Raw genomic sequence first — 57,671 nt, 5'->3', positions numbered from 1 at the left:
CCCAGCGATTATAGCTATTGATTCCTTTTCACTATGAGCTTTTCCCGAAGTATAGACTTTCTTCAACAGCTCAGGGTACTTTTGCGCTTCAAGTTCCGGGAATGCATCTATGATTGGGATGCCGATAACATCAGCTGGTTTTCTTCTCCATACGGATTCAAACATCACTTTATTGGCAGAGTCAATGATGTGGTTTTCACCTCTCAAAATCGTCATCGGGATAGGAGATTGCATGACCATACTTCGGAAATGTTTCTCACTCTCTTGCAGTAAATGTTTTGCTTTCACGGTTGCAGTAACTTCCGTTGCCACTACCATTATCGCACTGATTTCTCCACTTTGTTCTTTAAGTGGATGATATACAAAATTAAAATAGGTAGACTCGTGCTTTCCATATCTATTCATAGTCACAGGGAATTCATTTCCGAAAAATGGTTTACCTGTTCTTTTTATTTCTAAAAAAATATCCTCTATCACTTCCTGAACTTCTGGTAGAGTTTCGAATAGAGGTTTTCCTATAAATTCTTCTTCGCTTTTATCAACTAAAAGGAGATAATTTTCATTGGCCATTTCTACCGTATAGTCATCTCCTCTTAGAATGGTAATGCCCAACGGAGCTTGCTTAACTGAATTCTTAAACCTCTTTTCGCTTTCTTCAATCTTTTGCTTTGCGAGATGGATGTCAGTAACTTCTGCAGCCGTGTTCATCACGCCATATATTTCACCGGCGGTGTTGTATAAGGGGGTGAAACTGTAGTTAAAATAAAAGGGGAGAAGCACTCCCTCAATCATAATATCAACTTTTTGATTTTTGGCATGAAAGGGAATACCTGTTGAGAAGACCCCATATACTTGATCGAAAATCTCTTGATTTTCGAGTTCTGGTAATATTGTTTTATAAGACTTTCCTATTACATCATTCCCTTTTCCCCACACATCAAGAATAGATTGATTAGCCAGTGTAATGATCAAATCTTTGCCTTCATATACACCAATAGGAAATGGCGCGTTGGCCACTATGGAGCGGATACTTTGTTCACTTTCTTCAATTGCTTTTCGAGCTTGTACCTGCTGTGTGACATCTTCCAGCGTTCCATTTAATCTATATCCGATTTTTTCATCGGTAAACCATGCTTTACCTTTTGCATGTACAATTCGTCTTTCCCCTGAATTAGGGTTGATGATAGCGTATTCGATATTGTAATTTCCGCCCGATTCATATAGCAGTGCATTTTGAATGGCCTGTGTTACCCGCGATTTGTCCTCGGGGACGATTGCACTTAGTGCTTGTTCCAAGTTGATTTCTTCTTCCGGAGCCAAGCCAAACCACGATTTAAGCTTTTCATTTCCCGTAAATGTGTTGTTGGCAGGATTGTAATCCCAAGTTCCCAATCCCGCTGCATCTATAGCAAAGTGCAATTGATCTTTACTCTCAATAAGTTTCTCCTCTACTATTTTTTTATCCGTTATTTCCACTGCCGTGCAAAGCACGCCGCCGATATTCCCTTTTAGATCTCGGATAGGGCTGTAATTGAAATCGTAAAATTTATTGCTTACAACACCCCCCGAAGTAGCTATCATAGAGTCAGCTAGCTGCACTGAATTACCCTCCATGACTTTGTTGAAAATGCCAGATCTTTTAGCCCATTTTTCTCTATCTGATTCTTTCGCGCTTTTACCCAGTAGACTGGCATGGGAAGTATCCCCAAGAATTTCCGCGTAATTATCATTGTATAATTTCACAAAATCATCGCCCCAAAAAATACACATGGGTAAGGGGTGCTCCATAATCATTGAAATCGTCGTCAGTAAACTTACAGGCCACTCTGCTACATCTCCAAGGGGGGAGGCTTTCCAATCTATATTCTTATAATGTTCTCCAAGGGTGTTGTTCTTCGAGAAAAAATTCCATCTACTGGTAGGTGTGCTCACAATTTATGGGGTCAATAGTTTTTATACCATGAAAGTAGATCAAGATATGAAATTTATAACCTAAAAGTCATTAAGTAATTTGTTTATCCGAACAGATACCAACTGTTAGAATTATGCTCAAATACGCTCAGTACAATTGATCGAAGAACCTTTTGGTAGAAAAGCTGATGTATATGGAAAATCAGACTCGACTCTTTCAATGAAAATTTCTCAGGTAATAGAATTCTGAATCTGTAGATAACAAACCATACGTATGCTTTGCAAAATGTATAGTTGTTAAGACTTTCAGCATGCTATCTCTCTTCCAGATGTAAGTAGATTGCGCATCGGGATTTCTGAGGTTTTTATCTGGGTTTTCACACCTTTTGCTTCAAAGAGGCTACGGAGTGTCCTCTCATAAAACCTAGTATTTGTGCTCCAGTCGTCTTCAGTTTCCTTATCGATTTTTAGGTAATCAACCGTGCTCAGAAACTGGCAGGAAATTAATTTTGTGATCCATTCAAAGTCCACAGTCTGAATTCCTCCCAAACTCACCTTCTTTCCTAGGCGTTTTGCCCAAGTGGCAGTGAAAACCACGTCTTCGGAGTAGATGTTTTCACATATTTCCTCATTAGCTCTTTTAGCAGGATTTCTCCAAAGTTCTACTTCATTAAAGTGTTGCCCGTGCTTAATTATAAAATGTTCAACTATTTCTGAAAGACTATGCCTTTTACTATGCGTTCCTTCTGGAGCAAAGGAGAAATTATCAAAGCAGAGTTCAAGATGAAAACTTTCCGCTAGAGTAGGAACAAGCCAATCGTACCACCGTAATCCTTTCTTGGTATTGAATTTTGCGCAGTCTATGCCAAGTCTTATTGAAGTGATCCCTTCAAACTTTAGTCTTTCTACTTCCAGATTAACATCTTTCCTACTTCTGACCGGAAACCAAGTCACGCCATTTAGTGATGAAGGTGTTTTAGAATTAATAGAGGTTGAATTCATGTTCTCAAAAATTTATGGGTTAATCGTGTTTTTGCCCCAAATCAATGTGGGAGTAAAAAGGTCTTTTCAAAAAAGTATCCAAAAACTAAAAGCCTTGTTAAAAGGCTTTAAAACACCGTTCACACATTTGCAAGTGAAAAATTAGAGACAAATTTTTCTCAATCTGTGGAGGTGATTTGGGGAATTAAAAAGGAGGTAATTTACTCCCAGGGTTTCAGTGCATTGATCAGCTTTTTCCAAGTATTTTGAGGTAGCCTCCCAAGTGGGTAAGATTTTAATTCTGACTTAGTAGTTAATGCAACATGCATGTAGAAAACTCTGCATAAAACTGGGAGGAATCACCCCAACAAAATTCAGTTTACTTTTTGAAAATATTCATTCCTGAAAGTTTCACCAGCTGGGATTCGTCCGTCAGATCCAGTCGTAATGGAGTCAGGGAAACAAGATTATTCTCTATGGCATAGCGATCTGTCCCTTCCTCCGCTGCCTCCAATGGCACCACCGTAAACCAAAAATGTTTTCTTCCCATAGGATCTTCCGATGGCTTAACTAGCCCATCGTATTGGCGCACAGACTGGCGAGTCCAGACGATTCCAGTTGGGGCGAAAGGAAAGTTTACATTGACTAATTTTGGGCCTTCCTGACCGAGTAGATAGGAAATTACTTCCCTAGCGTAGGGGCGGATATGGGTGAAATTATACTCCTCTCTTTGGGTGGGTGTACTGAGTGCAATACCTTTTATTCCGAGCAATGCAGCTTGTTTTGCTCCTGCTAGGGTACCGGAATGCCACATGGAATTACCCAGGTTCGGACCTAAGTTAATACCTGAAAGTACAGCATCTACTTTTTCCCAGTGAAAGCTACCCAGAGAAACACAATCGGCGGGAGTTCCATTTACCCGATAAGCGTCGAAATCTCCAATCTTGGTCTTCCGATAAGAAAGTGGTCTAGTCGCCGTGACGGCATGTCCCATGGAAGATTGCTCCACATCTGGCGCGACTATACGCACATCGCCAAATTCTGCAGCTACTTCTGCCAATTCCAAAATTCCTGGGCTATAAACTCCGTCGTCATTCGTGATCAAAATATTCATGGTTAGTTAGTTTGGTTTCCTTTTAGCATGCAAATAGCAAGCAGAACTTTTATAGCTAAATACTCATGAAGATCATACTAATCTATAACCCAACTGCCGGAAACGAGGATTTTCCGCTGACCAAGATTATTAAATCTCTTGAAAAACAAGGGGCGAGCATCGTGGCTCAAAATTGCAAAGAGGAGAACTACCAGAAAGTATTTGAACTCAGTTACGATCTGATCATGATCGCTGGTGGAGATGGAACAGTAGAAAAAATCCTGTTGGACCTTCGAGACATAAAATACCCAATAGCGATACTTCCTTTTGGCAATGCCAATAACATCGCTGGAAGTCTGGATCTGACTGACTATTATAAGAAGATTGTCGATCAATATGAGAAAAATGATTTCCAATACCTCAGTATTGGGAAGTATAAAACTAAAGAAGACAAGGGCTGGTTTGTGGAAGGGATCGGGTGGGGGATTTTTGCAGCGCTGCTGCTGCAGTTAGATCGGGATAAAAACCTGGAATGCGAGCAGGATTCAAAAGTCGATTTTGGTATTAAAAATCTGATCAAATTAGAAACAAAACTTCCCGCCCATACCTACAAAATAAAGCTGGACAAAAAGGATTATTCAGGTGAATATGTCTGGATGGAAATCATGAATACCAAGCAACTTGGCCCACAACTTGAACTTGCGCCCTTAGCAGATCATAGTGATGATTTTCTGGATGTGATGCTCGTGAAAGAAAATCAGAAAGATGAGCTCAAAGCCTTTTTGAAAGCGCAGAAAAAAGGGAAAGTCCCAAGTCCATTTAAAACCATCAAGGCTAAGAAAATAAAAATCAGCACTTACCTGCCATTTCACGTGGATGATGAGTTGTTTGAACACAGGACACTTTACGAAGAGACGCCAACGGTGAAAATCTCATTGACAAAGCATCAATTAAAAATTTTAAGAAACGACAAATCCTAAAGAAACGAAATCATGAAATCAATCTGGAACGGTACTCTGGGTTTCGGCCTGGTAAATATCCCTATCAAAATGTATTCAGCTTCCGAAGATCGGCGAATAGACTTGGATATGTTGGATTCCAAAGACCACGAGCGCATTAGATATCAGCGTGTCAATGAAAAATCCGGGAAGGAAGTGGAGTGGAAAGATATCGTAAAAGGATATAAAATGGATGATAAGTACATCATTCTGGAGGATGAGGATTTTGAGCAGGCAAATGCTAAAAAGAGCAAAGTAGTGGAAATAGAAGCTTTCGTCAATGAAGTAGATGTGGCTGATATGCTTTTCAAAAAACCATATTTTCTAGAACCCCAAAAGGAAGGAGGCAAAGCCTATAACTTATTGAGGGAAGCACTGAAGAAAACCAAAAAGCTGGGGTTGGCCACTTTCGTCATGCGTCAAAAAGAGAATCTGTGTCTGATAGGAATCTATAAGGATGCCTTGGTACTTCATGTGATTCGATTTTCTGACGAAATCCGAAGCCCCACTGACCTGAAAATCTCCTCCTCTAAAGTCACCAAAAAAGAGATGGATATGGCTCAATCCCTCATAGAGCAATACAGCGAGAAATTTGATCTTTCTAAATATAAGGATCAGTACAACGAGCAGTTGATGAAGGTGATCAAAGCAAAATCCAAAGGGAAGAAAGCGGTGGTCAAGAAGTTTGTGCCTGAAAACACCCCTTCCAAAGATCTCATGGCTCAACTAAAAGCGAGTTTGGAGAAGCGTAAAAAAGCATCCTAATGGCTCTCGAGGAATACAACAGAAAACGGGACTTCAATAAGACAAATGAACCACGCGGAGATATTGGACTACAAACGGGTGAACTCCGATTTGTAGTCCAACGCCATGATGCAAGCCACCTGCATTTTGATCTCAGGCTAGAAATGGACGGCGTGCTCAAAAGTTGGGCAGTTCCTAAAGGTCCGTCTTTGAACCCTAATGATAAAAGATTAGCGGTAGAGACTGAAGATCATCCGATGAAGTACCTGGATTTTCATGGCACTATTCCTAAAGGTAATTATGGAGCCGGAGAGATGACAATTTGGGATAGTGGCACCTATTCGCCAATTGCAGACGAGAAAAAATCACTCTCCAAAATGTATCAGAATGGTGATTTGAAAATCACTTTTTTTGGAACAAAACTTCAAGGGGATTTTGCTTTAGTGAAGACCAAGTTTGAAGGGAAAAAGCCTAATTGGCTTCTGATCAAAAAGAAGGACGGATTTGCTACAGATCTGGATTATGATGCCAACCTCCATCTGGGGGAAGCGGATGCAACTCATTCTAGTCGAGCTCCTGAAGCAATCACACTCAAGCAGCAAATTTCCCCTATGCTAGCTACTACGAGTAAAAACTTGAAATTCCCTTCCTCCAAAAACTGGCTTTATGAGATAAAATGGGATGGTTACAGGATGATTTGCAACCACTCTAATTCTACAACTAGCCTTTATTCCCGCAATGGGATAGACTACTCAGAAATTTATCCAGAATTAATCGACGGGCTGAAGCAGCTTCCTAAACATGCTATTCTGGATGGGGAAGTTGTAAGTCTGGACAAGGACGGAGTTTCGAGATTTCAATGGCTGCAGCATTATGCTGATGAGCCAAAAGGTCAGTTGGTGTATGTAGTTTTTGATCTACTTTATTTGGATGGGCATAGCATTATCCATTTGAAACTTGAGGAGCGAAAGGAGTTATTGGCGTCACTGGTGGAAGATGTTCCAAATGTTAGATACAGTGAGCATTTGAGAGGTGGAGGTAAAGCATTTTTTGAAGAAGTAAAGAAAATGGGTTTGGAGGGAATCATCGGCAAAAAAGCAAATTCACATTACTATCCTGGTGTACGTTCAGAGGACTGGGTCAAATTCAAAACCCAGGAGAGCATAGAAACTGTTATCTGCGGCTATACCAAATCTGAAAACAGACCTTTTGGCTCCTTGATATTAGGTTTGCAGGAGAAAAACGAATTGAAGTATGTAGGGAATTGTGGAACGGGTTTTTCCATCACACAGCAAAAAGACTTACTTGCACAGTTTAAAAAAATCAAACAGTCCCAATCTCCTTTTCCCGACAAAATTAACCTGAATGGGAGAGAACCTATTTGGCTCCATCCTGTCATGGTAGCTGAGGTGAATTTTGCAGAATGGACGGATAATGGCAGGCTTCGGCAGCCGGTTTTTAAGGGATTGAGAAATGATAAGCTACCTCAGCAATTGGAAGCGGAAAGACCAAAACATGCTGTGAAAGGTGATTCCAATTCTGAAAATTCATTGGAAATTGATGGAATTAACGTGCCTGTAAGTAATCTTGAGAAAGCTCTCTGGCCAAAAGAAGGAATTACCAAGTACGATTTGATTGACTATTATCTTTCGGTTTCAAAATACATTTTGCCTTTTTTGAAGGATCGCCCCCAAAACCTTCATCGCCATCCCAATGGAATAGACAAGGATGGTTTTTATCAAAAGGATACGCCGGAAGGATATCCGGACTGGATCCAAACGACCTCCGTTTATTCTGAGTCTACGGAGAAAAATATTGATTATATGCTTTGTCAAAATGAAGCTACTTTGATCTACATGGCAAATTTGGCCTGCATTGAGCTTAATCCTTGGAATTCAAGAATCACTTCATTGGATAAGCCGGATTATATAGTTATTGATCTCGACCCATCTGATAAAAATGATTTCAAGCAAGTCATAGAAGTTGCGCAAGCTTTTCATCAATTGCTTGAGGAATTGCAGGTTGATGGCTATTGCAAAACATCCGGCGCAAGCGGCTTGCATATATACATTCCATTGGGAGCCAATTATACTTTTGAAGAAGGTAGGGATTTTTGTAAGCTTCTTTGTACTATTATTCAGGAGCAACTTCCCAAGCTCACCACTTTGGAAAGACCCCTCAAAGCCAGAAAGGGGAGAATTTATCTGGATTATTTGCAGAATCGCCGAGGTCAGACGCTAGCATCCGCATATTGTGTTCGTCCTAAGGCTGGAGCAACAGTTTCCACACCTTTACTTTGGAAAGAAGTGAACAGCAAGTTGGATAAAAATGATTTTACAATCTTCACTATGAAAGATAGATTGAAGAAGTACCCAAAGCTTTTTACTGAGGTTTTGGGCAAGGGAGTGAGTATAGAAAAAGCGCTGAAATTACTCGAGGATTGAGTCAGTGAGTAATGCCGAAAGAGACCCGAAATGGGAATTTATTTTCACATTCAATATCTTGATGTGCAGATTATTAGCTTTAAAACACCCTCAGATATACCTAGCATTGTTTAAACAACCTTTTTTCATTTTGGCTACATGATTGATCTTTTGTTCGATTCGAAACCAAATATCAACCATCTATGCAATTTAAAACTACACTGCCGCTTTTAGCTTTGGCAACAATATCCTTTGCCTCCTGTCAGGAAAAAGTATCCAAAGAAGAAAAAGAACAATTATCTCAAACCAGCCCAGATACCGTACAGACGGCTATCGGAGAACTGATCCTTCCTCCACCATACAGCACAGAATCTGTAAGGAACGAAAGTAAACTTGTAGATTGGCCAGAAGGTAAGATGCCTACAGCCCCCGCCGGGTTTACAGTTACCAAGTTTGCTGAAGAACTGGATAACCCAAGAAACACGTATGTAGGCCCAAATGGGGATTTGTTTGTAGCTGAGAGTAATACCAAAGGAAGTGCTGATCGTATTACGATCTTCCGAGACAAAGATAAAAACGGTGATTTTGAAACCCGAGAAGTTTTTAAGGAGGGTTTGAATCAGCCCTATGGTATGCTCATTTTGAATGATTATTTCTTCATAGCCAACACAGATGGTCTGTATAGATTTCCATACAAATCAGGGCAATTGAAGCTTGAAAGCGAGGGTGAGAAAATTGTTGATCTACCTGCAGGAGGATATAATAACCACTGGACTAGAAATTTGATTGCGAATGAAGATGGAAGTAAAATTTACATCTCTGTGGGATCAGCAAGTAATGTGGCTGAGCATGGAATGGAAGAAGAGGTGAGAAGAGCTGGAATTCTCGAAATTAACCCTGATGGAACGGGGGAGATTATTTATGCAAGTGGATTGCGGAACCCAGTAGGAATGTCTTGGAACCCTGTCACCTATGAGCTTTGGACTGCAGTAAATGAACGGGATAAGATAGGGGATGATTTAGTGCCTGATTATATCACCAGCGTGAAAAAGGGAGGTTTCTATGGATGGCCATATTCTTACTTTGGACAGATAGAAGATCCTAGAATGCAAGGAAAAGGTCAGGATTTGGTGGAGAAGGCGATCATCCCAGATGTTCCTGTTGGAAGTCATACAGCTTCTTTAGGACTTACTTTTTATGATGGATCTACCTTTCCGGAAGAGTATAGAAATGGAGCGTTTATAGGTCAGCATGGCTCTTGGAATCGCAAGAAACTTGCTGGTTATAAAGTGCTTTTTGTCCCATTTGCCAATGGCAAACCAGCTGGAAAGCCTAGGGATTTCTTGTCAGGTTTTGTTTCAGATTCTGATGAGTCGGAAGTTTACGGACGTCCAGTAGATGTGACCGTATTGCCCGATGGGTCACTCATTGTCAATGATGATACCGGAAATACGCTGTGGAGAGTTAGTTACTCTGGTAATTAAAGAATTAACTATGACTTACTAAAAACGAATCACATTAAAACTCGAATTCGAAAAAATGAATCGTATGAAGCCTGTTTACTTTATTACAACCATAATTCTAGGGGTATACTTTTCGATTGTGGGAGTAATAAGGTCTGCGGGCTTTTTTCAAGTTTATGGTATAATCTATAAAGGGTAGAAGGTTGATTATTGCGTGATATTTTCCTCAGGCCGGGGAAATTTGGAAGACTTCTTAATCGTGAAATCATTACAAAATCTGTTGTTAGTGCTTCTGAAGACCATTATTCACTCTTGGGTTAAATTTTGAAGTACCCATTGTCATCAACCTATTCAATTAAAATAATCATTTTATGAAAAAGCACATAGCATTATTTGCACTAGCACTTACCACCATTCTTATGGGGTGTAATGAGGAAAAGGAATATGGAAGCGTCACGGATAACGGCGTGATGGAAGTAGATGAGTCCACAGTGATAGATGAGAAAATGAAAGCGGGCTCAGATACAAGCATGAGGCTTACTGATGGAACTTCAATTCCAGTGGTGATTGAATCAACTGATTCTATTGACCTACCTCAGGAATTACTATCTGTGATAGAGAAGAGTAGTGATATTCATCCGGATAGCATTTTAGTCAAAAGAAGATTTGAGGAAAATAGCATTACTTACTACGAACTTGAATTCCGTATGAAAGAGGGACCAAATCAGATTTTGGTTTTTGACGAAGATGGTAAAAGGAAATCAATAGATTAATTCCACCACTCCTGTTTTAAAGAGGATGATACATACACAATAAAATTTTGTGCATTGTATCATCCTCTTCTCTTTCAATGAATTTAATCCTCATTCTGAGGAAACTCTAAGACATTTTTACGGGGAATAGACCGCTACAATTTTTTAGATTATATAAAATCACTAATTCAGGGATTTTTTGAAATGTGAAGAAGAATCCTTTGAAAGACTATGGATTAGCAATAAAACGACTTTTCCAGCTTTTGCTGAAGAGATTTACTTTAAATCAATAGAACTCAAATTGCCTAGGCACTTTTGGTAATCAAATGGACTCTCTCTTGGAATGTTTTTAGAGGCTATTGCTATCACCTTTACCTGTATTCCTTTTAAACCTAAAGCATTATGGATATCCAACATTTCTTTATAACGATCCTTGCTGGAGTAGTAGGAACTATAGCCATGACTATATGTATGTATCTGTATTCATTTAGTACAAAGCAATTCACTAAAGTGATACATATCCTAGGTAACATGCTTGTAGGGGAAAGTAATTATTACACTCCCTCCAGAAATGCGTGGGTAATAGGAACGATAGCACATTTTGGAGTTGGGGTATTATTTTCGTTTGCCTATTTTCTTCTTTGGAACTGGGGAGTTTTTCGGATTAATCTTGAGGATTCTGTTTTGATAGGATTTATCAGCGGAGTACTTGCTATTGGGGTTTGGCAGGGATATATAATTTTGCATTCCCATCCTCCTACGTTCTCTCATATTCACTTTTTTATTGCTCTACTAATTGCTCATATCATTTTTGGATTAGTAAGTGTCAATGTGTTTCAGATGATCACTGACAATCCAGAGCTATGGTACCAACTACAGGAGGAAGCTAAAATCGCACAATGAAAAGCGCTAATCTTATCTTGCCCATTTTTGCTTTCCTGATTGCTCTTTTGTTCTCTTGTAACAATCAAACACTGAGGATTTTTAAGTCCAGCTCAGCCAGAACAACCTATCTCAATACACTTGAAAATTCGGGTATTGGTGCTACTAGGATCGGTTCCGAGTGGAAACACTCTGCCAATGAAGCTATTTTAAAAGCTCCGCAGCTGGAAGTTCCAATCTCCATACAAGGCAGTTTTAAGTCTAAAACTATAGAGGCAAAAGCTTGGAAAATACAGCTGGAGCAAGGTGCATCGATGAATATTCTTGTTCATTGGCAGGCACTAGACAGTAGCAAGTTAATCGTGGATATTATGCAGGGTCCGGACTGGAAGGAGCTGGAATCTTTTGCAACGCAGAGCGACTCTGTGAAATTCGAAGCGCAGAAAACCGGACAGTATTTGCTCCGTATTCAGCCGGAGTTATTAGGTGCAGGTAATTTTCAGATTCAAATCAGCGGTATTGCAACCTACGCGGTCTTTCCTGTTCAGGGCAAAAATAGTAAAGCTATTCAGAGTGTCTGGGGCGATGTCCGAGATGGTGGCAAAAGGTCACATGAAGGCGTGGATATTTTTGCAGTTCGCGGCACTCCGGTCCTCGCACCAGTATCAGGAGTGGTTACTGCAGTTAGGGATAGAGGATTGGGTGGAAAGCAAGTTTGGGTAAGGGATCCTGAGCGCAATTGGAACCTGTATTTTGCTCATTTGGACAGTCAATTAGTAAGTAACCTTCAGCGGGTAAATCCTGGCGATACCTTGGGTTTGGTAGGAAATACCGGCAATGCCAGAACAACAGCTCCACATCTGCACTTTGGTATTTATCAAAATGGTGCAATCAATCCCTTTCCGGCGATAAAAAATGACTTTCAGCAAGCGACAAAACTTAAAGAAGAGCAAGTGGCTGCACTGATGAAAGTGAATACATCTCAGGCTAACTTGAGGTCTCAGCCTAGTACCAAGTCAAGTATAATTTCCCAAATGAAAGCTAACACACCTGTATTTGTGCGTGCTGCGACTCTAGACTGGTATCAGGTGGAGGATGCTGAGGGCAATTTTGGATTTTTATATAAGAATCTGCTATCACCAATTGAGTCTACCTCTCTAAGAGAAAAGGTTTCTTACGCTCATACTCTGCCATCACAAGCTTCCAACGACAGTTTATTGGTGGATTTGGCAGATTTTAGGAAAGTTGGAGAGACTGAGGATGGATTTGATATGATTTTGGATCAGGATGGCAACGTGCTTTTTCTTCCTGCCTTTTTACAATAACAATAAACCTAGCTGCCCAAGTTGGGAACATTTCTGCACAAAAATCATGATATACAAGAATCTGATTTTATCAAGGATATTTTTTAGAAATGGATAAAACAGGCTTATCAACCGCAGCAGGGTAATTAAGTTTATTTCACATGATCAGACTTCTGAAAGGCATTCATGTTGCCCTAACTATAGAAAAACATAAAAATCATGAAAACTAATAGACCAGAAAATTCCAACGAGAAAACTACCGAAGAACTTGCTAAAGAAGCCAAGGTGACGAAAGAAGACCTGCAGGCTTTAGGTCCAAAGGATGCTAATTTGAGTCAGGATGGCGGAGACGATGAGCAGTTGCTGGAAAGAAAACGCAAAGTCGATTTCACAGGCGATGGGTTGGATGTCCCAGGTAGTGAATTGGATGATGAGCAGGAAAGAATCGGATCCGAGGATGAGGAGAACAATCTCTATAGTAATGCAGACGAGGAGGAAAAATAAGAATCTTTGTAGGTTAGGATTAGAGAAAACTATTAGCATTGATTCAATGTGCTTAAGTGCAGTTAAGCTGATATACACATTGAATTTTTAAAAAATTATTCCTCCATATTCTATTGGGAGGGGTTTTAAGGTAAATCACTTATAAACTTCAAGGGCTAGTTGATAGCCCTTTTTTTATGCCTTCTTGTAACCTTCATGGATTTTTTGTAAAAAGTTTCTGCTAATTTCAATAGATTCCAAGCATGAAATCGAATCAATTTGATGCACTAGTAGTAGGTTCTGGAATTAGTGGAGGCTGGGCTGCAAAGGAGCTATGTGAGAAAGGCTTGAAAACCTTAGTATTAGAAAGAGGTAGGGATGTGAAGCATTTGAAAGATTATCCTACTATGACCGCTGCACCTTGGGAAATGCCTCATCGCAATCAAATTCCCAGAGCCGATAAACTTGAAAACCCTGTAGTAAATCGTTGCTATGCCTATAAGGAAGATACGCAGCATTTTTTTGTCAAAGATTCGGAGCATCCATACGTGCAGGAAAAACCTTTTGACTGGGTGCGAGGCTATCAGGTTGGTGGGAAATCTTTGATTTGGGCCCGTCAAACTCAGCGATGGAGTAAATATGATTTCGAGGGGCCGGGCCGAGATGGATTTGCTGTTGATTGGCCAATACGGTATGAGGATATTGCTCCTTGGTACAGCTATGTCGAAAAGTTCGTGGGAATAAGCGGAAGCTATGATGGTTTGGATACGCTACCTGATGGCGAGTTTTTGAAAGCTTGGGAAATGAATTGTGTAGAGAAAGAAATTCAGAAACGGATTAAGGCGTCATATACTGATCGAGATGTTATTATAGGCCGATGTGCACATCTTACTGAACCAAAAGAGGTCCACCTTGCCCAAGGCCGAGGTCAATGTATGGCTAGAAATCAATGCTACCGAGGGTGTCCGTTTGGTGGCTATTTTAGTTCGAATTCTTCAACTTTGCCCACAGCTGCTAAAACAGGAAACCTGACAGTGAGACCTGATTCTGTGGTTCATTCCCTGATTTATGATGATGAAAAGGGTAAAGTAACAGGAGTTCGCATATTAGATCGTATCACAAAGGAATCTTCAGAATATTTTGCGGATGTAATTTTTTTAAATGCTTCTGCATTGAATACCAACTTGATTTTGCTGAATAGCACTTCCAAGCGCTTTCCAAACGGTCTTGGAAATGACTCAGGGATTTTAGGAAAGTATATCGCCTTCCACAACTATCGTGGATCCATCAATGCCAATTACGAGGGGTTTGATGACAAGTACTATTTTGGCAGAAGGCCAACGGCTGTGATGATGCCCAATTTCAGGAATGTGAAAAAGCAAGAAATGGACTTTTTGCGTGGTTATATGACTTTTTATTCGGCAGGAAGGGCGGGATTTGGACATTCTTCCGAAGTTCCATTTGGAGCGGTATTTAAGAATGAGAATTCTAAACCTGGGCCATGGTCTGTTTACATGATGATGCAGGGAGAAACAATTCCCAAAGAGTCTAATCAGGTCAGTTTAAGTCCTGATCAGAAGGACGAATGGGGAATTCCATTGCTGCAAATCAAGGTAGGCTACGATGAGAATGACGAGAAAATATTAACCGATTTTCATGAGCAAGGGGAGGAAATGCTCACCAAAGCAGGTTGCGTGAATATCCGTAAAGGTGACAGTAAGCAATCTCCGGGCTTGGATATTCATGAGATGGGTGGAGTGAGAATGGGTAGAGATCCTGAGACTTCGCTACTCAACGGATTTAATCAGATGCATTTGGCTCCAAATGTATTCGTTACAGATGGTGCTTGCATGACTTCAACAGGAACCCAGAATCCATCTATTACCTATATGGCTTTAACTGCCAGAGCGGTTGATTATGCAGTAAAAGAAATGAAAAAGGGGAATATTGGTTGATCAAATAAGGGCTGAGGACCAGATGATTGATTGCAGATCCGAATGAACAAGAATTACCGATCATTCAGGCCCATGCCCTCAAGAATTTTCGGGATACATTTTTCAATCCTTGACTCCCGGGTTTTTGACTGTTTGGGAGCAGAAAAAAACAAAATGTAGCCCCTTTGTCTGCCTGGAGTCAATGCTTCAAAGGCTGATTTTAGTTCCGGGTTTTGGTCTAGCTTGCGTTGGAGTTCTTCAAGGATTGGTTCTGGCTTCTTTTCAAATTTGACTTCTAATCCAGCTTTCTCTACTTCAATAGCTTCAAAAATGTAGGCTTTCAGCCTGTTTTTTAAATTAGATACTTCGTCAATGCTTGTGTACTTGATCAGCCGTGCTGCTTGCGTGTTTTCACCTGGCTTGCTTAGGATTTTGTCTGTATCGCTTAAAAGAGCTCCCTTAAAAAAGCTTACCGAACAGTATTCTTTAAATGCTGCTAAAATGAGGACATTACTTTTTCGGTAGGTGTAAGTGGGAACACCCCATTTGGACTGTTCCTCAAGTCCACAGTCAAGGATGATTTTTCTCAGAAGCTTTAACTCTTCCGTCCAGTAATGAACTTTGCAATCAGGGGTGCCACCTAGAGGACATCGGCCGCAGCCTTCTGTGAAATACGCATCAACGGAATGATTCATTTAATCTTTTACGCAGTTTATCGGTCACTTTTTTTTTCCAATACAATCACTGTTCTATTTGGAACATAAAGTTTGATGCTTTTGTGTTCATCGGTAGGATAGTGCGTTTTAAGATCCAAACGCTCAAAACCGCTAAATTCTTTTTCATCGGAGTTCAATAGGATCTGGTATTCTCCGGGGACTTTAACATGAATTGGCAGTCCGAAAAATGACTCAGTAGGGTGGAAGGAAAACACGAAAATCAACCCAGCTCTTTCGTAGGCCAAGATCTTTTTGTCAGGGTCAAGAAAGAGTTGAACAGCAGGTGCTGAGGAAAGTAGCGAATAATCAGTTGCCAGCTTGATAATGGCTTTATCCCATGCGTCTAATTGTCCATAGCGAAGTAGTGGGTCATCAACGAGAGACCATTGACGCCTAGCATGCTGATGACTCCAGTTATTTCCCTCTCTTGGGAAATCCACCCAGTCGGGGTGCCCAAATTCATTTCCAATAAAATTTAAATAACCTTCTCCCCCCAGTGTAAGTGTGATCAGTCTAATTAATTTGTGCAGTGCCACTCCACGATCTACTAAGAGGTTTTGCTGCAGTTTTGACATGGAAAAATACATATCTTCTTTCATTAGCCGAAAAGCAAGAGTTTGATCGCCGACTAAAGCCTGATCATGACTTTCGGCGTAGCCTATTGAGCGCTCTGCCGCTGGCCGGTTGGTGAGCTGGTGCCAAAGCTCAAACATGTCCCATTCCTCGTCCTGCTTATGTTTTAGGGTTTTGATCCAAAAGTCTGGAACTCCCATCGCCATTCGGAAGTCGAATCCAATTCCTCCGTTTTCAATGGGGCGGGCAAGGCCTGGCATTCCGCTCATATCTTCTGCGATGGAGATGTTTTCAGGTTTCAACTTGTGAATCAGGGTATTTGCCAGCTGTAAGTACAAAATCGCATCCTCGTCCACATTTTGGTCAAAATACAGGTCAACTGAATCAAAGTCCATGAACAATCCATGATGATGATACATAATCGAAGTCACACCATCGAAGCGGAATCCATCAAAATGAAACTCTTCCAGCCAGTAGCGGATATTTGAAAGTAGGAACTGTTGCACTTCACGCTTGGAATAATCGAAGACTTTAGAGTCCCAGGCCGCATGGTAGCCTTTTTCGCCAGGATGGAAATATTGATGATCGCTGCCATCAAATTCATTCAGGCCTTCATTTACATTTTTGATCGCATGAGAATGAACGATATCCATCACCACCGCAATTCCCATTTCATGCGCTTTGTTGACTAGGGATTTTAATTCCTCAGGCGTGCCAAATCGGGAGGTAGGGGCAAAGAAATTAGAAACATGATAGCCGAAGGATCCATAATAAGGGTGCTCCATTATAGCCATCATCTGGATGGTATTATATCCTGCGGCTTTGATACGTGGAAGTGTAAAATCTTCAAATTCTTGGTAAGTTCCAACTCCCATTTTCTCCTGAGCCATTCCTACATGACACTCATATATTAAGGGTTGCTTCAGGCTTTTCTCTGTGCTAAAAGAATCATCAGTCCACTTAAAATTCTCAGCAAACCAAAGCTGACCTGCTACATCATGTGTGGTTTCATCTTGGGTTACTCTCCTTATATAAGCGGGTATTCTGTCCAAAGCGCCATTTTCGGCTACCACATGAACTTTTACTTTGCTGCCATGTATAAAGCGATCCTTGTATTGCTCAAAAGGCAAGAAAATCTCCCAATCACCACGACCGCTTTTTTTCATGGGATGAGAGCCTCTATCCCAGTTGTTAAAATCGCCGAAAAAGTAGAGTTGTTTGGCTGCAGGTGCCCATTCACGGTAGACCCAGCCTTTTCTCCAGGCTTCGAAATGTATTCCGTAAAATTTATGGACAGAGGCATATTCGAGGATATTTCCACTGAAATCGTTGATTTCACGAATTGCTTCTTGGTATCGATCAAATCGCCTTTGTATTTGTGGTTCGTATTGAGCAAGCCAAGGTTCCTCTCTAACTAGCGCGATTTTATTTGAGTCTTTCACTTCTATTTTTTTTGCTGATCTGAATTTAGAAAAATGTGGGAGTATATACGCATCAGTTTTTAGATTCCCATTCGAATCTTTTGTCTAAAAAAACTAAAGCGGTATAGAAATCTTACTTTCTGTACCGCTTTGATCATTTACTAAGTCAAGTAATTACTATGGTTTTATACAATATCAGTCTTTCTAGGGTCAGGTCCATATTCATTAGCACCGTCTTGCCCCTTTTTGGCTGCCAGCCATATGAAGCCAATGAAATTGATCGGAGGTGGAATTAAAAGGTAAAAGACATATTTCCAATCATAACCTATGTCATGGAGTCTTTTGATTGCTTGAACCAACAAAACTGAAATAGATGCAATAAGTGCTACCCCTGCTCCATAGAATATGGTCCATGACTGTGATTGGAAACTATCCCAAATCATCATCAAGCAAAGAATATTGATGAAATAAAAAATTATAAATAGCACCAGATACCTTCTTCTGGTGATTCTTCCGTCAGGTTTAAATATAGTGTCCATATTTAAACAACAGCCTACAGATAAAGATGTTTGGCCTTTAGTGTTTTTCGTAGACCATTTCCGGTTCTAAAACCTCAACGTTTCCTTTGTCATTTATTTGATCTAGTGTCACGAGTTTTAGCTCATTGATCAACATCGGGTCGTATTTAGCAGCTACGCGAATGTAGTTTTCTGTGAAGCCGTGAATTTTACCATCCTCAATATCTTCTTCGAAAAGTACCGTGAATGTTTTGCCAAGATTCTCTGTGTAAAATTTTCTTCTCTTTTTTTCCGAAAGAATTCGCAGCATTTTGGAGCGCTCATTTCTCTTTTTCATGGGCACCACCTGATCCATCTCAGCTGCTCTTGTATTGGCTCGCTCAGAATAGGTGAAAACGTGTAGGTAAGAAATATCCAGCTCGTTCAGGAAATTGTAAGTCTCGAGGAAAAGCTCGTCAGTCTCGCCAGGAAACCCGACGATTACATCAACGCCAATACAGGCGTGTGGCATGAGTGTTTTAATTTTGGTAACTCGATCTACATACAACTCCCGTAGGTACCTCCTGCCCATTTTTCTTAAGATAGTATTAGAGCCAGATTGAAGAGGGACATGAAAATGTGGGACAAAGCGTTTGGATTGTGCTGCAAAGCTGATGATTTCGTTGGTGAGCAAGTTTGGCTCGATGGATGAAATCCTCAATCTATTGATGCCTTCTACCTCATCGAGTGCATAGACTAGGTCTGCGAAGCGCTCGTTTCTTTTTCCATCTACGATTCCGAAGTCACCTATATTCACTCCAGTTAGTACTATTTCGTTCACACCGGTTGCAGCGATTTCTCGAGCCGATTGGAGCACACTTTCAATGGTATTGCTGCGGCTTTTGCCTCGGGCAAGTGGGATAGTACAGAATGCGCATCCGTAGTTGCAGCCATCTTGAACTTTCAGGAATGTTCTAGTGCGGTCATTAATAGAGTATGCATTATTAAAGACGGTGGCTTCTTGGATTTCTGAAGCAAGGACTTTCGTTTCCTGTACTGCAGCAAAATCATCCAAAAGTTCGATCAAACGGAATTTCTCAGCTGCTCCAAGAACTGCATCTACTCCTTCGATTTCGGATATTTCTTTTGGCTTTAATTGAGCGTAGCACCCAATAATGGTCACGTATGAATTTGGAGAAATCTTTTTAGCCTCCTTCACAATCTTCTTACACTTCTTATCAGCATTCTCGGTAACCGAGCAGGTGTTGATGATGAAAATATCGGGATTTTCCTGAAAATCCACTTTTAAGTAGCCCTTTTCTTCAAATTGGCGACTGATAGTGGAGGTTTCGGAGAAATTTAGCTTACATCCTAGTGTATAAAAGGCTACTTTTTTCACAATTACGCTTCTGACAATGAGATTGCAAAGGTAATTAATCTTCGCTTGTTTTCAATTCTCCAATTTTTAGAGATAATTCACAGGTTTTTACCGAAAATGGTGTCTTTTAGTCACGATTTATTGAAAAAAGTGTAATTTTTTCGAAAAATGAGGTCAAAAATCAGTCAGAAGAGATTTCATATACATATTTTTCTATTTTTGTGTGTATAATTTTAAACCACATATTGTAGAAATGGCAACACTCAGACAACAAGCCTTAGCAATGGTGCAGACTAGACAGCGCGTAGCTGTAAAAGCACCATCCTCTAAAATCTCAGACTTTTTTGGTACCAATACCTTTGGAACTGCTCAAATGAAAGTGTCTTTGGCACCTTCAGCTTACAAGAGAGTAATGGAAGCAATCGACAAAGGAACCAAGATTGATGCTGCTACTGCAGAAGAAGTAGCATCAGCAGTAAAAACTTGGGCCTTGTCCAAAGGTGTTACACATTATACACACTGGTTTCAGCCACTTACTGGTTCCACCGCAGAGAAGCATGATTCCTTTTTCGATGCCTTAGGAGGTCTTGAGAAATTTAAAGGATCTGCCCTAGTTCAGCAGGAGCCAGATGCATCTTCTTTCCCGAATGGAGGTATTCGCTCAACTTTTGAAGCTCGAGGATATACAGCCTGGGATCCTACTTCTCCGATTTTCATCTTCGAAAATACGCTTTGTATTCCAACAATCTTTGTGTCTTACACAGGGGAAGCACTGGATTACAAAACGCCTCTATTGAAGTCTATTGAGGCAATCAATGATGCAGCAGTAGCTATCTGCCAATTGTTTGACAGAAACGTGAGAAAAGTACAGCCTTCTCTAGGTGTTGAGCAAGAATATTTTGTGATAGATAAAGCTCTTTTTGCAGCAAGACCGGATTTGGTAATGGGCGGAAGAACTGTGTACGGACATAGCCCAGCTAGAGGTCAGCAATTAGACGATCACTATTTTGGATCTATTCCAACAAGAGTAAAGGACTTCATGGTCGATTTCGAAAATGAAGCTCTGAAACTGGGTATTCCAGTGATGACTCGTCATAACGAAGTTGCTCCAGGTCAATTCGAAGTTGCTCCTTTGTTTGAAGAAATCAATAAAGCGACCGATCACAATCAATTGTTGATGGATGTGATGGAGAAAGTAGCTGAGAGACATGATTTGAAAGTTCTTCTTCATGAGAAGCCATTTGCAGGTGTAAACGGTAGTGGTAAACACAACAACTGGTCTTTGATTACTGATACTGGAGTTAACCTTTTCCAACCGAGTAATTCTGCTAGAGAAAATCTTCAGTTCTTGACTTTCTTAGTAGCTACAATCAAAGCGGTTTACGATCACTCTGATCTATTGAGAGCGAGTATCGCTTCTGCAGGTAATGACCACCGTCTTGGTGCTAACGAAGCTCCTCCAGCCATTATCTCTGTTTTCCTAGGTGCTACTCTTACAGAAGTGTTGGATGAGCTCGAGAAAAATGGGAACATCAAAATCGAGAAGGGCGACAACATGTATATGAAATTGGGTATTTCTAAGATTCCTGAAATCATCCTTGACAATACTGATAGAAACAGAACTTCTCCTTTTGCTTTCACAGGTAACAAATTCGAATTCCGTGCTGTAGGTTCTCAGGCAAATGTGGCTGGTCCGATGACAGTACTTAATGTGATCGTCGCAGATGTATTGGCAGAAATGGCAAAAGACATCGAGAAAGAGATGAGCGCAGGTAAGGAGAAGAAAATTGCGATCGTTAACGTATTGAGAAAATACATCAAGGATAGCAAGAAAGTAAGATTCGAAGGTGATGGCTACTCTGATGAGTGGGCAGCTGAAGCTAAGAAAAGAGGATTGTCTAACTTGAAGTCTACGCCATTAGCTTTAGATGTTTATTCTACTAAAGCCACCAAGGAGCTTTTCGAAAGACATAATGTAATGAACGGAATCGAGGTTCATGCACGTCACGAAATCATGTTGGAAAGCTTCATGAAAAAGATTCAGATCGAAGGCCGTGTGATGGGGGATCTTGCATTGAACCATATCATCCCTACAGCAATTCTTTACCAAAATAAAATCATCCAAAACGCAAATGGTCTTAAAGGACTAGGTTTGGATAACACAGCTGCAGTAGAAACGATCAAAGAGGTTTCCAAGCATATAGAGTCTTTGAAGTCAAATATAACAGCGATGGTAGAAGCACGTAAGAAGCTGAACAAGGAGACTGATATTGTAAAAATGGCCAAAGGATATCAGGTTGATGTCAAAGAAGCCTACTTTGACAAAATCCGATATGCGGTTGATAAACTTGAGCTTTTGGTAGATGATGAGTCATGGCCATTAGTGAAGTACAGAGAAATGCTTTTTCTTAGATAGGTTTTTCTTTAACTACTAATCAAAGCCGTTCCGAAAGGGACGGCTTTTTTTTGGTCTGTATTATTTGAGAGTTCAGTCAATTCATAGATTCACAAACAAAATTTTGTAACAATTAATAAGTTAAATACATGGTTTGATGTATTAGTTTGATTCTACATGGAGGGATTGTTAAAAAAAAGAACATATGTATTGTGGTTAGAGAAAATTAATTTTTGTATTCCTTGACATATCAAAAAACTAATCTGTATTACCTTGTAATTAATAAAAATGCTTTTCCATAAAGGTTACTTAACAAAAAAAATATATTAATTGATTGATTTTATTGAAAAAAAAATTACAAAGAAGTTTTGAAACATATATCTTTTTTCTAGATTTATGAGATGCTAAACATCTTGAACAGTGGTACATAGAGCTATAGTTAGGATGTAAGCACTAATAAAAACCCTCATAAACCCCAAATCAAATTAGTATGGAACAACCTGTACCGTTACTCCATCCCCAAAACCGGGAGATGGTGAATGACCTTAAATTTTTATTGTTAACCTCAAATTACCAGCTATGAAAAAAGTTTTATCAATTGCTTTCGCTCTGGTCTTGATGCTCGGCCTCACGGCTACATCATATGCCCAGCAGCGAATCCTTAAAGGAGTTGTCACTGCTGACGGACTCCCAATGCCTGGTGTTACGGTCTTAGACAAGACTAACCAAACCGGAACCACTACGAATATAGATGGTGAATATTCTATTACGGTAGGATCAAACTCAGTGGTGATATTCTCATTTATTGGTTACGCTACACAAGAAATAACTGTAGGAAACCAAACGGAGGTTAATATCAACCTTAGAGAAGATGCTAGCGAACTTTCTGAATTTGTTGTGACTGCTTTCGGTATGGATAAAGAGCAGAAAGCCTTGGGTTATGCAACTAGTACAGTTAAGGCCGATGAATTAGTAAAAACTGGTACTCCAAATGTTGCTTCTGCATTGTACGGTAAAGCAGCAGGGGTGAAAATCCAGACAGGTGCAGGTGGAGCTACTTCAGCTGTTAATATTCAGATTCGTGGTATTAACTCAATTACTGGTAAAAGCCAGCCTCTAATCGTTTTGGATGGTGTTCCTATCCGAAATGAAGAGGTGTCAAATACTAACTATTGGGCAGATCAGCGATTGAGAGGTAATGGTTTACTAGATATCAACCCTGCTGATATTGATAATATTTCAATATTGAAAGGAGCTTCAGCAGCAGCACTTTATGGTTCTGAAGCTGTAAATGGTGTTGTTTTGATCACCACCAAAAAAGGAAAAGCAGGTCCAAAAGGCATGCAAGTGGATTTCAATACCAATTTTTCGGTTGATAATATTGCCTATTTACCAAGATACCAAAATGTAAGAGGCCCAGGTATGCCTTCTCACGTACAAAATTTGGGACAAGCTGAAGACGGCTTTAACTATACAGACGAAGGAATTCGTACTGTGCCAAATACAACAACGAATTTCGGGCCTGTATTTGATGGTCAGCCAATGCTTGCTTGGGATGGAATCTCAAGACCCTATGTAGCTCAGGAAGATAGTTATGCTGCTTTATTTAATAGCCCTATAAGCTCACAAGTGAACGTTTCTATTTCCAATGCTACTGATAAATCAAACTTCCGTTTGTCTTTATCACGTCAGGATAATGAGGCCTTGAGTTTGAATTCGAAAAACAGTAAAAATATCCTAAATCTAAATTCAAGCTATCAAGTAAGTAAGCGATTGAAAACAGATTTGATGGTTAATTACATCAATCAGAATACAGCAAACCGTCCTTATTCTGTTGACCGGATGATCAACAACTTCGGTGGAATGATGACCCGTTTTGATAATGGAGCCTGGTATTTGGATAAATATAAGACTAGCAGAGGATATAAATTTGTTACCGGAACTGGTCAGAGTTTAACTCCAGATGAAAATATTACAGGAAATGGATTTAGAGGAGATATTGCAGATTATGCGTGGAGGGTTAATGAAAATAGAGCTTCAGAGAAAAGCAATCGTGTAATTGGTAGTTTGACTAATACATTCACGATTATGGAAGGTTTGAGCTTGAGAGCACGTATATCTACTGACTTCACAGATCGATATTCAGAAACTGAAAACTCTACTGAGCGGCCTTTAGCTTTCGGGCCTTCCGGCTCATTTGGGATGCAGTCTGAAACCTTTAATATTCTCTATGGAGACTTGATGCTAAATTATAAAAAAGCAATCACTGATGATATTACAATAGGAGCAATGGCAGGTTATACTGCGAGACAAGAAAGTATAACTAGAATTGGAAGAAGTACAAATGGGGGCTTGAGTACAGAAAACCTGTTTGACGTGGTAGCATCTGCTAACCTTCCTAACAACAGTTCAAGTCGTGAATATAGAACAATTGATGCGCTATTGGGTACAGTGAATTTTGACTACAAAAACATCTGGTTTGTAGAGGGAACAATCCGTAGAGATAGAATTTCTACCATGAATCCTAATAATAATGCTTTTGTTTACCCATCTGTGAATACCGCGTTTGCGATTTCTGATGCTTTCCAACTTCCACAGTTCATTACGTTCTCTAAGTTGAGAGGTTCATGGGGAATTGTGGGTAACTACCCAGATATTTACAGAGCTAATATTGCATACAACCAAAATTCTCTAGGTGTACAGCAACCAGGCGGTAATAATGTACTTTATACCACATTGCCAAGTTCGTTTGGAAATGACGGAATCAAGCCAGAGCAAAAACATGAATTTGAATTTGGATTGGATACTCGATTTTACAATAATAGATTTGGAATAGACATTTCTTACTACAATGCACAGATCCGCGACCAGATCTTACCATTGACCCTGCCGACATCTTCAGGAGCTTCATCCGTACTTACCAATATCGGAACACTTAGAAATACTGGTTTAGAAATCCAGTTAAATGGTGCAATCATCAGTACGCCTACATTCGGCTGGAATATGACTATTAACTATGCTAAGAATGTTAACAAAGTTGAAAAATTAGCTAATGGCGCAACTGAGTTACTTCATGCTGATTACGACGGCAACGCTGCTCAACTTAGGTCAGTTGTAGGCAGACCTATGGGTGATTTTTATGCTCACCCTATAGAAAGAGATGCTAACGGCAACAAGATCGTTCAGCCAAATGGATTATACAAGATCGATGCGAATAACTGGGAGCAAGTGGGTAACGCAATGCCTGATGCAGTAGGTGGTATTATCAATGAATTGAACTATAAGAACTTCTCTTTATATGCAGCGATGGATTTTCAGATCGGTGGTAGTGTAATGCCAACTGGTATCAACTGGATGAAAAGCCGAGGCTTGACTGAAGAGACTTTAAACTTTATGGATGAAGCAAGTGGAGGATTGGCTTATTATCAGAACGCTAACGGTCAAGGTATTCAAGTGCCACATTCTACAGCTCAAGGTCCAAATGGTGAGACAGTTTATCATGATGGTATGTTAATGGACGGAGTAGTCGCAGATGGTTCTACTAACTCAAATGTGATTTCTCAAGCTTATTATTACTGGAACACCTATAACTGGGGTGGGCCTCAGTATAGCCAGTCTAGATACGAATTATATATCCAAGACAACGACTATATCAAAATGAGAGAGTTGTCAATTGCATATACTATTCCAAATCAAATTACTTCTAAAATTGGAGCGTCTAATGTGAACATATCTGTGTATGGTAGAAATTTGTTTTTCTTATATAGAAACATCAAGGATCTTGATCCAGAGGTGTTGACTGGAGGATCTAGATGGACCCAGACATTGACTAGTGCAGGCACCAACCCAGCTACTAGAACTTGGGGTGTTATGTTAAGAGCAAGATTCTAATAGTTGGTTTAAGACTAAAATATAATTGACATGAATATTAATAGACTAATTATTTATATAGTGCTGATAGGTCTCTCAGTGAGCTGTACCACGTCAGATTTTGAAGAGAATTATACTGATCCATCAAAGCTCTCTGAGACTACGGTTGGGAAGCAGTTTACCGGGATGATGATGTCAAATCGCCTCTATGTCCTACCTGGTTATAGGGATTATTTTGTCATTCGAAGAATAACAGCGAATAGATACACGCAGGCAGCAGGTTGGGTAAATGAAGAAAACCAATATGTGCCAGGTTCGGCCGCTGTTGGAGAGCGATGGGATGTTTACTATGGCTTTATGCAGCAGTATCGCGAAATCCAGAAGGTATATGATGGGCTTTCTGATCAAGCTAAAGTTGACAATCGTGTGTTTATGATTGCAGCAGCAACATATTTCTATGATCGTACACAGCAAATTGTGGATCTGTATGGAGATATTCCATGGAGTGAAGCAGGTATGCTTAGTATCAATGGTGGGGCCTATCAAGAATCCTATCCAGCCTATGATTCAGCTGAAAGTATCTATACTACGATGCTAGACGATTTGGCTGACTTTGCAGATGAAATGGGAAGTCTTGAAATTAATGCCGCGACAGCTGTGGATTTCAAGACACAAGACTTGGTAAATCGTGGAGATATCAATAAGTGGTTGAGGTATATTAATTCTCTTCGATTGAGAATGCTGACTAGGGTTTCAGGAACTAGTGAATTCGGATCAAGAGCAAAATCCGAAATCGCTTCAATCTTATCAAATCCAGGAGCATATCCTATTGTAGACACGAATGATAGTAATATTCTTTTTCAGATTTACTCATTAGGTACATTAATGGGGGCTAACCAGTTTCAGAGTGGTTTGGAAGATTGGGATGGAAATATAGCTGGAAAGCGTATTTTGGATCATATGGTTGACAATAAGGATCCAAGATTAACTTATGTCTTTGAAAAGAACCCTAATCCAAATACGGTAGTTGAAGACTATTTGGGTTTGGATCCTTTGATGAATCCAACTGCACAAAATGAGCTTGTATTGACTCAGACTTTGAGTATTTACAATCGCTCTACATTGAGTAGAAATCAGTTTTTCCCTGGAGTGATCATGACTGCAGCTGAGGTTCACCTTCTAGCAGCTGAATATTACTTGAAAGAAGGGCAAGACGCAATGGCAAAATCTCATTATGAGGAATCTGTCAAGCAGTCTATTGGGTTTTATCAGAATATGAGAAGTATTTCAAATAACGCTGAATCACCTAATCCTGTCGTGCCAACGACTGAGTCTATTGCTGAGTATTTAGCAATGGATGAGATATCTTGGGATGCAGCTTCAGGAATGGACGAAAAGCTAACTTTGATTGCAGAGCAAAAGTGGTTGCATTTCAATGTAGTACAGTCAAATGAAAGTTGGACTGAAATTAGAAGACTAGGGAAAATAGATTTTGATTTCTGGGTAGATAACTCTAATCAGCAGAACCTCCCGCCTTCAAGATGGATGTATCCAGGATCTGAACAGTCTTATAACATGGAAAACTACTCAGTGGTACAGCCAGAAGATAAGTTGACCAATACAATTTTCTGGGATATGAACTAGTAATAGTTTGGGTTTCTAACTAGCGAAAGGCCTCTCATAGTTTTTGAGAGGCCTTTTTTTGTAATTGTTAGAATCATAGTTTGTTAAATATTAGATCATGCAATTACCCTGATTGCAGATCTACCGCATTATTTATTATTCGAAATGCAGAGTAGCCTGAAACTATTAATAAAGCCGTTTTAGCAATTTTCTTCTCTTGCTCCTGCACATAATTAAAATCTTTTGACATGAGTCTAAAAAAACGTCTCAAAAATTAGGGCGATAGTCCAAATAATCGAAATATGGAGTTACTTTATAAATTTTTTTTGCTAAGTGACTGTATATTTAGAGAAAAAATACTTTAAAGTTTTTGATAGATAGTTGTTTTTTTTAGCTTTAGGAACTGTAGATAATTAACCTCATCAAAAAAATATGAGAGATTATCAAACGTGTTTTATTATCCAACCAAACTAAATTATTGTGAATGAATGGTCCTCTAGTGCGCAGAGGTATGTGGTGCACGATTAGTAAAATCATTTTATTTCTAACAACTATTTTCAAACTATGAAAAAAATTCTATCAATTGCTTTAGCACTTGTTCTGACCATTGGCCTAATGGCTAATGTGCAAGCTCAGACGAGGGTGCTGAAAGGCGTCGTTACCGCATCGACGGACGGCTTGCCTATGCCAGGGGTCACTATCCTGGATAAAAGTAATCAGACAGGGACCACCACGAATATAGATGGTGAGTATTCAATCTCTGTAAGTCCTAGTTCAGTTCTAGTCTTTTCCTTCATTGGATATGCTTCGAAAGAATTTCCAGTGGGTAATTTGACTGAATTGGACGTTGTTCTGGCTGAAGATGCAAGTGAATTATCTGAGGTGGTTGTTACCGCTTTGGGTATTAGCAAGGACAAGGAAACTCTCGGTTATTCTGTTACACAAGTAGGTAGTGAGGCATTGACCACTGCGCGCGAAACAAACGTGGCTAACTCCCTTGCAGGCCGAGTAGCTGGTTTAGTTGTAAAAGGAACCAATAGTGGTCCTGGTGGAACATCCAAAATCACATTGAGAGGCCTACCAAGTATCAGTGGTACTGGATCTCCTTTATATGTGATCAATGGTATCCCAATGGATAATACCCAAAGAGGTTCGGCTGGACAATGGGGTGGAGCAGATGGTGGTGACGGTATTGGTAACCTTAGCCCTGATGACATCGAGACAATGACTGTGTTGAAAGGTCAAGCTGCATCTGCACTTTATGGTTCCAGAGCTTCAAACGGCGTTATTTTGATTACTACAAAGAAAGGGTCCAAGGGTGACGACTGGTCTCTAACCTATACTATGAACGTAATGGCTGAAAATCCAGTGGATTTCACAGATTTCCAGGAAGTTTATGGTCAAGGAGTTGGAGGATTGAAGCCAACTACGGCTGTTGACGCTCAGACTTCTGGCCGTCTGGCCTGGGGTGCTAAAATGGATGGAAGCCAAGTAATAGGTTTTGATGGAAATCAATATCCATATTCTCCTTCTAATGATCGTTATATTGATTTCTACAGAACAGGTACAAACTTTACCAATACAGTATCTATTTCCAAAGGACTAGGTAAAGATGGATCTTTCAGAATGTCCGCTTCGAATCTTGATGCTAAATCAATTGTCCCTAATAGTGGAGTAGATAGACTATCATTGAACTTGAACGTTGAGCAAAACATTACTGAAAAGTTTAATGTGACTGCCATGATCAATTACACTGATCAGAAATCTACCAATGTGCCTAATCTAAGTGATGGTCCTAAGAATCCTAACAACTTCTTACTCCTTGCACCAAATATTAGACAGAGTATTTTTGCTCCTGGCTTTGATCCTGAAACAGGTGCTGAGACGGTATTTAGTGATGATATCTATGTGACTAACCCCTATTTTATTGCAAACCAAGGTGTCAATGATATCGGAAGGAAGCGTACTATATCTGCCATATCAACTAAATATAGCTTTACTAAGGATATATACGCGATGATACGCTTTGGTAATGATGCATCTAACGATGACTTTTTTGGTGTAGATCCATCTGGACTTGCTTATTCTGCAAACCTTCAAGGAGGTTTAAATGGTAGAGGCCAGTCATCAAGAACTGAAACAAACATCGACGGTATTTTAGGTGCTAATTTTGATTTAACAAGCAAATTAAATCTAGATTTATTAGCTGGTGCAAATAGAAGAAATAACAAATTTGAGTCAGTAGGAGTAGGCGGAAGTAGATTTGTAATCCCTTATTTGTATTCTCCATTTAATGTTGAGGCATTCAACAGATCCTATTCTTACAATGAAAGAGAAGTTCAATCGGCTTACTATTCAGTTGGTATCGGATATAATAATATCCTGACATTGACAACTACAGGTAGATATGATGTTTATAGTACGTTGCCTACCTCTAACAATAGTATTTTCTCACCATCAGTAGCAGCTGCATTTGTTTTTGATCAGTTGATCGATATGCCGGCTTTGGATTTTGGTAAAGTTAGAGCGTCTTACGCTGTGACTAGTGGTGAGCCATTTGATGCTTACCAAAGTACATTCTACTACAATTCTGCAAACTCTTATAACGGAGTTCCTGCTGGATCTTCTCCAACTGCTCTTCCTAACCTGAACCTCAAGCCGTTCACTACCAGTGAATTAGAATTGGGTGTTGATCTGAGCTTCTTCAACAACCGTTTAGGTTTTGATATTGCTTATTATGAGAAGGAAACGCACAATGAAATTATGAATGCCAACCTAAGTATTACTTCAGGTTTCAATAGCTCAGTAGTTGCGACTGGTTCTACTAGTAACAAAGGCTTGGAAGTTTTGGTAACAGGTGTACCTGTTCAGACTTCTAACTTTCAGTGGAAGACATCATTCAACTTATCAAATGTTAAGAGTGAAATACTAAGTACTGATCCAAATAACAACCCTATCAACTTAGGTCAAAACAGGGGTACCCTTGGAAATGCCATTACTTCGTATGTAGTAGGTGAAGCTGGCCCTCAGATTAGAGCATATGACTATGCATACAATGCTGATGGAAGTATCATGGTGAGCGAGGCTGGACTTCCAGTTCGTGGAGAATTGATCAATATGGGCTCTGTGTTGCCAACTCTTTACGGTGGATGGAATAACGAATTTAACTACAAAGGTGTTTCATTCTCTTTCTTGATAGATTATAACTACGGTAACAAAGTGCTTTCTGCAACTGAGTTTTACTCGATTTTCAGAGGCCTTAACCAAATTACTCTTGAAGGAAGAGAGTCAGGTGTGACTAATGGAGGAGTGACTGCTCCTGCTCAAGCCTATTACCAAGCTTTGGCACAGAATGTAACAAGTACAAGTGTTGTTGATGGTGATTTCATCAAGTTGAGACAGTTGACCCTAGGTTACACTTTCCCAGCGAAATGGTTTGGAAATGTCCCAGTATTGAAAGGATTGAGTGCTTCCCTAGTTGGAAGAAACCTTGCTTTCTTAATGCGTAAAGCTAAGAATATTGACCCTGAAGCTAACTTCGGTTCAAATATTAACTACACTGGTATTGAGGGTGGTAACCTTCCGAGCACTAGATCTTTTGGTTTTAACCTTAATTTCAAATTGAACTAATATGAAAAAATATATAAGCATATTTCTTACGGGTATTTTATTAGCCGTATCAAGCTGTGACGGTGACTTTGCCGATATTAACACGGATCCAAACCGCGCGGATGGTAGTGTTTTTGACCCTAACTTGATTTTACCTACAGTTCAGTATAACTACAGTAATATGATGACGGGTTATACAGGAGCCATACTTTTCCAAAGTATGTGGGTACAAATAATGGCATCTACATCGACAGGTGGAGCTAACTATTACTCAAATGCTGATAAATATGTAGCATCTGGAAGTACAAATAGTTACATACAAAGTGTATGGAATGATGGATTCGCTGCTGCTTCTAGAGCTTACCAAATGCAATCTCTAGCAGAGACAAAAGGGTTCACGAATTTAGTGGCTGTAGGAGAAATTTGGAAAGTCCTTACGCTTTCGTTCGTGACTGATGTTTATGGTGATATTCCTTATAGCGAAGCACTAATGGCAGAAGCTGGGATCACTCAGCCTAAATACGATTCTCAGTCCGAAGCTTACATGGCTATGCTTGCTGACTTAGAAGGGGCTCTTTCCTCTATTAATACTTCTGGTGATCCAATTAAAAATGATGTTCTCTATGGAGGTGATTTGACGAAATGGAAGAAACTGGGGTATTCAATTATGCTTAGAATGGCAATGCGGTTAGTGGATGTAGACCCTTCTACTGCACAGTCTTATGTTCAAAAAGCTATTGCTGGTGGTGTCTTTGCTTCTCCTGCAGATGAAGCAGTTTTAGTTTCAGATCAGAATAATGGCTATGCTAATTCAAGTGCAAATGCTTTGAATGTAACTGATGATGTATATGAAGTTCGTTGGTCAGAAAAGTTGATCGACTTCTTAAAGTCAAACAATGATCCACGTTTATCAATAATTGCGGAAGTACCGCCAGCTGGACTTTCTGCCAATCGTAACGGAAGTATTGTTGGAAATAGTGACCCTAGTGTTCAAATTGGCTTACCAAATGGTTACGATTTGAAAGGTGGTGCTGAGGATATTACTAAATACGCGAAGTATCCTGGACCAACTGGGACCGGTGGTGATGTTGCTCCAATTGGCGCATATTCTAGACCTACAGCCATATATAGAGATAGAAACGCACCGGTGTTTATCCTTACTTATGCTGAAACTCAGTTTTTGCTAGCTGATGCAGCAGCAAGAGGTTTTTCAGTTTCAGGGACAGCATCTTCTTACTATGCTGCTGGATTAGAAGGCGCCATGACTACCATTGGTAAGTTTGGTGGTAGAACAGTTTCTGAGGCTGACGCTGATGCTTACATTGCTGCAAATCCTTTAGATACAAGTAGTGCTGCTGCTTCTCTTAAAATGATTAATACTCAAATCTGGGCTACTACTGGTGTTTTAGCTAATTTCGTAGAGTCATGGAATAACTGGAAAAGATCTGGCTATCCTGAGTTGAGTGCTGTGAATTATACAGGAAACTTCTCCTCAGGTCAAATTCCTAGAAGGCAATTGTATCCAGCATCTGAAAGTACTACCAACCCAGAAAGTTTAGCAAATGCTATTTCTAATATGGGGGGTGATACCTGGATTAATTCCGTTTGGTGGGATAAATAATTCCCTATAATTAATTAGATTTTTGAAAGAGGTTTCGATTTGGTTCGAGGCCTCTTTCTTTTTGTCTTAAATTAGATTTATGAATTTATTACTAGGACTAATTATACCATGAAATTGATCGGAGTGGATATTGGCGGTTCGCACATCTCAGCAGCCAAGGTTGGGTTGCAAGAAGGGAATGCGATTTTTCATAATTTTCATGAGGCTGATGTGAATACATATGTAGACCAGGAATCAATTATAAGTGAATGGACCAATGTGATTTTAAGAGCCGCTGACTATTCAAAAGATATCACCGTTGGAATTGCAATGCCTGGTCCATACGACTATGAAAAAGGGATTTCTTTGATCAAGGATCAAGGGAAAATGTCCTCATTGTATCAGATGTCGGTGAAAGATTTGCTAGCTGAAAGTCTTAAGATCTCTGCTGATCAAATTCACTTCACAAATGACGCAGAGGCTTTTTTGATCGGTGAAAGTTATGCCGGTGCAGGAAGAAATTTTCAAAATTCTATAGGGATCACTTTGGGTACTGGGCTAGGCTCGGCTATCAAAATTCAGGAAGTAGTCAAGGACGCTATGCTTTGGACTGCACCCTTCAGAGATGGAATAGCAGAGGATTATTTGGGGACTGCGTGGTTTGTGAATTATACTTTTGAACATTATGGTTTAGAAATTTCAGGTGTGAAAGATCTACTTAATGAGAGTTTCGATTCAGTGATTTCCAAGCAGATTTTTGAGACTTTTGGAAGGGCATTAGGCGAGTTTTTATTACCGTATTTGATGCGCTTGCATGCTGAAGGTGTAGTTGTGGGAGGGAAGATTAGCCTAGCTGGAGATCTATATTTACCAACCACCATTTCTTATTTAGCTACAATGGGTTATCCCGTAGCGATAAAGAAATCTGTTTTAGGTGAAAGGGCCGCTTTGATTGGCTCCTGCTTAAACTTTATTTAATCACCATATAAAATGAGTACAATTAGATTTAATGCAATTCTTATTTGTCTATTTATCTGGGCTGTCACACCTATTTTTGGCCAACAAAAGTATGATTTAATCATTATTGGAGGTGGAGCAAGTGGTACTGCCGCTGGTATTTCTGCTGGTAGGTTAGGTACTAAAACATTGATTATTGAGCCAACTGTTTGGCTTGGAGGAATGCTTACATCTGCTGGGGTTTCCGCAATTGATGGAAATCATCGCTTGCCTTCCGGAGTCTGGGGCGAGTTCAAAGCGAGATTAGAAGAGCATTATGGAGGCCCGGATAAGCTTTCTACCGGGTGGGTGAGTAATACACTTTTTGAACCTAAAGTGGCAAGCCAAATACTTCAGGATATGGCTAAGTCGGTAAGCGCTTTGACTGTCTCCCTCGAAAGTGACTGGAAGACAGCTGACTACTCTAATAGGGGTTGGACCATTACGTATCTATATAAAGGAGAGTTGCTAACGGTGGAAGCACCTATGTTAATTGATGCCACAGAGCTCGGTGATGTGGCTGCTTCACAAGGTTTAGCATACCGTCTTGGGATGGATGCACGAGATGAAATTGGGGAAAGCTTTGCGCCAGCAGAAAGTAATAGGATAATCCAAGATCTCACTTATGTGGTCACACTTCAGGATTATGGAAAAGGGGCAACTAAGACTATTCAAAAACCAGCTAATTATGATCCAGCTGAGTTTGCCTGTGCTTGTGCACATGCTGATCCTATTTCAGAGAATGCTCCCACTTTAGATTGTGACAAAATGCTGAGTTATGGTAAGCTACCCAATGGAAAATACATGATCAATTGGCCGAATTGCGGGAATGATTACTATTTGAACATTGTAGAGATGAATCCAGAGGAGCGCAGAGTTGCTCTGGAGGCAGCAAAGCAGGCTAGTCTGAGATTTATCTATTATATCCAACATGAACTTGGCTACTCCCATTTAGGAATAGCAGAGGATGAATACCCAACAGAAGATGATCTGCCAATGATTCCATATCACAGGGAATCTAGAAGATTTTTTGGGTTGGTTGATTTTACCTTGCCTTATGTGCGTACACCATATGAAGCAACAAATCCTTTATATCGAACCGGCGTCGTGGTAGGAGATTATACCATTGACCATCATCATAAGAAGAATCCAGAAGCTCCAGCAATTGATTTTATCAAAATTCGTGTTCCATCTTACAATGTTCCGTTGGGGGCTTTGATTCCAAAGAATCACCCAGCGTTGATTCTTGCAGAAAAGAGTATCTCAGTTTCAAATATTGTGAATGGAGCGACACGACTCCAGCCAGTAGTGTTAGGCATTGGACAAGCTGCAGGTGTTTTGGCTTCTGTTGCAGTTAAGGAAAAGAAAAAACTTAATGAGGTTTCTATCAGAGAGGTTCAGGCAATATTGCTATCCCAACATGCCTATATCATGCCATTCATCGATGTGAATCCTAATGACAAAAATTTTGCTGCAATGCAAAAAATTGGGGCAACTGGGATTTTGAAAGGGGAGGGAGTTCCTTATCTCTGGGCTAATCAAACTTGGTTTTATCCTGATCGATTGGTCACTGAATATGAATTAGTGAATGGATTAAGGCCTCTTTATTCTGAGCTAAAAGATTTTTGGGGAGCATCTGGAGATTATTTGACTGGACTGAGATTACAAGTTATACTTGAAATGATCAAACCAAATACGCCATTGTTGGAAATTGCCCAAGCTTGGAAAGGTAGAGGGATAGGTGGAGAGTTCACTACAGAAATGAACCTGAGCAGAGAGCAAGTTTCGGTGATTTTGGATGAACTTTTAGATCCTTTCTCCAAGCAAATTGATTGGAAAGGAGAGTATTAGGTTTCATCAATTTGCCCTATTCCAATCTTCCATGCTTTCTTAACCCTTTTCCATCTGATTCTGTCAAAGCATCACCCATATCTGCTCTAGCTTCATCAGCAAACTGAATTAGCTTAGAAACGATTTCAGGATTGCTATCTGAGACATCAGACGTTTCATTCGGATCGATTGAAAGATCGAAAAGCTCAGCATTGTCCAGCTTCAACATTTGGTATTTTACAGGAATTCCATCATTTCGCATTTCTGTTCCTTCTGGGATACTTCTGTAGGTGTGAGGAAAAACCATTTTCCATTTCCCATAAATTACAGCCTGTAATTCATTTCTATTGTAGTAAGCAAAATAGGGTTTTGGCTCAATTGCTTTTCCTTCCAGAATAGGAAGTATACTTCTACCATCAATTGCTAACTCAGGTAATTTCGAGCCCGTAATTTCAGCGAGTGTTGGTAGGATGTCTATCGTCATAGCCGCTTGCTTTTCGATCTTACCAGCTGGAAAATGATTTGGCCAGACAAAGATTCCCGGTTCACGGATTCCCCCATCCCAAGAGGTGCCTTTGCCTTCTTTGAGACCTCCTGTAAGTCCTGCATGACCTCCGTAAGAGAGCCAAGGCCCATTATCAGAGGTGAAAATGATGATTGTATTCTCAGCTAATCCTAAATCCTCCAGTTTCTTCCTTACCTGACCGACTGACCAATCCACCTCCATCATGACATCTCCATAAAGCCCTTGCTCGGATTTACCTTTGAACTTATCAGATACAAAAAGTGGCACATGAGTCATGCTATGCGCCAAATACAGGAAGAATGGTTCATCTTTACTTTTCTCTATAAACTTAATCGCCTCCTCAGTATAATTCGTGGTCAACATACTTTGATCATCAAGTGTATCGATCACAGCGGTGTTTCGGTAAAGCGGTAGCGGTGGATAATAATCCTTAGCCTCTGGATGATGTGGCCACATATCATTAGAGTATGGAAGCCCATAATAAGAATCAAAACCTTGCTCAGTAGGTAAAAAAGTAGGGAGATGTCCCAAATGCCACTTTCCGACCATCCCGGTTGCGTAGCCATTAGCTTTAAGCATTTCAGCAATCGTAGTTTCATCAGGATTTAAACCATGAGTTGCGATATGGTCCAACGCGCCGAATATTTCTAATCTGTTGGCGTAGGTACCAGTTAGCAAAGCTGCTCTCGATGCAGAGCAAACTGCATGAGGAACATAAAATTGAGTGAATCGTACACCATCTGCTGCGAGCTGATCCAGATTGGGCGTTTTCCATTCTGTAGCTCCATAAACTCCCAAATCTCCATAACCTAAATCATCTGCGAAAATCAAGACAATATTTGGTTTATTGGTTGTTTCAGCTGTGTCCTTTTCCTCAGGTTTTGTCTTGCAAGAACTAACTACTACTGAGGTTAGAAGGAATGAAAAAAGGTAAATGGTGAGATGGAAACGCATATTTTTCGTGGTTACTTTAAGTCAATCTAATTTTCTAATACAACCTTTTCCCAGATCATATTCCCAATTTTCTCACCTTGTTTGACGCCCTCTTCGATGGCATCTCTAAAATGAATTCCTCCATAAAGTCTGGAAATGGCGGCTTCTTCAGAAGCATAAAGAAAGGAAGGAAACGGTCTTTCTGGTAATCCAAAGTAGGTTTCTGAACTGTCAATAAAATCAAAATTATCACCGAAATAACCGGTTAAAATTACTGCAGACGCTCTACTGATTACAGAATGTCCAGAAGTGTACTCTGGAAAAGGAGGAGTTTGTAGTAATGGTCTCCAGCGTTGATCTAGTTGCTGATTGATCACAGTTTCGGGCCGGATTCTATCTGTGTCGTATTTAGCTTTCCAGCAGGAAATAAAGGCATCATGAAGTGTCATTGCGACTAATGCATGTACATAAGCAGTCTCTTCAAAAGATAACTCGGCTTTTTGCGCAGCAATTCCAGTGATACCTACCCAGTGCCCACCAGGAGATATTTTCTTTACTCCTATAGCCATGTGGCCTGAGAATTCAACCTTGAAGGGATTACAGTCCCAGAAGTTGGCAATCAGCTTTCTCTCTTCATTGAGCTCATTGGTGGTGGTATAGACTTCCATCAATTGGGTGTGAAAAGAACTACCTTCTGTCATATCAAAAGGTGCCATTGGAGCGGGTTTATACTCCTCTAGGTCCTGTATGAAAAAAGGCTTTATCGTTTCCCATTCTGGTTCTACCGCAGCGATGTAGGCAGGTGGGGTTGGGTACCAAAAGCCTTCTCCCTTCTGAGGTGTATATCTAGGTAACGTGGATAGTTGTAAATAGCCATCTTTTTTAGCAACATCCATCACTTTTTTAGCAACGAGAGAGGCAAAGTCCAAATTCGCCTGCATTGATTTCTTTGTGATTATTTTTGCTTTTAAAGCAGCTTCAACCCATGCATCTTGTTTTTCTTTCAATAGATATCCTGAAGGCATGATGGATTCCCCTACTTTCAGCATCGCGTAGATAGCTGCAAACTCAGGGGAACTAATTTCTGGATATGTGATTTCCCAATCATGACCCGCTAGGTAGGTTTGATCTAGGATGTTTAGGTTTTCAAATGCTTTTCCGGATTCCTTGGTAACCAAGTATGCAGCAAGGTTGGAATAAGCATAGATTCTAGCTGCGACAGGAGGGCTCGCTACATCAGTCACCATCACTTCGGTGATGTGAAAGAGTTCTTGTGCGTACACTTTCGGCCAATTGATTTCTTTTGGCTTCGCTAGCGAAGCATTCATCACCGAGCAAATCAGCGTAAGTAGGGCAAATGATTTTATTAAATATCGACTCATTTAATCGTGTAGCTTTCCAAAAGTTTCTGATTGATTCCGAAAAGTAGCTCTGTTCCTGAAGCGGTTTTAAATGGTAAAATGGATTTTATATCTCCTTTTATTGCTAGGCCAGATTCTGAAGGACTTAAAGGGGAGAAGTTTCCGTTACCATCACCGATAAGCACCAAACCTAATCCAGCATCCATCAAACCAATACGTATGCGGGTATAAGATTGATTACCTCCTAAAATCAAATCCATATGACCATCCTGATTTAAGTCAATGGGTAAAATGCTAAAGACAGGAAATGATTGTGCTATTCTAGGGAGAGATTTAACGTCAAGCCCATTTCCAGTATTTTCTAAAATAACTGATTCTAAGGTGTTTGCCTCCAGAATTTGGGAGCTTTCTAACTCCTTCACTGTAAAAAGATCCGTCATTGTCGCTTTGGAGTAGGAAGCGTAATCCGTGAATCGACTTCTCATACTTGCCATTTGATCCAATAATTCATCCCGACTTGGGTAAGGATACATTTTGTCTCCAACAAAGCATTCTAGGATAGGATCGATTGATCCATTTTGGTCGAAATCAGCGGCATACAATCGAAGCTTTTTATTCTCATTCGCTTCAAATTGTGAGTTTAAACCAAAATTCCCAGCTATCAAATCCATGTCTCCATCATTGTCAATATCTGCTTTGACTAGTGTGTTCCACCAGCCAGAAAGATCTGTTTTGATGTATGTTGAGGTTTGATTTTCAAATCTGTTTCCTGTATTAATCATAATGGTGATTGGCATGTATTCACCCGCCAAAACCAAATCCATTTTACCGTCTGAATTCAAATCAATCAACTCTGAAGAAGTGATTAATCCTATTATCCCTTCATTAGGTAAATACTGAATAGTCTGATCGGTGAAATTTCCCTGACCATCATTGATGAGTAATTTACTAGTAGGGATAATTGGATATCGCCCTGGGATAAGTCTAGCCCCGATAAATAGGTCTAGGTGACCATCTTCGTTTGCATCGAAAGCCTGGGCAGTCCCCGTGCTTAATGTATAAGTAGGAAATGAAGGTTGTCTGGTCAAATTACCCAACCCATCATTCAAATAAAGTCTATCCCGAAGTGACTCATCGGAGCCTAAATAGTCATGATATCCCCCGCTTCCAATAAATAAGTCTTGCTTGCCATCTCCATTGAAATCCTCAAAAATAGCCACGGCATCGGTGAATTCATTAGAAGATCTAAAGCCAGAATAGCTCTTCCAAGTTTCGTTTTCGTAGGTCATGATTTTACCAGCTTGTCCTTTTGATCCCCCGATAAATAGCTCTGGATTGCCGTCTCCATTTATGTCACCTTGGGATAAAATTGGGCTGATATAGCTTGGCATGGTAAGCATCAGAGGCTGACGCTTGAAGTCATTGAACTGATTTGGCTCAGGGATGTATGTTGGAGCAAAGTTGCTTTTATCGAGTATAGGAGATGGTTTTGTAGCAGATTTTGCTCCTTGAAAACTATCTTTTTCAATAGTGAGATGCTGATTAGAGGGTGTATTCTCTAGGTATTGTTGAGTGCCGTCCGGCCAGGTAATTTGAATAGAAGGAACATGTGAGAGTTCGCCTAATCCAAACTGAAGTCTAGGGCTAACTGAAGACTGAAATCCTCTAACTGTTTGTTTATCAATAGTTTGTTTTTCTTTGCCTGTGAATAGTTCGACTTTTGCTCCTATTGCAAATGAGTTTAAAGAATTGTCTTTTAGTGAAATTTGTAACCAATTTTTCGAAGGACTGACATTTTCATAAATAGAGGCTTGCTCATTCAGGTTATTGACTACCAAATCTAGATCTCCGTCATTATCTAAATCCGAGTAAACCGCTCCACTCGAAAATCCCTTTTCTTCAAATCCCCAATCTAATGATCTATCTACGAAATTTAATTCTCCGGTATTTTCGTAAAAGTAATTATGAATAGGAGTGGAGGTCATCGTGGTGACCAAGTGTAGCGTATCCGCTTTCTCATTGGCAATCGCCTGTTTGAAATAGTAATCTCCTTTATACTTTAAAAAATCTCTGTTGGTATAGTCCCTATAGTAGCCGTTTGTAATGAAAAGGTCTTTTTTTCCATTATTTGTTGCATCAAAAAATAAGGCTGACCAGCTCCAGTCACTATTGGAAATACCAGCGAGTTGACCTACTTCTGCAAATAATCCATCGCCTTGACTAATCTGGAGCATATTTCTCATACTTTGATGGTGAAATCCCTCCTGTATCATCAAGGCATATTGCTCGTAATTTTCTGGTCCATAAAGTAGCTTTTGGCGCTCATTGTCTTTTGGGAGCATATCTAATGTATAGATGTCAGGTCTTCCATCATTATTGATGTCCGATATGTCCGCTCCCATTGAAAAGTGGGAGATGTGCTGAAAATATTCCTTCAATCGATCGGTAAATGTACCGTCGCCATTATTGATATAGAGATAATCAGGCTCTATGTAGTCATTAGTTATCAAGATGTCTGGCCAACCATCTTGATTGACATCTGATGAGACTATACCCAAGCCAAAGCCTAATGCGGAACCTTGGATGCCAGCCTGTTCACTTATATCAATGAATTTACCGCTATCATTTCTAAATAGCTTGTCACCTGCATAAGGGTGTCTGATAGTTTTTACATCACTAAATTCAAGCTCATTTATGGCTTCAATGTGATGATTCAACAAATACAAGTCTAGATCTCCATCTCGATCAAAATCAAAAAATAAGCCTTGCGTACTATTGGATTGATCAGCTAATCCATATGCTTCTGCTTCGTCCTTGAAAGTAAAATCCCCTTGATTAATCCAGAGTTCATTTCCCCTTTTTGCGGGAGTTCCTTTACCTGAATAGCAGACGTAGATATCTAATAGGCCATCTCCGTTCACGTCTGCCATACTGACGCCAGTAGTCCAAACGTCCTTACCTGCGACTCCGGCTGATTTTGTTTTGTCTTCAAATTTCCACTTCCCAAGATTTCGGTAAATCTTATTGGAAGACATGTTTGCTGTGAAAAATAGATCTTCCAAGCCATCATTATCCAAGTCACCCACTGCTACTCCACCGCCGTTATAGAAGTATTCATAGCGTAGAATATTGTTCTTTTCATCTTCTTTCAGTTGATTTTTGAAAGTAATCCCGGATTTTTTATTGGAGATTTTTTCAAAATTCGGAGAAGAAGATTGAGCGTGAAGAGGAAGGACTGGCTTAAGAAATATGAAAGACCCTAAACTCAGTAATAGGACTGTCTTAGATTTGTTAAGGAAATTCATGTGTTTTGAAACTTCGAAGTTTAGCCCCAATCAATTGATTACATCTTCGAATAGTTTTTCGTTTACAACGGCAACTCCACCTAAAAGACCAACATCTTCACCTAATTGATATAGGGCGATCTTAGACTTTTCACGTGACTTAGCCATACTGTAAATATTTAAAGCCTGTTGAATTGGAGTAATTAAATATTGATTTGCTTCTGCTACTGATCCGCCGATTATTATTAATTCAGGATTTAGTACCTGGATGAGCATTGAGATCCCTCTACCGAGGTCAAGACCTGCTTCAGAGAGGATGGTAATCGCTCTTTGATCTCCTGATAAAGCGGCATCTACCACTAGATTTGGCATTATATCGCCTTCATGATTTCGAGCCATTCTGGCTAGTATGCTGTCCTTATCTAGTTTTATAGCCTCTTCAGCCATTTTCACGATAGCTGTCCCTGAGGCCACAGCCTCTAAGCAACCCTTCTTTCCACATATGCAGGTTACATCTCTGGATTCAAAGATAGGCGAATGGCTAAATTCTCCTGCAAAACCAGATGCGCCCTGATATAACTTCCCATCAATGATAATCCCTAGACCAATTCCCCAACCGATAAAAAGTCCAAGTACATTCTTATGACTGCCATCCGTTGCGAATTTATATTCTGCAAGTGTCATCGCTCGCGCATCATTTTCCAAGAATATTTTCTTAGAAAATCTAGATTCCAAGTTCTCTAGGAGCGTTTTATTCCCAAATCTTAGATAAGTATAATTCACCCCTCCAACTGAATCTGTTAAACCTGGCATCGAAAAGCCCATCGCGATTACTTTATGAGCCGGAATTCCTGTTTTTTCTAGATATGCTTCTATAAGTGTACATATGCGATCAAAGGTTTCCTTTTCGTTGTCTAGGCTTATTCTATGACTTTCCTTGGTGGTAGTCAGGGTTTGATTGCATGAATAAAGTGCAAGATTCATGTTGAACTTAGAAAGATCGACAGAAAGCACATAAAAAGCATCGGGGGCCAGTCTATATAAATCTGGCTTGCGACCACCTTGAGATTCAGCTCGCCCCTGCTTGATAACTTCTCCACTGGTAATCAAATCACCAAGTAGGGAGTTGACGGTAGGTAAGGAGATTCCGACCTCAGCGCAAATTTCGCTTGCAGTATTTGCACCCTTAGTATAGAGGTTCTTAATAATCTTAATTTTATTTAGGTAGCTTTTTATTTCTACCACTCCATCCATTTTTTGGATTATTTCTTGTGGATTTATTAAGTGCATAGGTGTAAGTTATGCCTGAATTACGGCAATTTTTGAATTTCAAAAAAGTACTTTATTAAAAAAATAAGGTAATGGTAGATTAAATTTCATGATATCGGCCAATTACAAGGTGTGTGGCTTAGGTTTTTTTACAAAAGATTCTAAATGTGATATTTTTTTTAAGGAATGCATTTTCTCTATGATTTAATTATTTTTGACATTCACATTTTTAATACAGACATGGATTTACTTGATAAAAATAGCCAACTAAATGAAAATGAGGTATTTCAGAGAGTTGAGGACTTTTTGAATGTTAAAGGTTTCAGAATTGCAGTTAAGGATGATAAAAGGCCTTGGGGCGGTTTTTTCGTATTGGATGAAAGCCAAATTCGAGAATTTGCTAAAATGTTTTTCCAAGACGTTGAATTATCTGAACATCAATTATCTCAGAAACTTAGTCCGAAATTTCTATTGGTGGCACCAGGAGCCCGGCTTTCATGGCAATACCATCATCGAAGAGCAGAGATCTGGAAGCTAATTGATGGAGAGGCTGGTATAGTAAGGAGCCCAACAGATGAACTTGGGAACTTGGAGAAATTAGAACTTGGTAAAACTATTTCTCTGGCACAAGGTGAAAGGCATCGATTGGTTGGATTGGATTCGTGGGGAATAGTTGCAGAAATTTGGATGCATATAGATCCTCAGCACCCATCCAATGAAGAGGATATTGTAAGAGTTGAGGATGACTATTCTCGAACCTAAAAAAAGCTCGGATTATAGTCCGAGCTTAAAAAGCTTAATGTTTTTCGTCCGTAGCTCAATCACCCTTAAATAAACTAGTAGTTAAAAAAAATCCTACTGGACTAGGTTAAATAGTGATTGAATGTAATCCTAATTATTTGAAATTCAAAATACTGTGTCTGAAAAGTAGCAGAGTTGGTTTGAAATACTTTTTATAATAAGTCAATTTTTTTTGCTATTTCTTCAGCCTCTGCTGCCAAACGATCAGCTTCCTTTCTATTTACTTGTGATGCTTTGTGCACTTCAGCTAGTTTTTTTGAGTATGCTTCTTGTAATTTTTCTTTCTCTGATTTCTTGTTAAATAATCCGAACATGATGGGTTTTATTAAAGAAACTCTGAATTTTCAACAATGTTTTCCATTAGTTGAAATTGATCAAATTACTCAATGACTCTTCCTCTATCTCATCATTTTTGTAATTGATTAAATCCTCTAATCGTCCAGCAGGATTATAGTATCTCCAAGGCCCTTCCTTTTTACCATCTTTCATTTGACCTTCAGAGGCTTTTCTGCCATTTTCGTGGTAAAATAGCCAAGTACCCGCTGCTTTTCCGGCAATGTAATTCCCCTCAGATTCCTTCTTCCCATTCACATAATAGGTGATTCTTGTCCCGTTTCCATCCTTCAATGTTCCTTTGTTTAAGTTCTCCGTTCCATCATAGGATTTGTATTCGCTGATATTCATTAGACGGCCATTGTCCCAAAACTCTTCTTGGGTAAGTTGCTTATTGTCATAAAATAGCCCCCAAATACCATTTTCGAATCCTATGTTATAGCTTCCTACGGATTTCAGCTGCCCCCCATCGTAATAATAAACCCACTGTCCATTTTCAAGGCCTAAGCTGTATTCACCTTCAGCCACCAGTATTCCGATTTTATTGAAATATTTCCAAAGTCCAGTTTTTAAGTCATTTCTATATTCTCCAATGGAATAAATTTCGCCATCAGGAAAGAAGCTCTTCCAAACACCTGTTTTCATTCCATTTTGATATTGTCCAGATACTGATATTTGACCTGAACTATGGTATTCTACATAGTCACCTACTGGAACGCCTAAGTCGTATGTTTTTCGTTTAGCAATCTCCTTATTAGGAAAGTATTCTTCCCAGGTACCTACCGCAATTCCATTCTCGTACTTCTCAATTCTAGCAAGTCGTTGGTTTTCATAGTAATACTTCCATGTTCCAATACGATTCCCATTTTCGTCGTAAAATTCCTCTGATTCTTTTGATTTGGTTCCTGTGAAGTAGCGTGTCCATTCGCCTACTTTTTTTCCATTCTTATAATTTCCTTCCTCTACTACTAGATTTGGATAGGTGAGTCTTTTGAATGCGCCATCTAATTGTCCTCCTTTATATAAACCTTCGGTAATCAGTACACCTTCTGGATCGTATTCCAAGTAGGGGCCTTCTTTTAGTCCATTTACATAAAATTCTCTTGTAGCTACCTCACCAAAATCATAGTATTGCACCCACTGACCTGTTTTTTTGCTGTTTTCATACTGGCCTTCCAGAGAAACTTGAGTTGCATCAATGTATTCTGGTACTCCCGTTCTTCCGAAATACTCTACGTATTTCCCGACAATTACAGAATCTTTAAAAATCATTTCTTTTTTCAATGCTCCATCTGCGTCATATAATTTAGATGGACCAAAGAGAATCCCGTCTTTATATTCTGCTACTACTTTTTTTCTACCATCGCTATAAAAGCTGGTCCATAGCCCTTCCCTTTTCCCATTTTTAAAAGTTCCTTCAGTAAGAAGTGTGTTAGTTTTAGGATTGTAATATTTCCACAATCCCTCCCGCATTGAATTAGTAACTATACCTGTAGCCATTAGCGTAGAGTCGGAATTATACTGCCGGACCATAGCGCTTTCTTGGGCCAATACTGGCGTGGTGAAAAGGATTATTGCGATTAGGAGGTATTTCATATGGTTTTTATTTCGTCTAGATTTCATGGGTTAGGTGAAATCTTACAAAAGGATAATCTGATTAGTTTACGAAGGATCTTCAATCCTGTTTAAAAATAAGTTAATTCCAGCTTTATCCCATTTTTTCCGAGAGTAAGTAATTCAGATTTTTTAGTTCATTCAATATTCTCGTCTTAATTTCTGAGGCAGACCTAATAGGAATTGGTTTGTGCCATTGGTAAAACGAAGAATTTGCTAATTCATTCTCCGTGGGCGTAATAGTAGCTGCGAAATTCAATAGAATTTCAGGATAATCCCATGGTGTTTGTGATAAATCAAACATCCAATTCTCGCTTCTCAGTTGATTTAAGGGTGCTTTTGGATGCTCTTTTCCTATCAAAACAAACAGGAAAACACCATGTCCAAACCAATTTAGCAGACGAATGTTTAGACCGTTATCTTGATCAAAATCTCTAATCAAATCCAAAACTTGGTATGGAAATCCTACTAGGTCATTTCCTTTGGATAATTTTACTCCGCGACTGCGAGAATGAATTTTAACAAGGTCTTCCGAGTCCACGGCGTTTCCGATCTCAGAAAGGATATCCCAGAATTTAGCTTTTAACTTATTTTGGCGAGGGATTACCTCTCGGTCAAGCCAAAGCTCCAAATCTATTTCATTCGGATTTTCTGCCATTTACCATTGTAGTATTGCAGAGGCCCATGTGAACCCAGACCCAAAGGCGGCAAGACAAATCAAATCTCCCTCCTTGATTTTTCCCTGCTCCCAAGCTTCGCTAAGCGCAATTGGGATAGTGGCCGCCGTAGTGTTTCCTTTGTCCATGATATTGTTAAATACCTTTTCGTCAGGCAGTCCCAGCTGCTTTTGTATGTACTGGCTGATACGGAGATTGGCTTGGTGAGGAACCAGTAAATCTATAGCTGATTGATCCAATTGATTTGCATCGAGTGCTTCCTTGATCACTTCCATGAATCTCACTACTGCATGCTTGAAAACTGCATTTCCATTCATTTTAAGGAAAAAACTTCCTGACTCGATCAACTCGGGAGAAATCCTAACCTCACGACTACTTCCAGGATCTTTGCAATAAAGTTCCTCAGCATGTTCGCCTTGGGAGTGTAGATGTGTACTTAGAATTCCAAGCCGATCCGCTTCTGCAGCTCCTAGAACTGCAGCGCCGGCTCCATCCGCGAAAATGACTGAACTGGAGCGGCCTTCGTCGCTTTTGTCCAGAGCTGAAGACTGGATTTCAGCTCCTACCACCAAGATCTTTTTGTACATACCAGTTTTGATAAACTGATCTGCTATGGAAAGTGCATAGATAAATCCAGAACAGGCGTTTCGGATATCCAGAGCTCCAATGGTCCCCATACCTAGCTCACGTTGAAGCAAAACACCATTTCCAGGAATGAAATAATCTGGAGTAATAGTGGCAAAAACAATGAAATCAATTTCTGATGCCTGCACTCCAGCTCTTTTCAGAGCCATTTCTGAAGCATGTTTTGACATGCTGGTGACAGTGTCTACACCAGGTGTAAACCAGTGGCGAGATTCTATACCCGTTCGTTCGACGATCCACTCATTGTTAGTGTTCATCATCTCAGAAAGCTCATGATTAGTTACACTTCGCTCTGGTACATAGTGACCGACTCCTAAAATCCTAGATTTTTGCATGTCAATTTGGGTTATTCATGAAATTGAATGACAATATCGCGAGATCAATTTACTCTAGCAAAAGCGACAAGGACTAGCGGTAGAATTAACCGAAGAGTGTATAATTCCCATGTTGGTCCATAGGAGAGGTTTTGCGGATGACTGCAGGGCTATCATTCTGAACAGAATTCACTAAAGGTGAAACTGTAAAGCCTAACATGTGGTCCGCTGAATAAGGTTTTAACATAGTTATAAGTTCTTCTTCTGCGGCGTAGCTATCCAGCCATTTTTTTTCGGCATCTCTGTCTAAGATGACTGGCATTCTATCATGAATATCAGAGACAACGGAATTAGGAGTAGTAGTAAGAATCAAAAAAGTATGCTGACTTTCTCCATTCGTAGACTCATATTCCTCCCATATTCCTGCAAAAGAAAAAAGCTCACCTTCACGCAGGGTGAATCGGTAGGGGACAGAAGTTTTCTTCCCAAGTCGCTTCCATTCGTAAAATCCATCAGCAGGAATAATACATCTACGCTGTCTGAAGGCTGTTTTGAAAGAAATTTTCTCATTTACAGTCTCAGCTTTTGCATTAATTAGCTTCTGAGCTACAGGTCTGTTTTTGCCAAATTCCGGAGTGATTCCCCAGTAGAAATAAGAAAATCCTTTTGGGCTCTGCGAGGTGATTACAGGTACAAGTTGTGTAGGAGCGATGTTATACCTAGGTTTTAGATCAGTTAGCATTTCTGCTTTGAATCTCTCTTCAAGTTCTTCTTTACTTTTGCTTAGGGAATATCGTCCACACATAATGTTATATCGCTGTAATTGGCAGGAAGTTAGATAACAGCGCTTATAAATTCAACTGCTCTTTGCTCCGAATAATAAGGTTTTGATGAGTTTTCAGGAGAAAAACCCACATGACCTCCGTGTTTTGGGAATTCAAAATACACCTGATCAAGTGATTTGGCAAGGCTTGTCGGAAAGCATTTTTCACTTAGAAAAGGGTCATTTAGTGCATTTAAGACAAATGTGGGTACTTTGATCTGATCTAGAAAGTAGAGAGAAGAATTCACTTCATAGTATTCTTCAGCATCAGCAAAGCCGTGAAGCGGGCCGGTAAAAAAATCATCAAAATCAGCCAAAGTTTTAATATTTCTTAGGGTTTCTACAGGGATTTGACCCGGATGAGTAGCAGATTTATCGATAACTTTCTTTTTTAGGCTTCGCAAAAAGCGTTTGGAATACAAGGTGTTTTCCATTTCAGATATTTTTCGTGAGGAACTTCCTAAATGCAGAGGTACAGAGATAGCTACTCCTTTATGAAGTTTTGGTATAGTGTCACCTTTTTCTCCTAAGTATTTTAATGTCAGATTTCCGCCAAGACTAAACCCAATTAAGTTTATTTCTTCATAAGCAGTAATTGCATGCTGGACCACCAAATCCAAATCGTAAGTAGCACCAGAGTGGTAGAAAATCACTTGCTTATTCATTTCGTCACTACAGCTTCGAAAATTCCAGGTTAGCACATCGTAGCCTTTTCCCATAAAGGTATTGACCATTCCAAGCATGTAAGCTCTGGTGCTATTGCCTTCTAAACCATGACTGATGATGACTAATTTTGACTTGTTTTGTCGGTACCAATCCAGATCCAGAAAGTCACCGTCTGAAGTATTGATTCTCTCCTTAAAGGGTGGAGGAGCGGTTACTTTCCTGAAAAGAGAAGGGTAAATTGTTTCTAAGTGTCCGTTAAACAACCACTTAGGCCTGGTGTAGGTGCTATGTTCTAGTAATGGCATATCAGGGGGCTAAGGTTTGATAGCTGAAATGCTTGGGGAAATTACTAGTTTTAAATTTGATTAAAGCCATTATAAAAACTATTTTTGGACACTTTAAAAACGAATTAGCGCGGAATTACCTATGGCCGAAATAATAAGAATGCCTAAAATGAGCGACACCATGGAAGAAGGTGTGATCGCTGCATGGTTGAAAAAAGTTGGAGATTCAGTAAAGCCAGGTGATATTCTGGCTGAAGTGGAGACTGACAAAGCAACGATGGAGCTGGAATCCTACGACGAGGGTGTGCTTTTATATATTGGAGTTAAAGAAAAAGATGCAGTGCCTGTGAATGGCGTAATAGCTGTTATCGGAGAGAAAGGTGAAGATTATCAGCACCTACTTGATGGTGGAGATGCACCTGCGGAAAAGAAAACTGAAGAAGCTCCAAAGGCTGAAGAGAAAAAAGCTGAACCTGCAAAGTCTGAAGCTCCGGCTGAGAAAATTGATACTTCAAACATCAATGCGATTGTAATCACAATGCCTAAGATGTCTGATACCATGCAAGAGGGAACTATTGCAACTTGGTTGAAGAAAGTAGGGGATGATGTGAAGTCAGGTGAAATCATCGCAGAAGTAGAAACAGATAAAGCAACAATGGAACTGGAGTCATATGATGACGGAACCTTGCTATATATAGGTGTGGAAGCTGGAGACTCAGTACCAGTTGATGGAGTGATCGCTGTGATCGGTGAAAAAGGTGCTGATTTCGAAACACTTTTGAAAGCTCAAAAATCCGAATCTTCTGAAGCACCAGTTGAAACTAAAGCTGAATCGGCCCCAGAAACCAAAAAAGAAGAAGCTCCTAAAGCTTCATCATCACCAGCTGCGAGCAGTGCTCCTGCGACTAATGCTGAGGGCGATAGATTAAAAGCATCTCCTTTGGCTAAGAAAATGGCTGAGGACAAAGGAATAGATATACGCACGGTAAGTGGCTCTGGCGAAGGCGGAAGGGTTGTAAAAAGAGACGTTGAGAATTTTGTTCCTGCGGCTGCTCCACAAGGAGGCGAAGCTGTTGGAACTGCTGCTCCTGGTCTTGGAGTAGAAAGCTTCAAGGAAGAGAAAGTTTCTCAAATGAGAAAAGTGATTGCAAAGAGACTTGCTGAAAGCAAGTTTGGTGCTCCACACTTCTACGTGACCATGGAAATCAACATGGACAAAGCAATTGAAGCTAGAAAAAGCATGAATGAAATTGCTCCAGTGAAGATTTCCTTTAACGATATGGTGATCAAGGCAACTGCGGCAGCTTTGCGTCAGCATCCTAAAGTAAACTCTAGCTGGCTAGGAGATAAGATCAGATACAATGACCATATTCATATCGGTATGGCAGTAGCTGTGGAAGAAGGTCTTTTGGTTCCAGTGATTAGATTTGCAGATAGCCTGTCACTTTCTCAGATTTCTACACAGGCGAAAAGCCTAGGTGGAAAAGCTAAGAATAAAGAACTACAGCCTAAGGATTGGGAAGGAAATACCTTCACTATTTCCAACTTAGGAATGTTCGGGGTGGATGAATTCACTGCAATTATTAACCCACCAGATGCATGTATACTTGCAGTTGGTGGCATCAAGGAAACGGTAGTAGTGAAAGATGGCCAAATGCAAGTGGGTAATGTGATGAAGGTAACTTTGTCCTGTGACCACAGAGTGGTAGATGGTTCCGTTGGAGCTGCATTCTTGATTACTTTGAAAAGCTTACTTGAAGATCCAGTCAGAATACTGGTATAAGGAAATAGATTAACTGCCAAAAAGTCCTGATTTCAGGACTTTTTGCTTTTTGTACGTTTATTGGTAAGTAACGAGCACACAATAACCACAGACATGACAAAAATTAAATCAACAACCGTAGTTGCGATCAGACATAATGGAGAAGTAGTAATAGGAGCTGATGGTCAGGCAACTTTAGGAAATACTGTAGCTAAGAGCAGCGTAAAAAAATTGAGAGTATTGCAAGGCGGCAAGATTGTAACTGGTTTTGCAGGTTCTACGGCGGATGCATTTACACTTTTAGAGAAGTTCGAGGAAAAACTCGGAGCTTTTGGGAATAATATGAAGCGCTCAGCTGTGGAACTGGCAAAAGAATGGAGAACAGATCGCATGCTTTCCAAGTTGGAGGCAATGATGATCGTAGCTGACGCCGATGATATTCTGATTATTTCCGGAAATGGCGATGTAATCGAGCCGGATATGGAAATAGCCACTATTGGATCAGGAAGCATGTATGCACAGTCTGCAGCTAGAGCGATGAAGCAGTTTGCACCGCACATGACAGCAGAGGAGATGGTAAGAGAAAGCCTGAATATTGCAGCTGATATCTGTATTTATACGAACCATAACTTAGTTATTGAAAAGGTTTCTGGCTAAAGCTAAGTAAAGAAATGAGTATCAAACCGAAGCTAATCACTTCGGTTTTTTTTATTTTTTTAGCCACAGAGTACACGGAGGATTACACAGAGGGGGCATATCTTTTAATATTATTTAATTTAAGATTGGGCTGAAAGCCCAAAATATCAAAGCCTAGCCTGTAGGGCTGGGGTCAATGAAATTGTATACGTGATTGAGCTCCGAAAGAGCGGAATAGGTATTAAATTTTTTACTGTAGTATGTGCCGCATAGACCACTATATAGGTGGTGGCCTCATAAATGTTTTTCAGCTTTTTCTAAACCTGTTGTACCTCTTGACTGTTACTGATTAGTATAAAAGAAATACTATGGAAACTACCACTGTTAAGAAGACAACCAAGAAAGATTATAGAAAGCTGATTTTGGAAGGCTTTAAAAACCATGTGCTTGAGCATGGTGAATTACCCAAGTCAGTTTTCAAGTTTGCAAAGGATTTAAAAATGAAGGAGGAGGATTTCTATACCTACTTCACCTCATTTGAAGCGATAAAATCTACAATTCTGGTAGATATTTTTGATGAGACTTTAGCTGATATCGAAAAGCAGGGAGTATTTGAAGCGTATTCAGCTCGGGAGAAATTTTTGAGCTTTCTGTTTACGTGGATTGAAGTCTTGAAGAAAAACAGATCGTATTTGCTGAGTTTATACGAAAGTAAGGCGAAGTCTTTTGTCACGTTGCCGAAGGAATCAGCTGAATTCAAAGAGAAGTTTAAAGCTTTTGCCAGTGAGATAATTCTCGAGGGAAAGGAAACCGAAGAAATCGCATCTCGTCCCGTTATTTCAGATCGATATGATGAAGCGCTCTGGATTCAGGTTGGGTTTGTATTCCGGTATTGGTTGGATGATAGATCTCCGAGATTTGAGAAAACCGATGCTGCAATAGAAAAATCAGTGAATCTGGCTTTTGATCTTATGGGAAAAAGTGCACTTGACTCTTTTATTGACTTCGCAAAATTCATGTATCAGTCTAAATAAGCCATGACAGACAACTTAAATGAGCAGCAGGCAATCCCTGTCTCAAAAGTGCAGCGTGCTGCGAAATTCATCTCTACTGGAGCAAAAGTAGGCGGCAATTACGTGAAGCATTACGCCAAGAAAATGGTGAACCCTAGTATGGATAGGGAAGAACTTCACCAGAATAATGCAACGGATATTTACTCTTCACTCAGTCAGCTGAAAGGATCTGCGTTGAAAGTAGCCCAGATGATGTCAATGGATAAGAATCTCTTGCCAAGAGCTTATCAGGATAAATTTACAATGGCTCAATATTCGGCCCCTCCGTTGTCTTATCCGCTGGTGGTAAAAACTTTCCAAAAGTATTTTAGCAAGAGTCCAGAACAGATCTTCGATTCCTTTACACGTTCTGCAGTGAATGCCGCATCGATCGGGCAAGTGCATCAGGCAACCTTAGGTGAGAAGACTTTGGCTGTAAAGATCCAATATCCTGGAATAGCCGATTCAGTGAGTTCTGATTTGAAGTTGGTTCGTCCATTCGCTTTGCGCCTGCTGAATATGAATGAGCGGGAGCTTGATCATTACATGGAGGAAGTAGAGGAAAAGCTTCTGGAGGAAACTGATTATGTCTTGGAAGTCAAGCGTTCCAGAGAGATTTCGGGTGAGTGCTCGCACATTTCAAATCTGAAATTCCCTAAGTATTACGACGAATTGAGTGCAGAACGGATCATCACGATGGATTGGATCGAAGGAAAGCATATGAAAGAATGGCTGGAAACAAAACCAAGTCAGCAATCCAGAAATCAGATCGGACAGGCACTTTGGGATTTTTATCATCATCAGGTGCATAATCTTCAGCAAGTACACGCCGATCCGCATCCTGGGAATTTTATCATTCAGGAAAACGATCAGCTGGGTATCATTGATTTTGGTTGTGTAAAAGTGATTCCAGACGATTTTTATCAGGGTTATTTTGCGTTGATCAAAAAGGAGCTCCAACTCAATGCTGAAGAATTGGATAAGGTATTCTTTGATCTGGAATTTATCACAGATAAAGACTCTCCGGAGGAGCAAGTGTACTTTAAATCTGTGTTTAAAGAAATGATTTCCCTGTTAGGAAAGCCTTTTCACTCAGAGACTTTCGACTTCTCGGATGATAGTTTCTTTCAGAAAATTTTCGAACTGGGCGATCGGATTTCTAACGATAAGATGTTCAAGAAGTCTAATCAGGCTCGGGGTTCTAGACATGGGCTGTATGTGAACAGAACCTATTTTGGATTGTATAATCTACTGAATCAGCTTCAGGCTGAAGTGGTGACGACTAAGCCTGAATGGTTGAAGTAATAAAAAAGGGAAGCAATCGCTTCCCTTTTTTGTGAGTTATTTTGCTGAGTAGGTGACCCTATAAATTACTCCTGCCATATCATCGGATATTAACAAACTACCATCTTTTAATTCCTGAACATCCACTGGACGACCCCATGCTTCCTGAGCTTCCTCATCCAGCCATCCGGTTGCAAAATCTTGTTCACCAGATGCCGTTGAACCATCAACATTCAAAGATGTCAATACATAACCTGATTTTTTGCTTCTATTCCAAGAACCGTGTTTGGCAACAATTACTTTGTTTTTGTATTCCGCAGGAAACATATTCCCTTCATAAAATCTTAACCCTAGTGGAGCGACGTGAGCACCCATTTTGGCGGCAGGAGCTATATAATCACTTGCAGGACCTCCTTTGTCGCCAAACTCTGGGTCTTTCACTGTTCCCTCGTGCCAGTATGGATAACCGAAATGCTGCCCAGATTCAGTGACATGGTTCAACTCACAATTAGGAATGTCGTCTCCCATCATGTCACGACCATTGTCAGTAAACCACATATCGCCCGTCTTCGGATCCCAGTCAAATCCTACGGAATTTCTCACGCCATGAACATATACTTCTGGAGTAGGATTTGGAGAATTGACATCCAATCTGGTTATAGTTGCGAAAATTTCATCCTCTGACTCACAAATATTGCATGGAGCTCCAACTGGAATATATAGCATGCCATCAGGTCCAAAGTCTATGAATTTCCATCCGTGATGAGTTTCTGTGGGATATTCATCATAGACAACCTCAAAATTTGGTGCATTTAAATTGTTTAAAATGTCTTTAAAACGGATAATTCTACTCACTTCAGCTACATAAAGATCATCATCTTTGTATGCCACTCCATTTGGCATTTGCAGGCCCTCTGCTACTATGAATTTGGTGTCGGCTTTTCCGTCACCATCTTCATCAATGACCGCATACACATTACCTTCTTGCCTGCTTCCTACGAATACAACCCCTTCTTCAGAGATTGCCATCTCTCTTGCATTCGGAATTTCAGCTGCCCATACATCGATTTTAAAATTCTCAGGCAACTTGATTCTGTCAAGTTGTACCTCTGCTTTTGCGTTGCTTATGTCAATTTTATTTGCACTATTTGGCGTTTTAAAACTCTGAGCTTCAGCTTTCTGATTTTGTTCACAACCAAAAGAGAATAAGGTGATTCCTATTGCTAGGAGAGTTGAATATTTAGATTGATAGTACATAATTGGAAATTTCTTTGATATAGTAAGTTAAGAAACATTCAGAATGTTTGGGAATGAAAAGGTTATAAGCGGGTTAATGGTTAATTTTGCGCCATGTTATCGATTTCCAATCTCTCTTACTTCATCGGAGGGCGCCCGCTCTACGAAAATGCCAATTTGCATATCAAACCAAAGGACAAAATTGGACTTGTAGGTCAAAATGGTACAGGTAAATCCACGCTGTTGAAAATTATCAACGGTGACTATCAGCCGAGTTCTGGAGAAGTTCAAAAGGCAAAGGATTGTACTATAGGGTTTTTGAATCAGGATTTACTTTCATACCAGTCAGACGATAGTATTTTGAATGTGGCCTTGGCTGCGTTCAAGGAAACATTGGCACTCCAAGATGAGATCGATGAAATCTTGAAAAAGATGGAAACGGATTATTCCGATGAGATGATCAATAGATTGGCATTTCTTCAGGAAAGATTTGAGGCGAATGAAGGCTATACAATCAAAGCTAAGGCAGAGGAAGTACTGGAAGGAATTGGTTTCAAGTCTGCAGATTTGAACAAACCGCTCAGGACTTTTTCGGGAGGATGGAGAATGCGTGTGATGCTTGCTAAGCTTTTGCTTGAAAAACCTTCCTTACTCATGCTGGATGAGCCTACCAACCACTTGGATCTCCCTTCTATCGAATGGGTAGAAAACTACATGAAGAACTATGAGGGTGCAGTGATTGTCGTTTCCCACGATCAGACTTTTTTGGATAATTGCATTAGTAGTACTGTGGAAGTGGCGAGTAATACGCTGACGCTTTATGCTGGAAATTATTCTTTTTATAAGGCTGAGAAAGTGGAGCGGATGGAGATTCAGCAGAATGCCTACGAAAATCAGCAGCAGATGATCAAGCAGACGGAGAAGTTCATCGAGCGTTTCCGTGCCAAAGCGACTAAATCCAACCAAGTTCAGTCTAGAATCAAAGCTTTGGATAGATTGGATCGTGTGCATGAGGTGGTGAGTGATGAGGTTTCTGTGAATTTTAAATTCAAGTTCTCAAAGCAATCAGGTCGGGATGTGATCACTTTGGATAACATTTCGAAGGCATACGGAGATAATGTTATTCTGAAAAATACTACTGCTAGAATCGAGCGAGGTGATAAAATTGCTTTGATCGGAGCGAATGGTAAGGGGAAATCAACTTTGCTCAGAATCATTGATGGTTCTGAAAAAGATATAAAAGGAAGAACTGAAGGCTATAATGTCATCAAATCTTTCTTTGCGCAGCATCAATTGGAAGCATTGACCCTGGATAATGAGATTTTGCAGGAAATGGCTCAGGCCGGAAGCGCAAAATCCGAGATGGAGCTTCGTGGAGTTTTAGGATGCTTTTTATTCACTAATGAGGAAGTATTCAAAAAGATCAAAGTGCTTTCCGGAGGGGAAAAGTCGAGAGTTGCGCTAGCGAAAACTTTGATCTCAGAATCTAACTTCCTACTTCTTGATGAGCCTACTAACCACCTGGATTTTCAGTCGGTGAATATTTTGATTCAGGCACTTCAGCAATATGAGGGGACATTTGTAACCGTATCTCACGATAGACATTTTATTAGAGGTGTGGCAAATAAGATTTGGTACATAGAGAATCATGAGATCAAGGAATACTTGGGCACTTATGCGGAATATGAGGCTTGGCGAGAAAAGCAAGCGCCTGTACCTGTGCAGGCCGTCCAAAAGCCAGAGAAAAAAGAACAGCCAAAAGCGAAGGCTCCTGTTAATAACCCTGAGGCGCAACAAGCCAAAAAAGACTTGAGAAAACTGGAGGAAGAATTGGAGCGAGTTGAAAAGGAGGTGGAAAAGTTGGAGGAGAAAAAGTTGGGTTTGGAGCGTAAAATGGCTGACCCGGATCTATACTCCAGAGAAGAGGAAGCTCAGGAAGTTCAAGAAAACTATCAAGGGATTCAAGCTAATCTCAAAGAATCAAATGAGAAATGGGAGGTTTTGGTAGACAAAATTTCCAACCTTCAGGAAGTCCTTTCTTAGTAAATTTTAGATTTGGTCTTCATTTTGCCTATTTTTCAGAATGAAGACCAAATCCCTTTTTTTAAGTTTTTTATTTAGCATATCAGCTGTTTTCCACCTTTTTGCGCAGCAACTGGAGGATAAAGTATACAAAGACCACATTCAATCAGTTCGTTTGTTTCCGGCGGGCGAGACTTTTGATGCTTCGATTGATGCACCAGTAATCCCTTTGAGATCAGAAAAGCCATTGGTTTTACTATTTGATGATTTAGCCTTTGATCCTGAATTGTACACTGCCAAATTGATTCATTGCGATGCAGATTGGCAGAAGTCACAGTTGAAAGACAACGACTTTTCGCCCACCTTCAACGAGTTTAACATTCAGGATTACGAGTATTCGGTTAATACGAGGATCCCATATATTCATTACCGATTTGAACTTCCCCGAGTCACAAAATCTGGAAATTATATAATTAAAGTTTACCGGCAACGCGACGAGTCAGATGTGATTCTGACCAAGCGATTCATGATTTACGAGGAGACTTTCCGAGTAGGAGCATCCATTGTCCCGCCTTCTCAAACAGCAGCTCGAAATACATCTCAACAGATCAATGTGGTGGTGAATTATTCGGCAGGGGAGGTTACCAATCCAGATGGCCAGATAAAAGTTCTC

At 40.0% G+C, this 57,671-nt stretch carries 41 protein-coding genes (2 of these 41 cut by a window edge); 23 read left to right on the top strand and 18 right to left on the bottom strand.

What is annotated here, in order from left to right:
• The 3 genes from QOL76_RS11095 to surE form a co-directional block, all read right to left on the bottom strand.
• Window positions 1–1,932 carry the 5' portion of a PAS domain S-box protein gene (locus tag QOL76_RS11095; protein ID WP_283413028.1) on the bottom strand. It extends 1,656 nt beyond the left edge of the window, so only the first 1,932 of its 3,588 coding nucleotides appear in the window; it begins with the start codon at window positions 1,930–1,932; the stop codon falls past the left edge of the window.
• A gap of 285 nt (window positions 1,933–2,217) precedes the next feature.
• Entirely contained in the window at window positions 2,218–2,913 is a 696-nt protein-coding gene (locus QOL76_RS11090; protein WP_283413027.1) for a hypothetical protein, read from the bottom strand.
• Between the two features lie 358 nt (window positions 2,914–3,271).
• Window positions 3,272–4,006, bottom strand: coding sequence for a 5'/3'-nucleotidase SurE (surE, locus tag QOL76_RS11085; protein WP_283413026.1), 735 nt, complete (start codon window positions 4,004–4,006; stop codon window positions 3,272–3,274).
• Window positions 4,007–4,071: 65 nt separating this feature from the next.
• On the opposite strand from surE, the gene QOL76_RS11080 reads away from it, so the two are divergent.
• The 9 genes from QOL76_RS11080 (at window position 4,072) to QOL76_RS11040 (ending at window position 14,989) form a co-directional block, all read left to right on the top strand.
• Complete coding sequence (locus QOL76_RS11080) at window positions 4,072–4,965, top strand: diacylglycerol/lipid kinase family protein (protein WP_283413025.1); 894 nt, start codon at window positions 4,072–4,074, stop codon at window positions 4,963–4,965.
• A gap of 12 nt (window positions 4,966–4,977) precedes the next feature.
• Window positions 4,978–5,748, top strand: coding sequence for a non-homologous end joining protein Ku (ku, locus tag QOL76_RS11075; protein WP_283413024.1), 771 nt, complete (start codon window positions 4,978–4,980; stop codon window positions 5,746–5,748).
• Window positions 5,748–8,171 carry a DNA ligase D gene (gene ligD, locus QOL76_RS11070; RefSeq protein ID WP_283413023.1) on the top strand — a complete coding sequence of 808 codons (2,424 nt, stop codon included), beginning with the start codon at window positions 5,748–5,750 and terminating at the stop codon, window positions 8,169–8,171. Before ku ends, ligD begins: the two co-directional genes overlap by 1 nt.
• 182 nt (window positions 8,172–8,353) lie before the next feature.
• Window positions 8,354–9,634 carry a PQQ-dependent sugar dehydrogenase gene (locus QOL76_RS11065; protein ID WP_283413022.1) on the top strand — a complete coding sequence of 427 codons (1,281 nt, stop codon included), beginning with the start codon at window positions 8,354–8,356 and terminating at the stop codon, window positions 9,632–9,634.
• A gap of 350 nt (window positions 9,635–9,984) precedes the next feature.
• Window positions 9,985–10,386 carry a hypothetical protein gene (locus QOL76_RS11060; protein WP_283413021.1) on the top strand — a complete coding sequence of 134 codons (402 nt, stop codon included), beginning with the start codon at window positions 9,985–9,987 and terminating at the stop codon, window positions 10,384–10,386.
• Between the two features lie 381 nt (window positions 10,387–10,767).
• Window positions 10,768–11,268: a DUF6789 family protein gene (locus QOL76_RS11055; protein WP_283413020.1), complete on the top strand. Its 501-nt coding sequence runs from the start codon at window positions 10,768–10,770 to the stop codon at window positions 11,266–11,268.
• The gene (locus QOL76_RS11050) at window positions 11,265–12,572 is read left to right on the top strand and encodes a peptidoglycan DD-metalloendopeptidase family protein (RefSeq protein ID WP_283413019.1); all 1,308 of its coding nucleotides are present in this window, start codon (window positions 11,265–11,267) and stop codon (window positions 12,570–12,572) included. Before QOL76_RS11055 ends, QOL76_RS11050 begins: the two co-directional genes overlap by 4 nt.
• Window positions 12,573–12,770: 198 nt before the next feature.
• Window positions 12,771–13,055 (top strand): hypothetical protein, encoded by a 285-nt coding sequence (locus QOL76_RS11045; RefSeq protein WP_283413018.1) that lies wholly within the window; start codon window positions 12,771–12,773, stop codon window positions 13,053–13,055.
• Between the two features lie 242 nt (window positions 13,056–13,297).
• Window positions 13,298–14,989 (top strand): GMC oxidoreductase, encoded by a 1,692-nt coding sequence (locus tag QOL76_RS11040; protein WP_283413017.1) that lies wholly within the window; start codon window positions 13,298–13,300, stop codon window positions 14,987–14,989.
• Window positions 14,990–15,042: 53 nt separating this feature from the next.
• Here the strand turns inward: QOL76_RS11040 and QOL76_RS11035 are convergent, their stop codons facing one another.
• The 4 genes from QOL76_RS11035 to mtaB all read right to left on the bottom strand — a co-directional run bounded on the left by QOL76_RS11035 (window position 15,043) and on the right by mtaB (window position 19,574).
• Window positions 15,043–15,663 (bottom strand): YdeI/OmpD-associated family protein, encoded by a 621-nt coding sequence (locus QOL76_RS11035; protein WP_283413016.1) that lies wholly within the window; start codon window positions 15,661–15,663, stop codon window positions 15,043–15,045.
• 17 nt (window positions 15,664–15,680) lie between these two features.
• Window positions 15,681–17,699, bottom strand: a complete 2,019-nt coding sequence (locus QOL76_RS11030) for an alpha amylase C-terminal domain-containing protein (RefSeq protein WP_283413015.1) — start codon at window positions 17,697–17,699, stop codon at window positions 15,681–15,683.
• A gap of 164 nt (window positions 17,700–17,863) precedes the next feature.
• The gene (locus QOL76_RS11025) at window positions 17,864–18,217 is read right to left on the bottom strand and encodes a DUF805 domain-containing protein (RefSeq protein ID WP_283413014.1); all 354 of its coding nucleotides are present in this window, start codon (window positions 18,215–18,217) and stop codon (window positions 17,864–17,866) included.
• A 37-nt stretch (window positions 18,218–18,254) separates the two neighbouring features.
• Entirely contained in the window at window positions 18,255–19,574 is a 1,320-nt protein-coding gene (mtaB, locus tag QOL76_RS11020; protein WP_283413013.1) for a tRNA (N(6)-L-threonylcarbamoyladenosine(37)-C(2))-methylthiotransferase MtaB, read from the bottom strand.
• A gap of 232 nt (window positions 19,575–19,806) precedes the next feature.
• On the opposite strand from mtaB, the gene QOL76_RS11015 reads away from it, so the two are divergent.
• From QOL76_RS11015 to QOL76_RS10985, 7 genes are all read left to right on the top strand, one after another.
• The gene (locus QOL76_RS11015) at window positions 19,807–21,969 is read left to right on the top strand and encodes a glutamine synthetase III family protein (RefSeq protein WP_283413012.1); all 2,163 of its coding nucleotides are present in this window, start codon (window positions 19,807–19,809) and stop codon (window positions 21,967–21,969) included.
• A gap of 558 nt (window positions 21,970–22,527) precedes the next feature.
• Entirely contained in the window at window positions 22,528–25,839 is a 3,312-nt protein-coding gene (locus QOL76_RS11010) for a SusC/RagA family TonB-linked outer membrane protein (RefSeq protein WP_283413011.1), read from the top strand.
• A gap of 30 nt (window positions 25,840–25,869) precedes the next feature.
• Window positions 25,870–27,462, top strand: a complete 1,593-nt coding sequence (locus QOL76_RS11005) for a SusD/RagB family nutrient-binding outer membrane lipoprotein (RefSeq protein WP_283413010.1) — start codon at window positions 25,870–25,872, stop codon at window positions 27,460–27,462.
• A 543-nt stretch (window positions 27,463–28,005) separates the two neighbouring features.
• Window positions 28,006–31,071 carry a SusC/RagA family TonB-linked outer membrane protein gene (locus QOL76_RS11000; protein ID WP_283413009.1) on the top strand — a complete coding sequence of 1,022 codons (3,066 nt, stop codon included), beginning with the start codon at window positions 28,006–28,008 and terminating at the stop codon, window positions 31,069–31,071.
• Window position 31,072: 1 nt separating this feature from the next.
• Complete coding sequence (locus QOL76_RS10995) at window positions 31,073–32,671, top strand: SusD/RagB family nutrient-binding outer membrane lipoprotein (protein ID WP_283413008.1); 1,599 nt, start codon at window positions 31,073–31,075, stop codon at window positions 32,669–32,671.
• A gap of 108 nt (window positions 32,672–32,779) precedes the next feature.
• The gene (locus tag QOL76_RS10990; RefSeq protein WP_283413007.1) at window positions 32,780–33,628 is read left to right on the top strand and encodes an ROK family protein; all 849 of its coding nucleotides are present in this window, start codon (window positions 32,780–32,782) and stop codon (window positions 33,626–33,628) included.
• A gap of 12 nt (window positions 33,629–33,640) precedes the next feature.
• Window positions 33,641–35,497, top strand: a complete 1,857-nt coding sequence (locus QOL76_RS10985; protein WP_283413006.1) for an FAD-dependent oxidoreductase — start codon at window positions 33,641–33,643, stop codon at window positions 35,495–35,497.
• A 16-nt stretch (window positions 35,498–35,513) separates the two neighbouring features.
• Here the strand turns inward: QOL76_RS10985 and QOL76_RS10980 are convergent, their stop codons facing one another.
• Genes QOL76_RS10980 through QOL76_RS10965 form a run of 4 tightly spaced genes read right to left on the bottom strand, consistent with a single transcriptional unit; the run spans window position 35,514 to window position 42,870 of the window.
• Window positions 35,514–36,956, bottom strand: coding sequence for a sulfatase family protein (locus QOL76_RS10980; RefSeq protein ID WP_283413005.1), 1,443 nt, complete (start codon window positions 36,954–36,956; stop codon window positions 35,514–35,516).
• 26 nt (window positions 36,957–36,982) lie between these two features.
• The gene (locus QOL76_RS10975; protein ID WP_283413004.1) at window positions 36,983–38,317 is read right to left on the bottom strand and encodes a vanadium-dependent haloperoxidase; all 1,335 of its coding nucleotides are present in this window, start codon (window positions 38,315–38,317) and stop codon (window positions 36,983–36,985) included.
• A complete protein-coding gene (locus QOL76_RS10970; protein ID WP_283413003.1) occupies window positions 38,314–41,601 on the bottom strand; it encodes a VCBS repeat-containing protein in 3,288 nt (1,095 codons plus the stop codon). Before QOL76_RS10970 ends, QOL76_RS10975 begins: the two co-directional genes overlap by 4 nt.
• A 30-nt stretch (window positions 41,602–41,631) precedes the next feature.
• A complete protein-coding gene (locus QOL76_RS10965) occupies window positions 41,632–42,870 on the bottom strand; it encodes an ROK family transcriptional regulator (RefSeq protein WP_283413002.1) in 1,239 nt (412 codons plus the stop codon).
• 219 nt (window positions 42,871–43,089) lie between these two features.
• On the opposite strand from QOL76_RS10965, the gene QOL76_RS10960 reads away from it, so the two are divergent.
• Complete coding sequence (locus tag QOL76_RS10960; protein WP_283413130.1) at window positions 43,090–43,611, top strand: cupin domain-containing protein; 522 nt, start codon at window positions 43,090–43,092, stop codon at window positions 43,609–43,611.
• A 191-nt stretch (window positions 43,612–43,802) separates the two neighbouring features.
• On the opposite strand, the gene QOL76_RS10955 is transcribed toward QOL76_RS10960, so the two are convergent.
• The 6 genes from QOL76_RS10955 to QOL76_RS10930 form a co-directional block, all read right to left on the bottom strand.
• Entirely contained in the window at window positions 43,803–43,964 is a 162-nt protein-coding gene (locus QOL76_RS10955; protein WP_116116491.1) for a Lacal_2735 family protein, read from the bottom strand.
• 46 nt (window positions 43,965–44,010) lie between these two features.
• On the bottom strand, window positions 44,011–45,606 hold the full coding sequence (locus tag QOL76_RS10950; RefSeq protein WP_283413001.1) for a toxin-antitoxin system YwqK family antitoxin: 1,596 nt from the start codon (window positions 45,604–45,606) through the stop codon (window positions 44,011–44,013).
• 85 nt (window positions 45,607–45,691) lie between these two features.
• On the bottom strand, window positions 45,692–46,255 hold the full coding sequence (locus tag QOL76_RS10945; RefSeq protein WP_283413000.1) for a hypothetical protein: 564 nt from the start codon (window positions 46,253–46,255) through the stop codon (window positions 45,692–45,694).
• Window positions 46,256–47,254, bottom strand: coding sequence for a 3-oxoacyl-ACP synthase III family protein (locus QOL76_RS10940; RefSeq protein WP_283412999.1), 999 nt, complete (start codon window positions 47,252–47,254; stop codon window positions 46,256–46,258).
• 85 nt (window positions 47,255–47,339) lie between these two features.
• Window positions 47,340–48,038: an SOS response-associated peptidase gene (locus QOL76_RS10935; RefSeq protein WP_283412998.1), complete on the bottom strand. Its 699-nt coding sequence runs from the start codon at window positions 48,036–48,038 to the stop codon at window positions 47,340–47,342.
• A gap of 29 nt (window positions 48,039–48,067) precedes the next feature.
• Window positions 48,068–49,027, bottom strand: a complete 960-nt coding sequence (locus tag QOL76_RS10930) for a YheT family hydrolase (RefSeq protein ID WP_283412997.1) — start codon at window positions 49,025–49,027, stop codon at window positions 48,068–48,070.
• A 121-nt stretch (window positions 49,028–49,148) separates the two neighbouring features.
• On the opposite strand from QOL76_RS10930, the gene QOL76_RS10925 reads away from it, so the two are divergent.
• From QOL76_RS10925 to QOL76_RS10910, 4 genes are all read left to right on the top strand, one after another.
• Window positions 49,149–50,789, top strand: coding sequence for a pyruvate dehydrogenase complex dihydrolipoamide acetyltransferase (locus QOL76_RS10925; RefSeq protein ID WP_283412996.1), 1,641 nt, complete (start codon window positions 49,149–49,151; stop codon window positions 50,787–50,789).
• A 93-nt stretch (window positions 50,790–50,882) separates the two neighbouring features.
• Window positions 50,883–51,425 carry an ATP-dependent protease subunit HslV gene (hslV, locus tag QOL76_RS10920; protein ID WP_283412995.1) on the top strand — a complete coding sequence of 181 codons (543 nt, stop codon included), beginning with the start codon at window positions 50,883–50,885 and terminating at the stop codon, window positions 51,423–51,425.
• Window positions 51,426–51,772: 347 nt separating this feature from the next.
• The gene (locus tag QOL76_RS10915; protein ID WP_283412994.1) at window positions 51,773–52,438 is read left to right on the top strand and encodes a TetR/AcrR family transcriptional regulator; all 666 of its coding nucleotides are present in this window, start codon (window positions 51,773–51,775) and stop codon (window positions 52,436–52,438) included.
• A gap of 3 nt (window positions 52,439–52,441) precedes the next feature.
• Entirely contained in the window at window positions 52,442–53,761 is a 1,320-nt protein-coding gene (locus QOL76_RS10910; protein WP_283412993.1) for an ABC1 kinase family protein, read from the top strand.
• Window positions 53,762–53,797: 36 nt separating this feature from the next.
• Here the strand turns inward: QOL76_RS10910 and QOL76_RS10905 are convergent, their stop codons facing one another.
• Entirely contained in the window at window positions 53,798–54,997 is a 1,200-nt protein-coding gene (locus QOL76_RS10905; RefSeq protein WP_283412992.1) for a PQQ-dependent sugar dehydrogenase, read from the bottom strand.
• Window positions 54,998–55,090: 93 nt separating this feature from the next.
• Between QOL76_RS10905 and QOL76_RS10900 the strand changes: the two genes are divergently transcribed.
• Together QOL76_RS10900 and QOL76_RS10895 are read left to right on the top strand one after the other, a co-directional pair.
• Window positions 55,091–57,019: an ABC-F family ATP-binding cassette domain-containing protein gene (locus tag QOL76_RS10900; RefSeq protein ID WP_283412991.1), complete on the top strand. Its 1,929-nt coding sequence runs from the start codon at window positions 55,091–55,093 to the stop codon at window positions 57,017–57,019.
• A gap of 40 nt (window positions 57,020–57,059) precedes the next feature.
• Window positions 57,060–57,671: the 5' portion of a type IX secretion system plug protein gene (locus QOL76_RS10895; protein WP_283412990.1), read on the top strand. It continues 666 nt past the right edge of the window; the window shows 612 of its 1,278 coding nt (coding positions 1–612); it begins with the start codon at window positions 57,060–57,062; the stop codon falls past the right edge of the window.

The sequence above is a fragment of the Algoriphagus winogradskyi genome (genome assembly GCF_900182815.1).
Taxonomy (GTDB): Bacteria; Bacteroidota; Bacteroidia; order Cytophagales; family Cyclobacteriaceae; genus Algoriphagus; species Algoriphagus winogradskyi.
Note: the sequence above shows the minus strand (reverse complement) of the source record. Positions and strands in the feature narration are given on the sequence as shown.

Coding starts and splice junctions, on each gene's coding strand:
- QOL76_RS10980 (WP_283413005.1), bottom strand. CDS start 36,956: ATGCGTTTCCATCTCACCATTTACCTTTTTTCATTCCTTCTAACCTCA.
- QOL76_RS11010 (WP_283413011.1), top strand. CDS start 22,528: ATGAAAAAAGTTTTATCAATTGCTTTCGCTCTGGTCTTGATGCTCGGC.
- QOL76_RS10995 (WP_283413008.1), top strand. CDS start 31,073: ATGAAAAAATATATAAGCATATTTCTTACGGGTATTTTATTAGCCGTA.
- QOL76_RS10930 (WP_283412997.1), bottom strand. CDS start 49,027: ATGCCATTACTAGAACATAGCACCTACACCAGGCCTAAGTGGTTGTTT.
- QOL76_RS11000 (WP_283413009.1), top strand. CDS start 28,006: ATGAAAAAAATTCTATCAATTGCTTTAGCACTTGTTCTGACCATTGGC.
- ligD (WP_283413023.1), top strand. CDS start 5,748: ATGGCTCTCGAGGAATACAACAGAAAACGGGACTTCAATAAGACAAAT.
- QOL76_RS11025 (WP_283413014.1), bottom strand. CDS start 18,217: ATGGACACTATATTTAAACCTGACGGAAGAATCACCAGAAGAAGGTAT.
- QOL76_RS11040 (WP_283413017.1), top strand. CDS start 13,298: ATGAAATCGAATCAATTTGATGCACTAGTAGTAGGTTCTGGAATTAGT.
- ku (WP_283413024.1), top strand. CDS start 4,978: ATGAAATCAATCTGGAACGGTACTCTGGGTTTCGGCCTGGTAAATATC.
- QOL76_RS10915 (WP_283412994.1), top strand. CDS start 51,773: ATGGAAACTACCACTGTTAAGAAGACAACCAAGAAAGATTATAGAAAG.
- QOL76_RS11090 (WP_283413027.1), bottom strand. CDS start 2,913: ATGAATTCAACCTCTATTAATTCTAAAACACCTTCATCACTAAATGGC.
- QOL76_RS11045 (WP_283413018.1), top strand. CDS start 12,771: ATGAAAACTAATAGACCAGAAAATTCCAACGAGAAAACTACCGAAGAA.
- QOL76_RS11005 (WP_283413010.1), top strand. CDS start 25,870: ATGAATATTAATAGACTAATTATTTATATAGTGCTGATAGGTCTCTCA.
- QOL76_RS10935 (WP_283412998.1), bottom strand. CDS start 48,038: ATGTGTGGACGATATTCCCTAAGCAAAAGTAAAGAAGAACTTGAAGAG.
- QOL76_RS11015 (WP_283413012.1), top strand. CDS start 19,807: ATGGCAACACTCAGACAACAAGCCTTAGCAATGGTGCAGACTAGACAG.
- QOL76_RS11065 (WP_283413022.1), top strand. CDS start 8,354: ATGCAATTTAAAACTACACTGCCGCTTTTAGCTTTGGCAACAATATCC.
- QOL76_RS10960 (WP_283413130.1), top strand. CDS start 43,090: ATGGATTTACTTGATAAAAATAGCCAACTAAATGAAAATGAGGTATTT.
- QOL76_RS10905 (WP_283412992.1), bottom strand. CDS start 54,997: ATGTACTATCAATCTAAATATTCAACTCTCCTAGCAATAGGAATCACC.
- QOL76_RS10955 (WP_116116491.1), bottom strand. CDS start 43,964: ATGTTCGGATTATTTAACAAGAAATCAGAGAAAGAAAAATTACAAGAA.
- QOL76_RS11050 (WP_283413019.1), top strand. CDS start 11,265: ATGAAAAGCGCTAATCTTATCTTGCCCATTTTTGCTTTCCTGATTGCT.
- QOL76_RS11055 (WP_283413020.1), top strand. CDS start 10,768: ATGGATATCCAACATTTCTTTATAACGATCCTTGCTGGAGTAGTAGGA.
- QOL76_RS10900 (WP_283412991.1), top strand. CDS start 55,091: ATGTTATCGATTTCCAATCTCTCTTACTTCATCGGAGGGCGCCCGCTC.
- QOL76_RS10945 (WP_283413000.1), bottom strand. CDS start 46,255: ATGGCAGAAAATCCGAATGAAATAGATTTGGAGCTTTGGCTTGACCGA.
- QOL76_RS10910 (WP_283412993.1), top strand. CDS start 52,442: ATGACAGACAACTTAAATGAGCAGCAGGCAATCCCTGTCTCAAAAGTG.
- QOL76_RS10975 (WP_283413004.1), bottom strand. CDS start 38,317: ATGAGTCGATATTTAATAAAATCATTTGCCCTACTTACGCTGATTTGC.
- QOL76_RS10965 (WP_283413002.1), bottom strand. CDS start 42,870: ATGCACTTAATAAATCCACAAGAAATAATCCAAAAAATGGATGGAGTG.
- QOL76_RS10940 (WP_283412999.1), bottom strand. CDS start 47,254: ATGCAAAAATCTAGGATTTTAGGAGTCGGTCACTATGTACCAGAGCGA.
- QOL76_RS10925 (WP_283412996.1), top strand. CDS start 49,149: ATGGCCGAAATAATAAGAATGCCTAAAATGAGCGACACCATGGAAGAA.
- QOL76_RS11035 (WP_283413016.1), bottom strand. CDS start 15,663: ATGAATCATTCCGTTGATGCGTATTTCACAGAAGGCTGCGGCCGATGT.
- QOL76_RS10985 (WP_283413006.1), top strand. CDS start 33,641: ATGAGTACAATTAGATTTAATGCAATTCTTATTTGTCTATTTATCTGG.
- surE (WP_283413026.1), bottom strand. CDS start 4,006: ATGAATATTTTGATCACGAATGACGACGGAGTTTATAGCCCAGGAATT.
- QOL76_RS11060 (WP_283413021.1), top strand. CDS start 9,985: ATGAAAAAGCACATAGCATTATTTGCACTAGCACTTACCACCATTCTT.
- hslV (WP_283412995.1), top strand. CDS start 50,883: ATGACAAAAATTAAATCAACAACCGTAGTTGCGATCAGACATAATGGA.
- QOL76_RS11080 (WP_283413025.1), top strand. CDS start 4,072: ATGAAGATCATACTAATCTATAACCCAACTGCCGGAAACGAGGATTTT.
- QOL76_RS10990 (WP_283413007.1), top strand. CDS start 32,780: ATGAAATTGATCGGAGTGGATATTGGCGGTTCGCACATCTCAGCAGCC.
- QOL76_RS10970 (WP_283413003.1), bottom strand. CDS start 41,601: ATGAATTTCCTTAACAAATCTAAGACAGTCCTATTACTGAGTTTAGGG.
- QOL76_RS10950 (WP_283413001.1), bottom strand. CDS start 45,606: ATGAAATCTAGACGAAATAAAAACCATATGAAATACCTCCTAATCGCA.